We start from the raw sequence: 57,671 nt of genomic DNA on the forward strand, positions 1-57,671 counted from the left end.
CAGACGTATCAGACGTATCAGACGTATCAGACGTATCAGACGTATCAGACGTATCAGACGTATCAGACGTATCAGACGTATCAGACACTGTACATTCAATCGTCGCCTGACGTGTTGTCAATTTTGTAACAGATACATCGTCGAAAATGGAGCCATCTGCCCTACCTATATCTATAGTTGGCGTTTTAACAGTAGACTTAAGGTCATTGTCATTCTTATTTTCTTTACTTATCGTTTTTGTTTTGGGACCCGACAAATCTTCCGAATAAAGATGATTTAGAATAGTTTTTTCAAAGCTGACTTCTGAGTATTTTCTAACAAAATACTTCTTTGAATCCTCTCCTAGATTATTATACTCATCAGTATAGAATTTTTCTATTATCGAAGAATCATTACTATTATCTTCGGTATGGCATATCACTACACTGGACGTCCAATGGATTGCAAAATCACCTTCGCTTAATCGTTCAAGGGCAATATTCAGTTGTTGAGCCTCTGCCTGATTAATATGTGAGCGTATTACTAAAGCCCTATGCAGCTGTCCCCACCAATATCTTCTATTATAGCCATTATTACTTTTTTTACTGTCTCTTGGCGCAAACAGTTTACTTAGATAATGTATGCTGGCCTCAATTTGATCTTCAGCTTTTTTTACCAAATTTGGCGAGCCAACTTTAGCTTCGACAATATGAGCATTTAATATCGGCTTATTATTTTGGTCTAATTTCAGTGATAACTGCAATAAATCTGCTCTATTATAGCTATCTTGTAATTTAAACCAGTGTTGGCATGAATCTAGAGGTATCCACTGGCTAAGTAAACAATCCTTTGGTTTAGAAATTGCTTTGATAGATAATGCATAGCCATACAAATTTCTTACAGCTTCATTATTACCTAAAACTGCTTTAATGTTAGCAACACCTGATAAAGACTCATTCAGACGTAATACTTCATCAACTAACTGTAATAGTGTTTCTTTATGAAGATAATGCATGATACCGGAAATATGATTATATATGCTTTCCTTAAGCTTCTGTTGGGCGTCGTGTGCAGTTGATAAAGTAACATTTAGCTCACCATAATGACCATGACCAGAACTAAAACTGATAACTTTATGGTTTTCATTATTACCTTTCTGCAGTAGATTATAATCAAAGTATTCATCAATATTGACTACCCACTGCGATATCTGATGTAGCGTTTCAATAAACTCAATATCAGCTTGCTCATATTCCATTTTAGATACTACAAAATACTGCTCATTTTCACTTCGATTGGATACTTCGAGGTTAGCAGTCAAGTTTGCGTGTTCAGATTGGATGGCAATCTGTCGCTGACTAAGGCGTAGTTCGCGTAGGTTATCTTGTTGTTGAATAATAGGTTTTGGATAGTAAATAATTGGAAAGATTAAGCCACGATCCTCATTTGATTGTAAGGATATAATAGGTGCTGGATCAGTCTTACCATAAGTTCTATTTTGTAAAAAGCTAAAATTGAACACCATATCAAAGCAACCAAGACCGGTTGCATCTTGTATTTCAAGTATTGACTCTAAACTTCTTTTAATATGACCTACTTCAGAATTAAAATGGCTAATTTTTAATTCTATAACCTTGTCCTTTTTAGCAAACTTGTCGACTAAATCTTCTTGCCAGTTTTTTAATGTATTCACTGCAGTTAATTTGGATAAGCCAATGGTATAGACTGAAATATGTAATGAATAATGAATACGATTTGGGTCTTTGATTAGAGAATCTTGGCAATACTTCGTTACTCCAGCTAGTAGCGAGGGTAGATTCGTTACATTTGTTGCTAATATACGTAGTCCATCTTTTGCATGAAAGTAGACCTTTTGGTAATCATTGAGTGTGTTATAAACAATACTTTCTTCAGGAGTAATAGCTTGCACATCCTGAGTGTCTTCATCATCATCACTTTCTTTCAGCAAAGCCTGTACAGATAAGTCGATATTATCATCAAGTGGCTTACCAATATAATGCAGCCAACCAAAAGACTTCGCATGAGTACTAATACCCTGTTTTTGGTTTAGGGCAAGGATTGGTGTTTCAATCTCAGACTGAACAAAAACATCATCAATACCATTTTTGTTAAATATATAGTTTGAACCACTATAGACATCAGAAACAGCAAAAGTAATAAAATCTATCTGAGCAGAGACTAATTCAAATACTGCCGGATGATAAGCATTAATTAATACTCCTTCTATTGCATTAAAGCCACTATGGCCTAAACCCTCGGTCATAAAGAAACCATAATAAAATCTTTCTTTAATGTCTTGTGCGATATAAGCTTCAGATGTCATTATCTTTTTTAATACGGAGCTATATGCCTCTAAAAGTATTTGAGCTTGACTTCTGGCAACATATAATCCTTCATCGATAACACATTCTAACAAACGTATATAGGTGTTGCTTAAATTCTGAAGTGATAACTGAATATCTTCTGCTTGTGAAAAATCATAATCTTTGAAAATATCGATGACTTTCATATCACTCAAGCCTAAACTTGTTAAGCGACAAGCCTCTTCTTGATTTGAAGCATGATAAATTGCTTGATAGATTTGTTTGTTCATTACTAATATAGGTAAAAGACAGCCTTTATTAGTCTCTATTTTTTGTAGTATTGTTTTTGCGAGTTGAACATGTAACCGCTCGATCTGAAACTCTGATAGCTTCCATTTAAACAAATATACTTCAGTACTTTCTCCAACTATCTCTGTCTCAAAAACTACATGTGGATTGGAAGTAGACGAACGATAAGTGGTATCTTCATTAAGTGGTAAAAAATCCACGACACAATTTTCGATCGCTAAATCTAAATTCCCGATATAACCCTCTATACCACCCAACACTCCTTTCAATACAGACCTAGCCAGCTCATCTTTATTTATATTATTATTTTGAGCATCTTTACTATTGAAATCGTGCTGAAAATGCTTGATTCTAATAGTAACTAGCGAAATACTACGAGATTGATGCTCATTACTAAATCTCTCTAAGGAAAAATTTAAACCTTTACATACAGCTTCAAAGCTATGGCAATTGAAAGAAGGTATGCTTATATTAGAAGAAGTCTCCTCCTTTTCTTCTTTTATATTTAAAGCTTTTAATACAGGCAATAAGTCTGTTTCGATGAGCTTTGACTTACAATCGTTATCTGCATTAAGGATAAAACTTTCTATGTAAGAACAATAGAGGTTAACATCTATTTTATTACCTGATATATTAGATACTTCAACTTCAGAATTTTCCAGTAAGTATTTTCTAATTTTATCAAGATCTTTTATTTTTCTACTACCTTGATTATATAGGCGATGAGAAATAAATTGATGAGCAGCTTTTAAATATTGATGGCCTTTTTTACTCTTAAACAACTTTATATCATCCTCAACATGTAGATAAGGAAGACCTAAGTTAATTAAGCTTGAGAATAAACTACATAACAAACTATCATAGTCTTCACTATACTTGTCATTTGAAGAGTACTTCGCTAACCATTCTTCAAGTAAGTCTGCTTTTTGGCTCAATGTTAGAGGTACTAGACTGTTTATTAACATTAAATAATCGTTTAGCTGATTATAATGTTGCTCTCCAAGCGTTAGACCTTCGTTTTCAGCTATTTCTTTTAACCATTTATTATAATTACCTCCTAATGAGTCCCAAACTTTGTTACTTGTACAAACAAAGAAATCCGCGAGTCCACCTTTATCAGTTGTATGATCAATACCTACTAGTAGAACAAATAGTCTTTCAACGCCCTCATCAACAGTGGTTCTATTACGATACCAAGTTAACTTATCTTCTTCATCTAACCATGAATTAAGTCTTAGTCTAGTGAAAGCTTCAGTATCATTACTACTTAGCTTTAAAGTCTCCCAATGCTTAACCAAACCATGAGCCACCTTTAAATATGATGCACAAACACTTGCAGGATATAATACTGTCATTTTTTTAAAAATTGACAGTACTTGATTAGGCATTAAGCTTTGAGTGATAATTCTAGTTTCACCAGCATGAGTTAATGAATTATCAATGGTATTTTGTAAATAGTCAGTATAAGCAGATAAAAACAACTCACTTGAAAGGTTCATAATTATTTCTTCTTTAATCATTTATTTTTTTATCTAATAGCTGAAGCTAATTAATCATTATCTAGATAAATTTTAAGGGTTATTAACTATTGAAATAGCATCTGATAGCTCGATTAATAGTCCAGATTGCTTCAGACCTTCTTCTATCCAGCTGACATCTATATTAAGTACTGAGTCATCATTACGCTCTAATTGCCATGCAATAGCTTCTTGAATCTGTTGACCTTCTATAGCAATACCAAAATGAGTATAAATTCTACTCAAAAAATCATTAAGTTTAATACGTGTCCCGCTTTCAATTAAAGAATATACAAACAGTCTTATTAAGCTAGGCGTTAGTATAAAACGTTGTCCTGAACCTTTGTGTGGAATTACTAACCCTATATTTTTTGACATTCTTCTAAATACGTCTGAGCTATGTTTATCAACTTGCGTATAATCGTTTGGTTTTAGATTTTTCTCTTTTCCAACTGAGCGCATCACTCTATAAATAATTTCTTCAGACTTACTAAAAGAAGATTCGGCCAGTTTTCTTACATTGTCTTTAGTAGTCGCGCTAGGATTACATACAATCCATGCATAGTTTCCGTGATAGTTGTCAGTTGTTTGGCTATTCTGATCAATTTGGGTAGAGCGAGCCATGATAGAGCGTAAGACTTGGAGTACACAAAGCTGCTGCAACAGCTCGATTTTTTCAAGCTTACTTATTTTAGAGCTTAGTAAATTGAGCATTTCATTAGCAAATAAGAATCCTTCAATAATGTAACTCTTAGGAATAGTTGCGAGAGTAGCTGAACGATTATCGTTATCTTCAATATCATATTCACTTAATGTACTTTCTACAAAGTTGCAGATTTCCTCTAATTGATGAGTTTCGTCTTTTAATAGTTTTACTAATGCATTCTCGAGCTTCTGCTTTAAATTTGGTAAGTTAAATTCCAAATGTTGATAAGCAGTATTTTCTTCAATTTTCTGTAATGTTAGTTTAATATCAATATCATTAGTAAATAAGAATGCTATCTGCAAAAACAATGCTTCTCCACCTCGAGCCATAAAATTATGACGATCTAATTGGAAGCGTTCAGCGCTATCTGACCAACTTCCATATTCTTCAGAAGAATGTGGCCAGGTTACCTCTCTTCCAAGAAAACTAGGAGTGATTGGCATAAAGCTATAAGTAGACCATGTTCGATTATTAGCAATACCAACAAAGCCATATAGCAGATTTTGTAGTGTATTTACCAAGTTATTTTTTTCTGCATCAGATAGACCTCGCTGAGTTTTAGCTCCTAACTCATCTAAAGCGTCTAAAAAAGATTGTTGATGAACAGGGTGACGCGTATCTAGCTTTGATTGACTAAAAAAACTAAAAAGTTTAAGTGGAAGTCTAGACTTTGGGAAATAATATCTACTATCTTCACTAACATTAAATGAGTTTTCACTTTGGTTCATTTTAAGTTCATCGGTAGTAATCTTTTTTTCACTCTTTTTAGAGTGAAAAACCAAGAGAAATTCTGATAAATACTCTATAGGAGTTTGGTCAGCTAAGAATCTTCTACCATATACTTGAATAGCAATATTGGTTTTACTATCAGCTCTAAAGCTAGCACTAGGGAATTGAATTGCATTAATATCAGTCATTACTACCCTTCCATTCTAATAATCTTGTGATCGCCCGATTGTTCAAAATATATTTCTAATTTATTAACACTCTCATCAGATTTCATTCTAACCAGAGTAATTGCATCATCATCAACATCTTGAGCATAATCGATAAGACTTAATTTAAAACGTTCTAACTGAGTCTTATAGATAGGATTTAATGATTCGGTAACATCTCCAATCACAATATTTTCAATGTAATCTAATAGTGGCAAGCTTAAATCTAAGCGAACATTTTCTGAATTTTTTGGTTTCTTTAAGTGTATAAAAGGCAGCTGTTTTTGATTATCATAATCAATACGAAAGGAATTTTTAGCAATACTACAAACCATTAATTGAGCGATCTGAAATACTGAAGAATCTGAACGCTTTAGCGTGATATTGATATTATCCTTATCATCTGAACCCGAATAAAATAAATTCAAGGCTTTCTCACATAGTCTCTTAACTCTTCGGGATTCATCGTTAAAACTATCAGGGTGTATTTGCCAGTTATTGAATTTGTATATGCTAGTGGAACCCAAAAATAGAGACTTAGTGTTTTTATTCTCATTAATACCATACATAAATAGAATTCTACGTAACGCGGCTTTTTCGTGATGGGACTCACTTTTCTTGTCGTTGTTGATATATTCTATAATAATAGACTTTAAAGGCTCATTAACTAACTCAAACTTGCTCTCATCTGTAATAAAGTTCTCAATTTCTATGCCTGTATATTTGCCAGCATGAATTCGAGAAACTAGATCTATGGCCTTCAAGTCTTTTGCTTTATGCCAAATCCTATTACCAATGTAGCCGAAAAAAGTATCGCTAAATAATAGAGTTTCAGCACTATTCTCAAATGGCATATCATCATTTGATAGGCTCATACCAGCAGTCAAAGAAACGCTTAGATGCGCTAACATCTGCCGCAAAGTCATACGCTTTTCATAATTCAGTAGATATAAATATGTTAAGCGAATACTTTCTTCGACATCTTGATAGTGATTTTTGATGGTGCAATAGTTAATACTAATAGGATGAGTGGGATGTTCTTGTATGATTTGCTGCCACTCTGGATGGTTAATAATATTTTTGAAGATATTCAAGGCTACTTCTATATTATTTAACTTAGCAATATTTACAATATAAAATGCTTTTGAGTTGACGTCATCTAATCTCAAGTTACTTATATCTTCAATAGCAATATCTTTATCAAGAAATTCTAATATTTTAGATTCTATTTGGTGAGCTTTAAAATTGGAAGTCCAATTAGTCTTCTCCAAGGAGTTAGCTATTGAAGTTAACAAAGGGCCTGTATTACTTACAATCAACCAATTTCCTGATGAGTTAAATGCTTTTCTTAACCAACTTCTTCTATCTTCTAAACTTAGTTCACTCATATCCTTGAGTACGTTTAATTCATTTTTTTCGAGATATTCGTGCTCTTTGAATTGATATCCTTGTGGATACTCTTCTTTACCTAACTCTCTCAGCAACTCGAATGCTATTGTAGATTTCCCATCCCCTGCATGGCCGGTCAGAATGATGATAGCATCCTGATCTTTAGAAATAATTGATTTCAAAGACTCAACAATGGGAAAAGGATGATATATGTCTTTAAAATAAGATGAGTTGACTTGAGATTCTGCAAGGCTGTTCGTACCTGAAGCATTAAGATTATGAAGCGAATTAATATAATTTATGAGTTCCATGGTGACTACTTAATATATGGTTTTAGAGTTAGTTGTTATTGATGTCAAATTCATATTTATTTATGTGCAACTACTATTATTTTTAAGCAGCCATCATAAATATCAAACAGTTGTTATGTTATCATTAAAGTTAACATTATCCTTCCAAAAACGCCTTTTTTCTATAAAAAAACCTTCATTATTCTGTTTAGCTGATGTCCCCTACCGTCAAATCCATATGTATAAAATTGAGAGCTATCAATCAGTCAAACCATCTACGATGAGCAAAAAATGCAAAACATAACTCATCAAAGCAGAAGATAATTTTGCCTTGCCCTTTTTCTGTAGCGGACTAATAAGTGTTAATGAATAGCCGTTGTAAGTATCTAAATGAATTAGGTCACCTTCGAATTCAAGCATGTCCTTTTCAAACTCTTCTATTTTTTTTAGCTTAGCTGATTTATCAACAACAGAGCGATATACATTTTTATTCTTCTCATTGAGGTAAGGCTCTGACTTAAGGCAGCTAATATTAACTCGCCAATGCTTGCTTGGTAGTATCTGACACATAGTACTTAAGTACTTATAAAAATTCTTTTTCTGCTTAAAGGTAAAACGAATCTCACTTTTAGAGCTATTAACCTTTTCATTAAAGACTTGAAGCATCTCTTTCACCTTATGCCGACCCTCCTTAGCATCATATAACTTTTCAAGATTATCAAAGCATAAGTTCACTAAGGCTTGCTCTTCATGGTAATGCAGCGGTGTTGGCGCTAGTAAAATATGGTCAGAGCGTTGTTTACGTTTTTTAGAGATCAGTTTATGCTTTAGATTGCCCTCAGTATCTTTAACTAGGCTCAATGCTCGCTCATAAATCATCAACGCATCATCGTACCTAAAGTTTAAACTACTGGCCTCACCTAGCGTTTGACCATCCTCAATGTCCCATAAAAGCTTTTCTATCATTTCACGGCTATATCTACCAAACACTGCTGAATACTGCTTTTTATCAGTATCAATAGAACTATTACTTAATAGTGGTATCTTCACCTTATTAGCAAGCACTAACTTTTCACAATCAACCTTACGATTCACGTATTGTCTGATTCGATTGAGATCAACAGCGTTGTCCCTGCTCTCCAAAGCATTTTTGTTATGCTGCTTTAAGTCCATACGACTGGTGCCAATAAACTTATTAACAACGTCCAAAGGCAGGGACAATTTAGCCTGCTGCAATTGATGACTTGCGATGATATCAGCGGTATGAATATATGAGCTAAAAGTCGTGATGAGATCGGCATGACCGGCAAACTCCATTAGTGCATCCCAGTAATTTGTTGAGACGCTGCGTACCCTACCTAAAAAATGAGTTTTAATATCATAGATTTTTACTTCATCATAATCTGTGAACTGCATGACTAGCATTGGGCTACATCTGAGTATAAGCGCCATACTTGATATCGCATTATGACGAAAGCTGTGCGGAGTAATGTCGTGATAAGCAGTATTTTCTAGTATGCGTTTTAGTGGCTGCTCAATACTATAACGAGACATAACAGAGGACTGATACGCTAAAGTAAATAAGTAACGAGAAGACTGTCGCTTTTTTAGGTGAAAGAACCTTTTAAAACCTTCTAGCTCTTCTGACAAAAGTAATACTGATAAATATATTCGCCGTGTGCCGTCATCTGATTTCAAGTCTCTATGCGCGTTAGGGCGAACAATAATGTTATATTCAGTAAAGCTTTGATTGTCATATTCGATATCTGTAACTTGTAGTCCCAAAATTTCACTGATACGCATGCCGGTACGGTATAACAGTATTGTCACAATACTAAGCGCTTGTTTATAGTACTCACTCAGCACTTGTTGCTCAGCGATACAATCAAGAATAGTATGATAAACTTTCTGAGGAACTAGGTAGCTCGACACTATTTGCGCATCACCGCCTCCTATGATGTCAATTTCAGGCGCTTGAGTATGCTTCTTTAAAGAACCATGCAGTGAGCAAATAACTGTTTTTGTATATCCTAATTTATTTGGGTTCTTTTCTGCAATAATTTCGTTATATATATAGTGATAGTCATGTTTTGACCATTGCAAAAAGTCAGCAGTACGTGTACCCGCAATAAATCCATTCCCGATCTCGGACAAATACCGCTTTAAAGTATTAATTTTCCTTCCATTAATACACAGATCCAACATCCATCTAACCAATCGTTGTTGATTGGGATATAGGTTTTGGGTTAGTAGACTTACTAGCTGTGATTGAACCTGTTTTTTATCGTTATTAAGTATCGTGCGTATCTCTTTAACTGCATCAGACCTAAACCGTTCGACTTTGACAGCATCAAGTGCGTTATCACCATTGTTACTAGTACTAGGCCCGATCATTAATTTACTAACATGCTCATCAGACAGAACCACCTTGGGTGTTTTAATGCTCTGAAAATACCTAAGTAGTTGCGATGTTGATATTGATGTTTGCTTTTGCTGACCTGTTAGCACTTGAACCAGTTGAATGTCTAAATACACGTCTGGCAGAGTTTGCCAGTAGATTGCAATGTGCTGCAAATAGTTAGATTTATGGATTGATTCAATCGTTAAGTTTTCTCCAATAAACTCACCTAGCCTTTGAATAATTTGACGGTATTTAGGAAATTCGCTTTGCGCTTGACGCTGGTGGCGTTGTAGCTTGAGCAGCCATAAACGGCTAATATCATCTATAATTATCAGGCGCGTTTGATACACCTCATCTAAATCCCCCTCTATAGGAGTAACCTCGTTGCCATAGTCAGGTGATAATAGCCTGAGTGGCATGATAAGCATGTCGTCAAATAACTGATATATCGGTTTACTATCTTTGAGATACTCATATATTACCTTGAGTATCTTTTCATCGTTATAACCTGCAAAACTAATTAGTGAAAATAAAAACCAACTTACACAATCAAGTACGCTAAAGGTATTTTTTTTCTGCCATGTATTAAACGCTTGTGTGACAATATTTTGGGCTTTAGACAAGTATAAAAACTCATCAAAATTATTTATGTTTTTAGGGCGCTGTGGACGTACAGCTATGATTGGCTTTGGCAATAACGGCAGATATCTTTTTTGACGTACTTCATTAACTTTATCAAAAAAGCGCATACGTTCGAACAATGCAAATGGTAGTAGATGTGCTGACAAATTTTTCTCAATCTCTTTGTAGATTGATTCGTATAAATCGTAAATTTGCTCATCCGTTATCGCCTCTGAGTACTGGTTTTCTTCAACAAAAGCATCCCACGCGTTTTGACACAGCTCTTTAGTATACTGTAATGCCTGCTTGCGCTGATCTTGCGATTTTGCTGACCGTCTTAGATGACCGTATAGAATATCTTGCTGTGTCTTTGTCATAAAATAACCTGCTGTAGCTTGAGTTTTACTGCCAGCTGATGATAAGTATTTTTAGCAGCTAATATGTGCCCTATAGACAATGCTGAGTTTCTTCTCCACGCTTCTTGCCCTATCATTTCATGACCAAAGATCGCTAAGATGACTGCTTCATCTAACCCATATTCATGTAAAAATCTTTGCCCAACGTGTCGTGTCCAGTCTATTTTAAAGCGAAATTTCTCACCCAATTCTTGACTAACAATAGCTGGCCGCAAGGGATGAAAGCTCCCTTTTTTATCTATAAAATTTAATAGTGGGCGCTCAGACGCCAGAATTTTATTAACTTCAATACTGAAGTTAGGATCTAAGCGTCCATAACGCTTAGCAAAGCTTCCCAGGTAACGTAAGAAGTTTTGAATGCCTTCTGTTAAAAATGAGCAAATAGGTACCCTTCGCTGACTATTACCCGTTACCCTTTCCTCTTTATCAGAAATCCAAGCGATACCTGTTTGCAGGTTTATTTGGTTTAAATAACCCGGTGCGCCTTCTACGGCTCTAATAGACGTTAGTAAAAGGGACACATGCCAAAGCCATAAATTATAAAAATTGAATTTTTCTCTATAATTTGTGGTGGTTACTACCTTTTGATACAGATAATTAATGAATAGACTTACTATCGGATAGTCAGGGCTGTTTTGACTGCCAATAGCATCATCACTGAGTGCTACCTTGGATAAATATTCAACGACGCTGGATTTTTCTTTGTGACAGCGGTCTGTAAGAATTTTAATCGCATTGTGATAGACCTCTTTCACCTTCTTAATATTGTGCGAGCTATACCAAGTATCAGCTCTTTTTCTACTGTTACGTGAGGTAATGATAGTGGCTAGTTGAGTACTACCAACTTCATAAATAATAATGGTGTACAACGACTTTTCAACTCTACCCAAACTAATAACTGGCAGCTGTAAAGTTGCTCGTAGATCAGCAATGACCTCGTTAATCAATACTGAATCCGGATAACCTTTATAGGTTAAAAAGACGCCCAATGCCTCAGGTATTGGTAGTTTGAACTGCGTCAACCGGTTAGCAATAACTGACCCTATTCCTGTAGTTCTAATGCGTAGCGGCGTGATATCTAGATTAATGATAAATTCGTACTTTGCTTTACGAGCACTAATATCAATGATTTCTTTATGATTATTATTAATATCATTAGCCAATCTAGCGACTGAATGACCCGTGTATAAAGAAAGCAGTAAATAAGCTATAGCTCGTTTTTTGTCCCTATCAGCTTCACTGTCATTGTAGTCATCAAACCACTGCCACAATTTAAATGCTATATTTTGAACAGCCGTTAATGGTAACTGACGGATATTGCTACTCACAAACCTCTCATTTTTATTTGCATGCACAAATTTCGACCGTGTTCTTCGATAAATCTGATTTGTTGAGAATTTCTCGGTCTCTTTTAGAGTTTTTTGCTCGATATAATTGAAATCAGGAATTGGGTCATCTAATCGCTCACGATTAATATCATTACCATTCTTTGTTTTCTCAAAACTTGTAACTGATACCAGCTCATCTGTATCATCATCCACATCCATTTGCGTCACATACTCAGTTTTTGGCTCATCAATTTTGCTCTGTTTAGTCTGTTTCCTGCCTAAGGAAGTGCGCGTTATGCTATCCCTGTTGTTGAATGCGAAATCGATGGTTCTATAAATTTTGATAAATAATGTGAGATTAGAGTCATTTTTATCTTCTAGTTTGACTCGATAACTTTCAAAATTATTATAGGTAGTCTGTAAACTATCTGCTTGTAGCGTCGAGTAACAGTGCCGCCAAATGCTGTGATTGCCACTATCTGGATCTATCCATTTCCTTGCTTCAGTGGTAGTCTCGCTAATACGTCTAGGTAGATCGTTTTGAGCAAAATAGATAAGCAGATGGCATAATTTTGCGACCCACAGCCATTCTTTACTTGGATTACTGGTATCAAGGTTTGGTAGATGAAAGGTACTGGCGACAAATGATCGAGTTAGATTCTCAGGCTTAGTTAATTTGCCTTTATAGGAATCGTATATTTGTTTTATACGAACTGAAGTCAAAGCTTCTGACTGTTTAGACTCAGCTGTAATGTCCATAAAATCATCTGACACTAGACTAGCCACCGTTATAAAGAAGCTCCTAATATCAGCGGTATAGATGTCGTCAGTATCTGGTATCAGTGTCTGCACGTTAGTTATTATTGTCATAGCGAACCTCACCAATTAGTTCAGAAAAAGATGGTATCTTAGTGGGCTGCTGATTGCGGTATAGACTTGTCTGGTAGTCGTAGTGATGACGTCTGAGGCCTTTAATATTTAAAATGTGCTGTATGGTCAGAGGTTTATTAAATAGCGCTTGTTGCACCTGAGCAGGCATACTACTTTTTATAACCTCAAAAAATTTTGGGTTAATAGGATCTAAATTAGTAAACTCATTCATAAGGCAAGACCAAGCGCGTTGCTCAATTTCTGCTTTAGAAAGATCTACCCTTCTAATAGAGATTTCAGTGCGATCCCTCAGCAAACACACTTCTCTAAAACCCTCAAAAAAACAATACTGCTCATCGATTTCGACGACTTCAAATAATAGTGTTCTATCTGAAGCGAACTCATTAACTTCAGCATCAATCCATTCGCAAAATATCTGATACGGTTTTATAGCACATTCATGCACTATCAAATTATCCTTTACGTTAATACTTTTGACATTTTTTCTTATTGCCTTCTTAGTGCGCTTCGCCATAATCAACGACCTATATGTCAGAGGCATATGCCACAAAAACCAATCACTTTCGATGGGGTAGACATGCTAAAATATATTTTGGTTGGTATCATATTACCACAATATAGTAGTGTCCATAAATATATCTATATTATTATTATACCTGTTATTTATAAATATTCTTATACATAAAAAAACCTGAAGCCCTTTAAAATAATGGGTTTCAGGTTTATAGAAATCAACGTTAATTTGGTCGGCGTCCTTGCCAAGGTTGGGGTTTCTACGTTTGAGCTGTGTTAGTTTAGGGGATAGTTACACTTTCACTCCAGCTAAATATAACCAGCCCTCAGCAGTCCAGATATAGGTAATGTCGCTGACCCATGCTTCGTTAGGACACTTAGCGTCAAACCTCTGATCTAAAACATTGTCATAGACCAGCTTGTTGTGGTTTGAGTCAGTAGTGACTTTAAAGCGCTTATGACGACGGCATTTGATGCCGTGTTCCTCTTTGATGCTTCTTACCATATACAGGCTAATGTTGTGGCCTTGTTTGCTTAGATGAGCATGCAATCGATCTACGCCATAACGTTCTTTCATTTCACTGTGAGCGGCTTTAACTAGTAGCTCGCACTGATTGCGGTGTACCTGCTGTTCGCTGATGTCACGACTTAGCCAATCGTAGTAGCTTGAGGGCTTAACGCTTAATACACGGCACATAGTAGTGGTGCTAAATATCTGACGATTGTCTTTGATAAAAGCGTACTTTACGGGCTGTTTTTCGCGAAGTACGCGGTCGCCTTTTTTAGAATCTCGCGCTCCTCTTCAGCCACTTTGAGCTGACGCTTGAGCTGCTTTATTTCTTGAAGAGCACTCATAAGGTCAGGATCATATTGCTCTGTGCCAACAAGCTTGCCTTGATTGGCTTTGTTATGCCAGTTTGATAGCGTTTGCATAGCAATACCTAACTGCTTTGCAGTAGCTGAGATATTGCCATTATTATCTGCTATCTTCTTGACAGCTTCAGCTTTAAATTCGTTACTGTAGGTTCTTAATTTCTTGGTCATGGTAAACTCCTATAATTGTGCTTAGTTTACCAAGTTTAGTTGTACGGTTTCTTCAGCATAGCTCACTGATAACTATATTACTATCCTCAAAAGTATTTTTAATATAACACTTGGGTATACCTATACTAATCTCACTAACCTCATATTTACTTCCAAGAGACTCCATATCTACTCGTATCTTTGAGCATAGTGCGAGGCATGGCGAACGTTATCTTTTTTGTGTGAGAACTTAAAGATTAACCGTTCACTATTTTTTTTGCCATCAATTTAGTACCAATTTCCAACACGCCCTGGTTGTATTAATTTTATAAAGATTTAATTATACCTTTTAAATACTTTAGTAAGTTAGGAATATCATTAAATATTAAACCGTTAGTTTCGTTATTTATTCCCATTAAAATTGGAGTGAATCCAAAATTTTTTGCTCCGTTATAATCTTTTTCTAAAGAATCTCCAATAAAATATACTGCTTTATAATTATTGATTTTTAATCTTTCTGCCACATAGATAAAAATTTCTTCTGAAGGCTTTCGAATACCGATATCGGAACTCGAAAATACCTGCTCTATGTAATTCCCGATACCTAGATGATCCAAATATATTTTCAAATTGGTTCCAGAAAAAATACTATTACTTAATATAAAAATTCTATAGTTATTTTCACTTAGGTACTTTAAAAGCTCAGGTACGCCGTTAATTATTTTTTCATTACGAAAAATATGAATAAAATTCAATTCAATTGAACTGAAATCATCATGGATTTTTATACCTAATTTACTCTCAAAAAAAGTTAGCTGATTAAAAAATGAGGCTTCCCTACTAGAATTTTTTCTATCTTCAAGATATTTAACCTTAAATAATTCAGAATTTTCTTTTAATTCTATAAATCTATTCTCAAAATATGTATTTGCCAACCATTTTAAAGCCTCATCATACTCATTTTTATTATTATCATTATTATCATTATTATCATTATTATCATTATTATCAATCAATGTGCCAAATAAATCGAATATTATGAATTTCATTTCATAGCCTTAAAATATATCCGTCAAGATAGTTGACCCATTCGTCATTAACATTACTGTAATCAGTCAAATTTAATGAGAATCCCGTACACGCAACAGTACCTGACTGGCTGATATAGAGAGTTATTCCTTTTGTAAGTGCAGTCTTTTCAAAAAAAGCAACTATTTTCTTTCTTATACTTTCTGGTCTGTGTATAGCTTCATAATAGTATCCCTTTTTCCATTCACTGAAAATATCTCTACATCTCATAGTGTCCGTAAGCTTTGCATATTCAGCTTCATTCTTTATTTGTATTCCGGGTTTCCCAAGAGCATTTGATATGGAAATATCGCTACCCTCTCCATTTATTCTATTATTGATAATAGTTGCAGTTTCTATGCATCGTTGTTCTGGGCTTGATAATATATTAACTTGTTTACCTAACAAATATAATGTTTCAGCGAACTCTAAACATTTATTTTTCCCCACAATTGACAAATCATAGCTATCGATATTTTTCTCGCCATGTCTTATGAAAATGCATATATTATCGCTATCCTGTAAATTACTTAAACTAATCATATTATATATTTCTATATTCTCTAATTAACGTTGAAAGAAGATGGCAACAAAGTAAATGTAAATCTTCAGAGATCTGCATATTATCAACGGGAACATGTAAATAATAATCAGAAAGTTCTTTTAGCTCCCCTCCATCAAAGCCAACCATGGATACTACAATATTTCCTTTATTTTTTGCATATTCAGCAGCTTTTATAACATTAGTTGAATTTCCGCTACCAGAAATTGTTATCAAAATATCTTTTTTATTCAGAATATATTTTAATTGATGTAAAAACACATCGTCATAAGAATAATCGTTAGAAATAGCCGTTATTGTTGATATATTATCAGCTAAACAAGTAGCCGGCATTAATTTTAAAGCTATTGAAAAAGCATCATTCAAATCCGTTTGAAAATGAGAAGCTGTAGATGCAGATCCACCATTTCCGCAAATATAAATTCTTCCTCCTACACAAGCAGCCTCAATTAAAATATCATAAATATTTGCAATCTCGTTGTGATTTATTATTTTGCAAGTTTGGATTACATTTTCTATGTAGTTACTGATAATCTCTTTTTTCATATAATGAAACCTAATTTAAAAAACACATTATGTCATGAAATAACTCTTTATAGTACGCACTTTGATAATGAGATGGAGAAGCGCCACCAAGTATTGGACTAAAAACATCACTTTTCCAGCTAGTGTTTCTCTTATCTATATAAACAGAATGTGGTATTTCTTCTAAAAAGACTTTATCGACTTCATCCCAATTCTTATTTGCATTTAAAATCCATTCCATCTTATCGCTCCATATATCTATTTGATTGGATTTCTCATTGATTTTGTATTTACTCTGCCTACCTCCAATCAAAATAACACTTTCTATGTCATATTTAATTAATAAATCATTAAAGTGTATTATACTTTTGCGATATAGCTCTAAATGCTGTTTCGTCCCTGGATATATGATTTCACAAGAGGAAAGTAGGCGTTTAAAAATTGACTCCGCTAGATACCTGTTATAAGTTAAAAACGAATTACTTCCATATTTTATGATTGGGCTAGTTGCATCTATATAGTTATCTACAACAACTAATTTAAAATTATTATCCTTGAATTGTTTATCAATATTTTTTTCAAATTCTATTGCAGTATATAAACCTGCATCTCCAGTTATTAAATCCTCGATCATAGAGAAATTATAATCGATAGCATCAGAAAAAATAGATATAAAGGAGTTATGAAATAAAGCTTTCTTTAAGTTAAAATATTTTTTATATGTCGGATTAAAATATTCGTCTGATTTAAATATATTTCTACTGAAGCATGAACCAATAGATAGAACATCTATTGGTAGTTTATTAATACTCTCAAGCTTTTTTTTATTTTTATACTGGATATTAACTTGATTATGCGTAAGCATTTTATCTTTTGGAGTATTAATAAAGAATAAAAAATCTTTTGTTGCAAGAATAGAAGTATTACCTGTATTTATTTCTTCGAATTCAGTTGAAAATTCATAGCTAATTCTTTTGGTTAGAGTAGCTAATGAAAGTTTAAAAGCTTCCATCGGAAAATTCTTAATAAATGAGTATAGTTCTTGAGTATCAATTATGATTCTTTCTTTTTCATTATCAGTATCTATACAAAGAACCTTGGGATTGTATTTATTCTTACTTTCTAGCCATGAATCTATTTCAATTTTTTCTGAATTATCAACTTTAAAAGAGATAATAACTGAATGTTTATCTATATAAATATCATTGATTAAAACCTTATTATCACTTTTCACTAATAACTCTCCAGCCATGTGAAACCACAGTGTTCAAATCGTTAATTGAGTATAAAGCTTTATCCACCAAACTCTCTTCACTATATTTTTCATATAACATATCATTCAATTTTTTCTTAGAAAAAACTTGATGGCACCTAGTACTTAAGCGAATTTCGTGTTTTTTAAGTAGTAACTCTATTCTATCCCAGTAGAAAATCATTTTTACAAATGAGTTTTTAAGATTTTTAATATATTCTTCTCCAAAAAGGAGTATGAGTTCATTACTATTAAAGACATCATCCATAGTCATCGAATATTGATCTAACCAGTTTACTTTTTTTCTTAAAAAAGAAATCATAATGTACATTGAAACTATTGTTTCTTTAAAAGCCTTTTTAAGTTCTGATATTTCAACTTCATTTCCAAATAAATACTTTTTAAAATCAAATTTATAGTTTAAAAAAATATTATGCTTATTTTCTAACTCTGCTAAATCATCAATAAAATTGTATCTTGTGGAATTCTCTATTATAAGAATAGAATACAAGCAATCAATGTTACACTCCAGTGTATATTTTTCTTTATAGCCATCGATTAGTGATTTGTAATCTCTTACATTTTTGATGCCCATTATATTTTCAATTAAAGCTTCAGGTCCACATCTGTATTCAATATATGCATGGCTAAATTTTAAAATATATAAATTATCTTCTTCAGTCAAATCATCATAGTCATGTATCATAGGGTAATGCTGAAATTTTCCATGAATATTATCTATTGAGTGTTCAAATACATAACAAATAGAATAGTTAATTAATACTTCTGCGCATTCAAAAGTATAAGTTTTATTTTCATCGTAGCAGAAAGTTAGGTCAACGTCACTTTCAATTCTATCAGTAAATTTAGTCAAACTACCGAATTCATAAATTATACAATTCTCTGGTAAAAAATTACGAAATTTTTTTATAATCTCCCTGATTACATCTTGCCTAAGTATCCGATATTTATCTCTAAACTCGATGTACTTATTTGAATCGTTATTCCAAGATGCAGAGTTAGTAATATTATAAATATCAAAGAGTATTTTTCTTTCTATATCAAAACTACTTTTTACAGAAGTAATAAAACCCATGTATTCTTTATAATTAATAATATTGGTGACATCAAAGACAAACATTAACTACGCCTTTTCAATAATAAAATTTTCAATTATCAATAAATCTATTTCACTTTCTAAAAAGCATTCTATTGCATCTTCTGGTGTATTAACTAAAGGCATACCACGACTATTAAATGAAGTATTGCACAATACTGGAACATCAGTTAATTCAAAAAAAGCACTAATTAGTCTATGATATTTTTGGTGCTCTTTACTGACTACTTGAGGTCGAGCAGTATTATCTACGTGGACTACTGCAGGAATATCTTTGCGTTTATCTTCTTTAACAATAGCAGCAACATTCATAAAGTATTTTGAATCTGCATTCCCTTCAAAAAAATTAGAATACTGTTCATGTAAAACACTTGGGGCTATTGGTCTCCACATCTCTCTCTCTTTAATTAAGTTTAATTTTATCAAACTACGTCTAGTTCTTGGATCTGCAAGTATACTGCGATATCCTAATGCTCTAGGCCCTGCCTCAAATCCATCTTGTATCCAACCAACAACTTTTCCTTCTGATATTTCTTTGGCAACAAAGTTGTATATTTCATTTTCATTCATCATAGAGCATTTAATTCTTTCTTTATACTTCTCTGCTGTCACTAAAATATCATTCTGTGAGTACGACATGCCCAATCCAGCCATTCTCAATGTATTCTTGACTCCTGATTTACCATATAACTGATGATAGACTTCTAACGCAGAACCAATTGCAGTTCCAGCATCTGACGGAAAAGGAGGGACGAATATATTTTCAAAAATACCAGATTTCTCAATTTTCCCATTTGCAGAACAATTAAGTGCAACGCCTCCAGCGAGAACTATATTATCCATATTTGTCACAGCTTTTAGCTCTCTTACAAAATCGATTAAGATATCCTCTAATGATTTTTGTGTAGATGCTGCAAAATTTGCATAACTCATTATCTCTTCAACATTTCCTGCTTCATATGGAAAACAATTTTCTTTGAAATATTCTTTAAACTGTTGTTTTCTCAATGAGAGAGAGTTGAAAATACTTTCATTCTCTATGTTTGGCAGAGTATCAAAGAGAAATCTCTTTCCAGATAATTTTAATGGCATCTTCATAGTAGGTTTACCATACGAAGCTAACCCCATAAACTTTCCTACTTCTCTATGTTTACCATATAATCCTGTGAATTCCGCTGCTCTATTGTAAAAAAAACCAAGTGAGTTTTGAATATTTATTTCTTCAAAAAAAGTAATTTCTCCATTTTTTGCAAACCCTAAAGAGGTTGAAGCATCTTCTCCACGATTGTCTACTACAAGAATAGCACATTCTGTAAAACCACTTACTCTATACGCACTAGAAGCATGTGCTAAATGATGTTTTATTATATGAATAGGGGGTAGGTTTTTTCCGAAAATTTCTGAAGGTAAAAACCAATCTATATTTTCAAAATCTTTATATTTATCTCGTTCCTCGTTAGACATTTCATAGATAGTATTTCTATACTTCCAATCCATTCCAACAGATATAGCGGAAATATCCTTGATAGAAATCCCCTCACTATTTAAACATGCTAAAGTAGCTTCGATGGGTGGTTCGCCAAGAGCCATTTTATTTCTACTTATTCTTTCTTGTTCAATATATTTTATTACTTCTCCGTTTTTAATAAGAGCAGCCGCAGAATCATGATTACCTATATTTAATCCTAGAATATATTTATTCATTTTTATTATTCCTACTTAACCTTCGATTAGTAAAAGTTAAACTCTAAATAGCTTAAAATATTATGAGTTGACCAATTAAAATACTTTTTAACATTTGCATTAGTAACATCTAGATCTAGCATGGCATATTCATCATCTAATTGTTCGGACATCTGATAAAAAACTAGCTCCCATATGCTTTTTTTTGACCAACGACTAAAATGTGTATGAACTACTCTGAATGCGCAAAAGCGTTTAGGTGGATCATGTCAAATATGGCTGTTTAGCGGTACAGGATAGCTTCTAAGAATAAGCGCTTGTCCTTTGCGGTAACACTAACATCACTACTTGGTTTACCTAGAAAAAAGTCTTTCATTTTTTCCCACTATTCATCACGTATAGGACATATCATTTGGCTATAATGTTTATCTTAGTTTTATTTATTAAACCCCACTCTCAACTTATTTTTCTAAGGTATTGGTTTACTTATTTTTTAATAATTTCAGTTAAAACAATTAGAATTTTAAATTCTATAAAAATCAAAAGCCTACGATAAGTTGAGATTGGCGTTTATTAAATTAAATTTTACAAAGGAAAACCACTAACTCTTAAACTATCAGGACTTACAGCTATTTCTATCGTGGGTGAATAACGAACATCTGTCTCAATCGTAGAGTCATATCTAGCACTTAGGTAATGAAATCTCTGATTAGTAGATCCACACCAATTACGAAGATTTTCTGGTAGATTTTTCATGTAAAGACCATCGACTAATACATCTGTATATTCTAGTAATTCTGTACTACCCTGAATTGGCTTTTTGCGTAGTAAGTCTAGCGTAAAACCTGTAAATATCATGACGCTTAGACCTATTTTTTGACATGCATGAGCTAATGCTGACAGCCCTTTAGCTTGTAGCATTGGTTCACCCCCTAATAAGGTAACACCTTCAATTTCGTAAGCTTTTACTGCTTTTTTAAGCATATCCATAATGTCATTAATGTTCACAATATTATTTTCTTGAAATGCTTGTAACTCTAGATTACAACATTCTGGACAATCAAAGTGGCAACCTTGAACCCATATAGCAGAGCGCTTACCTGGTCCTTCGTTTTCAGTACAATCTAAAAAATAAGCCATGTTAATTTTTGTCATGTATCCATCCTCTTTATATGTGACCCGACTATTTATTTGAGCATAAATTCAAAATGACAAAGATTACCGACTTGAATGACTTGAATCTCCCTATCTTGGAGACTTAAGCTATCTACACTGGACTCAACTAAAAATTCTGACAGAGGATTAATAAAGTATTCATCTATGGCATTGAGAATACCCCTACCTCCTTTACTACTGTCTGTTTGTCTACATAAAGCCGTTAACACCTTATCTTCATCAGTAAATTTTAATCCACTAATATTATACTTTTGTTTTAGTCTATCTATAATTGGCTCAAATTTTGCTCGAGCAATACTAATTTGAAAGTTGCTATCACTAATGAAATTAAAGGGTACGATATTGGATCCTATACGTCCTAGAAGCTCAGGTCTTTTTAACTCCTTATTGAAATGATTATTAACTGCGCTAATAAATGCTTTAGCCGATTCTTCTTCTGTTAAACCAGAGCCAATATCACTAGCCCCTATATTAGAAGTGAAAATAATGACAGACTCTGAAAACGATACCGTTTCTCCTTTACCATCAGTTAAACGACCATCTTCTAGTATTTGTAAAAACTTATCCAGTATCCTACCATGTGCTTTTTCAATCTCATCAAATAAGATAACTGAAAAAGGCTTGGCTTTGATTGCATTGGTAAGTTGTCCACCTTGTTCGTGACCGACGTAACCTGGAGGTGCTCCTACGAGTCTTTGATCAGAATGCTCATGATTAAATTCGGACATATCAAAGCGCAGACAAGCTGAGTCATCACCAAACATAAAGTGAGCTAATGCTTTTGCCAGTTCTGTTTTACCTACTCCTGTGGGACCGACAAAAAATAAAACACCTTTTGGTGTAGTCTGCTGGCTTGAGTGCTGTATACCAGATAAACCTGAATAAGCCTTAATAAGCATACTACGAACCTTCTGAATTGGAAGATTCTGTCCTTTTACGCGTTTGTTCAGCTCGTCAGCGCAGTGCAATAGTTTTTCTCTATCTAACTCTTCCCAAGGACTGATTTTCTCTCCATATTTATATAGATTGATTAGCTTATCAGCAGATAGCGGGTTATCTTGCGCTCTCGACAATGATGCCATCTGTAAACAATCGCGGTAAGTAAAATCGTCTTGTGAATCAACAAAATCAATAAACTTTCTATTTCCTAGAGAGAGGGCAGGTAATAAATCGTACATATCTAGACATCCTTCAAGAAACACCTGTCTCTCATTACGACTAGGACGCTGTAAATGAACCTGACCAAAAACAGGATTATCTACAGTTAGTTTTGTGGGCAGACTACCTGGATGTCGACATACAAAAACAATGATATTATTTTTTATCTTAAGCTCAACTGTATTTTGCGGAACAGGAGCATCTCGTAGTGCTTTCGCTAATAAAAGAAGTTGGGCTCGTTCGGCATCTGATAGATTACGATTATCACCAAAAATAAAGTGCGAATAATCTAAGACGAAGGCACAGGGCTTTTCTATCTTTTGCGGGGCTATCATATGATGATAAATCAAAGAAAGAAAATCTTCAGTATTAATTGCTTGAGGTATAGAGAAAGTTGGGCTGTCAACTGAATTCGTTTCCCCCATATCGTAAGCTTGGTAACCCGTCTCCTCAGCGCTGCTTTTAGACTCTGGACCTCCGATAGTCGAAGGTTGTACTAAATCTTGCAACTCTTTATCGTCTACATTGTGCACGCCACTGACTTGATCCCACTGTATAACACGATAGCCTTGACGAGCTAACTCTTTCGTTAAAATCTGCGGTACAGTCTGACACTTATCATAAACTGGATATACGTCATTGGTGTTACCTGCCAATATTACTGCCTTTCTTATAGCAACTTCTCGTCTAAACCCTTCTAACCAACTGGGTTGATTGATCTTCATTCTATACTTCCTGTTCATTATTATTAGGATTATCTATACTACGTGCGCTACGCAAATTTCGGTCAGGGTTTTCCCAAATCACCTTTTTATCTGATAACTCAATACCGTAAATATCCTGTAACTTTGGTAATATTTTTTCGATATCGTCCTTACAAGCCATTCCTTCATAGTTTTCAAACTTATAGCTAAAAGAACCATCTAAACTAACAGTGAACTTACTTTGACGCCCTGATATACGCTTTGCTTGTATCACCACCTCATCTCGTTGATTATCTTTAAATAGCTTTGGATTATCCACTTGAAAACCTTGTTGGCGTAGACTATCAATAATACCTTTAACCGTAATTTGACGACAACGCTCATCTGTAACTACTTCGTCAGCTTCAGAAACCTGAGCATTAATGCTACTTTGTAAGTCCTCGGTAGACAGCATTTCTCCTTTATCCAAAAAGTCACGGCTGTCCTGTAAGCTATTTAAAATAGTCTGTAATTTTTCAGGATTTTGATTAAGGTCTGTCTTTAGTTGTTCTTGATAGGCATTCAACACTTCTATTTGGGTGTCCTGTAAAGAAGTTTCTTGTTGTTTATTCTTCCATTCTTGTGCTAAAACATTAGCACGTTGCTTGATATCACTTATTCTTAAGTTAAGTTCATCTTCAGATAAATCTATATATTCAGACTCTAGTTTTATTAAATCATTAAAAGCAAAATCACGTTCAATGGGATCGTTGAAAGTAGTTTTTAGAGACCGCCATAATTTTTCACTTTGCTCATTTTTTTTCTGTAATCTCTCTTCTTCATGACGACGTTCTAACTCTAACTGTTTAGACAAGCGGGTCTTGGCTGTATTTGCTAACCGCCTGAGACCATACACTTCATTTCCAAGAGCAATACTCATTTCTCGAGCTTCTTCAGGATTATTACATATCAACAATTTAAGTTTATCTAATTCTTGAGTGAGCTGTGCGAACTCCGTTGGAATTACCTGGTCTATACCCTGAAAACACATGTCTGACATTACTTCCATATATCGCTGATAGAACTCGCGAGTTTTACTTTGCACACGGTTTAGGTACTCTTGACGTTGCTGACGCTGACGATATTTATAATTATGGATAGCGCTCATTATAAGGCTCCTTCTAGCACAGGCTTATATTATTAGATACTTTCAATAACTTGTGTTTTGGGTTCTAGATCGTTTTTAAATTCAAAAACTGTTAGTGTTGGTATGCCTAACCCTCTGGATTTATTTATCAAGGCTTTGTCCTGAGTAAGTAAAATAGGATTATAGTCTTCATAGTTTAGAGCCGAAGCTAGAATGAAATTGTCGGGTTTGTCTGATTCATAAGCTGAAGTTAGCTTACTTAAGTCAGCTTCAATGGTTAATATATTGTTTTTCTTATTCTCTGTTATGCAACTTATTGCTTTCCTTGCTTTTGTGGCTACCTTTTCATCATTCTTTGTCTTTAAATTATCAAGTTCTTCGTGCACTTTTTCAGGAATAAGTAGTACCTCTCCTTTTTTTAGCTTATTAGGTAAGTTAGGGAAATCTATTAAAAAACAGCTATCTGCGACAAAAACCTTAGATGCTGTATCAATTAGAAAGTCAGGTTTAAGTATTGCATCTAAATAACGCTTTGTAGAAGTATTTATACGAATAATAAGAGGTTGCTCTGTAGCGTTGTCATTCTCAGATAAAGGGTAAGTTGTAATTTGCTCAATCATTTTATTATAATGCCGCTGAAAATTTTTGAGTTTACTTTGATACTGATTACTCTCAGACGAGTTATAAAGCTTGCTAGTTAACGCACTAGTATCTTGCGTATTATCAATAAATTTAAGCCAATTATCTCCTAGAGCTTTTTCCAACTCTTTTACAGCCTCATCCAAGTTATTCAATGCCCTACCTATCGGTATATCGCTTAACACTCTAAAGTATTCATCTTGCCCACAACTATACTGCCAAGTGCTTATTAACTCTGCATGAAGCCAAACTGAGTTAGATTCAATATTACCGAATGGACTTATCAATTTTGTATAGTCGTTTAATTGTTTATAATTTTCAGGGAGTTGACTATTCGTTTGCAACCACTCTACAAATAGCTGTTTAATTTTTTTATCTTGTGGGTTAATCAATTTAGCTACTTCAACTGCTTCCTTTAGACCCTCAAACGATAAAGGCAGACTACCGCTAATACTTCGATAGAAATAGGCAAATAAGTCAGGTACAAGTTCAAGGTCTACCACATCTTTCTTATTATTTTTTGAAAGCCAAGTATAGCGTTGTTGTAATCGCTTAATATCTTCCTTAAGTGTCAACCCATAAGGCTGTGATAATAGCCATTCACGCCATAACTGTGTTGCTGGAACCCAAAATACTCGTAACCTTTGCCATGACTCTTTATCGGTAATATCTGTTTCTAAGCTATTTAGTTTTTCTATTAGGTCATCAAATAGAGTATCGCCGTTACTAAGACTGCGCTCCCCTATCATTTGCAAGGTATATACCTGCTTACTTTTATCTTGTAATTGCACATCGTTAACAGACAGTTGAGTCAATTCGTTATTCAATAGGTTTCCTTCCAACCATTGTATCCCTCGCGGTAACTTAAATTCAGGTAGGTTTAACTCAGCATGGCATTTATCCCAATTCAACTCTATAGATTCTTCCTGAGAGCATTTAATAGTTAAGCCAATAGAATCGTTCGGTAAGTTCAGCTTTAACTGCCTAATATCATTGTACAAAATCACCTGACTATCTTTACTCAATTTTTGACTCGAAGCAACAGCGTTGTATAAGGGGCTTATCTTCGTTTGTTTTGCAATAAAACTTAATGCATCCTTACCTTGTAGAGGCTGATAGTTATTTTCACTAATATCTACTAACTGATGAAGCTGATCGTAATCACCCGAAGTTATATTCAAAAATGCTTTTGGTTCTGCTTGTAGGCCTTGACCATTGCACTGGTTGATAACTTGCTTCATCAACTCCTGGTAATCCTCGACATCTAATTCATTAAGAAGATCATTCAAGCCTTTGTTTAAACTGGATAATGATAAATAGTCTTTATCAAATATCAAATCTACTGAAGTATCAGAATAAAGAATTTGGCGCGTGTCTTTGAGCTCACTACATTCAGTGATTTCACTCGTTTTATGTAGCCATGGATAATTTTTAGGAATCAGCCTATCCCTAATAAGGTTCTCAGGGAAAAAGTTACCGATTAACTTTTCAGAGAGAGTTGGTATAATATGGCTATCTCTTGCCTCCGCGGTTATATCAGGTGATAGCTTCTTCGTAACACTACAATATTTAAAATTAGCTATATTAGCTTTAGGCTCCGCAGGAAGCTCGTTGTTTTTAATAAAATAATGTGTGTTTGGATGGTCATTGAGTTTAATATCTCCAAGAGCCACTCTATTTAAGTCATCAAAACTGCCCTCTAGAATTTGTAAATTCGTGAGATTTTTTAACACAGATAACATGACTTCATTTGCATTAGGAATTTTAAAAATTTGAGTAAATATTGTTGCAACCGACATATCATTATATTGTTGGGGTAGATTCTCCTGCCCCAGCTTTAAGATTAACCGTTCTAAGACTGTTGGCTTCCGCGGAGTCGTATGAGATATCTTTGCACTGACTTGTAATACAGGTACAGCCAGCTTAAAAGTGTTTATTTTTTTCATTCGTAATTAAGCACTATTGAACGACCTAGTGCTTTATCTCCTATTATTAACTGTAAAACGCTTCTAAGAAGCAGTGCGGTTAGAATTTTCTTTCTGACTACTGTTTTTTACGTTTGAATGGTCGCTGAGACTTTTGTGCCTCATTATCTTTATTCAGCTTATTAATTGATTTTTCATCATGTTCCAGACTCAATAAAACATCACTTTCGAATATAGCATTATTACGTGATAACTGCGCGATGATGTCTTTATATATGTACCGTTTATTGTCACCGGGACGATCTAGGTTGGGCAACCTTACTTCATAATCCACAAACATATTTCGAGCGCCAAAAATCATTAATATCTCACGAGCGCGGGACAATGCAACATTAATTCTTTCAAACTGAGCAACGTAAGCGCTACTGCCACTGCGACCTGACGATGTGTTTCTTACCATGCTCACCATTATGATATCTTCTTCTTTACCTTGGAACTGATCGACTGTATTTATATCAATCTCAAGATATTGCAGTTGTTTGCGTAATGGTCGAATCGCATTTCGTAAATCTCTTACTTGACGGCCATAAAAAGATATAATTCCTACTCTCTTTTTTCGCTTAATTTCCTTCAACTTATTTCTTAGCGTCTGTAGGGTCTGTATGTGTTGCTCTACTTCAGAAGGAGCTGGATCTAATTTAGTTATTCTCTGTATTTCATTCTCAAAATAGAACTGTGTCTGTGGTTGCGCTTCATTGATTCTTATCAAAGCCTTTATTATTAATTCAACCTCTAAAGGATTAGTTTTGCTAGTTCCTGCCTGTTGTTCATAAAAAGGTTGACCACTTGGCAGGCTACTGCTGTCGATCCAGTATGCATGACAATTAGGTCGTACAAAATCAAGACTCTTATGAGTAGCTGAAGGAAAGTTCAACCCATGCGCGCGTTCATTGTTTGGGTCTGACAATCCACATTTTAGGCGATTTTCATAAAACACATTAATCAAATCCATGATTTGAGGATGCATTCGATATTGTGTGAAAAGCGAGCTTTTTATACTTTCATCTGCTTCCTCAAAGTGCTGTTTGAATAACGATGCTGTTACCATATTTTCATATTTCTTGAGATTCTCTTTATTTAAGAGAGACTCTTCTCCTTCTTCTTCTGCCTTAATCATTGCTTCTTCCCAACTGTCATCGTGGCGTTCTTGAAATACAGGGGGTAACTGACGATGGTCTCCTACTAATATAACCCTCCTAGCACGCATAATTGGAGATAGTAATTCAGGTGGGGTAGCTTTGCTTACCTCATCAATAATAACTGTATCAAAAGACTCTATACCGATATCGCTTAGCGTTCTGTCTCTTTCATTGCAGGTAATAGCTATGACATTACTTTGAGCGATAAAGTCGTCTAAATAGTACTCATTATCTGCATTTAAGTCCTCAGACAATAGATCATTGCGCCAGTCCTCTAATATTGGTTGCCATACCTGCCTAAAGTTATCGTTGTTAAGGCGGCTTTGACATTCAACCTCGAGTTGTTCTAGTTGAGCTATAGTTACTTCTATATTAGCAAGATTTATTGGCAGATTACTTTCTTTATTTCTAGCTTCACTGAAGATTTGGTTTAGCCTTGTTAGAGTAATATCTAGTCGCTCTTGCCATTGATTCATTTGATACGTTATTTGTTCTAATTCCACCTCAATTTTGGATAGACTATCCTCACTTGGTTTTATTGGTTTATTTTTAACTATAGTTGCTAATTCATCTTCAAGACTAGAAGCGATTAAAGGACGTTCTTTTTTTAATACATCTAAAGCCTTAATTAATAACACTAACTCTCGTTCAATGTCACTCCCATGACTGTTTGGCTGTAACAGAATAGACCCGTCAGTGACTAGCTTTTTATAAACTTTAGCATCTAGACCGCCTTTATCCTGTTCTAACTCTCTTATCTTTTTAGCTTTGGCACGCCACTCATCAAGAATACTTGTATGTCCGTCTTGTAATAGTGAAGTTAAATGCCTCTGTTCTTCTTTAAGCTGAGACAGTTCTAAAGCGGTCTTCGTATCTTGCAAGGAACCTGTCCTTCTTAGCTTATCTAGATCATCCATAATCTGTTTGTGATAGAGTAAAGCATCTGCACTATTTATTAACCACCGTTTATAATATTCCCTACGGACTTCTTGCGGATCACTTACTCTAAAGATAGGTAAGTTTAATACTAATCCCTGTTGTCTTAAATCATAAATTAAAGTGTCTATTTGATTTTGCCAAGCTTCAGAAATATTTTCTATAATTTTACACTTTATCCAATCCTCATTTTTTAATGATTCAAGAGTCTGCTTAGCTATTTCATATTGTGCTTGTAAGCTATGATAAAAATTTACATCATTCTCTAGCTTAGCTTTTAGCTTGTTGAATTGGTTTTTCTTAACTAATTGCTGACTTTTCAAACCCTCTATTTCGCTTTTATCTCTTAACACGTCGCTATGTAACCCAGACAACTTATCAATGTATAGGCGACTATCGCGCGCTCTGCTTTCTAACTTAGCCCAAATATCTAAACTATCATTGTGAACTTGCTCACTTATGCTATGATAAAAACGTTTAATAATTTCAGGCTTTGTAAACTCTTTTCCACCTACTGATATTTTGTTGTCTCTGCCTAGTCTTAGTGCTCTAACGTTTGGGTCTTTCGGTAAGCGCTCCAATGCGTTGTCCACAGCTAAATGCGCTTGAGACACTAACAGGACGCGTTCTCCTTTAAGTACTAATTGATATATGGCTTCAGCTATGACAGTCGTTTTACCTGTGCCAGGTGGTCCTTGCACCATACAGATATCTGGTGCTGATAACATTTTATTAACACAATCTGTTTGATGCTCATTTAAATTTTGATTTAATATATTTCTTTTATCAATAGTTCTAATTTCTTCAGGGATCCGTGCTTGTTTAATATCAAAGATAAAAGCCGATAACATTGGGTTGTAACCCGACTGCTTTTCTAGCTTATCAAGCGCTTGTGCATGACGATTGACTTGAGCCTTATCCCCTGCTGTTGAGACAGCAATAAAGCCCGCATTAAAAAATTTCTTATCTATCCACTCTATAGCCTCTTCTTGAGGAAGTTGTTGTTTATCTAAATACTCTTTGTCATCATCAGATAAATCAAAAGTAATCATCGAAAACTTAGGGTTCTTAAAACCTATTTTAGCGGATTGTTCAAAAAATGTAGTAGCTTCCTCTTTAGTAAGTAATTCAGCATCCTTTAGATCACCTAGACTTATATCATTAATCCATTTGCCTCTAGGTCTTTCAATAGGTGGGCTAAAATTCAATTCATTATCAGATACTTCAACAGGAAAACAGCTTAACTGTTTCTTTTTTAAACGATTGATAATAGTATCACCTTGTTCATGACAAACTATAAATTTGATTTGTTGTTCTTCGATATTCGGACGATAGTATAAATAACGAATACCAAGCTCTTGGTGCTTGATAACTTGTTTTTTAAAATTGATATAGCCACGCCATGATTCAAGTCTATCTTTAGTTTCTATAGAAATTTTTGGCAACGCTTGTAGCCAGCTTTTACTAATAACATTATTATTTTTTGCTTCCCAAGCAGGCTTATTTAACGCAAGCTCGCACTGAATTTCACGTTCAAATGGCAAAAGAGCTGTGTCACTAACTATTTTAACATCGCGTATGTTTAGATTAGGGTCGCTACTATGCCGCTCATTTACTTCGGCAATTAAAGCTATGGTTAAGCCAATAGGCATCTCTTGCTGTAAGCGGGGTCCAACAGGCAATCTAATCATCACGCGCCAATAATTAGGACTTAAGCTAAGATTAGATATATAAAAATTTAAAGGAAGCTTTTCTGAGAAGTAATTACGCATAACATAGTCTAGCAATTCCTCTGAAGAAGCTTGACTTGACCATTTTGTAAACAACGAACCGCTATGCTCACGTAATAGTTTTTTTAATAAAGTTTCTAGCCCATCTTTACGACGACCTTGTTTGTTCGTATAATCCTCTCGTGAACCTTCAAAATCAAGGTATAGGTTTTTTAATACTGGCTGGGCTATATCAGTCAATTGTGTTTCCTTATCATGAAGATGTAGAGAAGTTCTTAGAATTGATATTAAAAAAAGGGCTTTGATTATATCAAAAACTATGCTAATTAAAACTTGAACGACTCTATTGCTTGGTTGGTCACTGAAATGATTATATCAGTGTTCGTACAACTAAATATTTGAGTATCCTCTGACTCCATCTGTTCTCAAAATTTGCGATCCTTATAACGGTACTTGCTATCCGTCCATATATATTGTACTAGAAATTTATTTATTAGTTAGAGATAGAGCTCATCATAATTCAAACTAATAAAGTTCATAAGCTATTTTATAAAAAATAATATAAGTATTTGAATTAATTATTTATATACCTAAATTTAGGTATTCATAAGTTAAATAAAATTACACAGAAAAATTCTCTAAGCCCTTTACGGAATCCCAAAAAATAATGCTTTTCTTCTGTAAATTCTTTAAGATACATATGCTTTAATCCAAAAATATATTAAAGCACTTAATTACGGACAAAAATAGATAAATACTTTTGTCAATATCATCACTATTTTGGCTAACTTAAGTTTAAGGAATAAAATTATGACTACTCAGCAGTGTGATTGGTGTTCAGGTAAAGGCGAAGTAGAATGTGACTGCACAGGAGGTATGGGTAAGTCACAAGCAGATGATGGGTGCCCAATGTGCGGTGGTACAGCCCGAGCAAACTGTACGGAGTGTGAAGGGACTGGAAAGGTAGAAGATCTTGACTATTAGATAGCGAAAAGTAGAAACTATCTAACTTTAGAACCAATACAACACTTACTAAAAAGTTAACCCTCCGATATAGTCGCGGCGATTCAGACTCTTGAAACTAAGCTACTTGAGACATCTACATCGTAGAGCTCTTTAATGGTTTCGACAATCTCAGTCGTCGTTTGACCTTTGGCGTAAAAAAATATGATTTTATCATCAAGGCCAGTAATGCGAGTTTGATGTTTGCTGACGAGTACAAGCTTAAAGCTGCCACCGCGATATTCTACCTATAAGTAGTTAATAAAACCGAAAGCTCATTACATATACAGAATCTTTTAAACTTTTGATCTTATGCGAGTTTACATAATATTTTTAAATTTCCAAGCTGATTGGAGAGTCTAAACTTTTATCTACCATATGTTAAATTGACCCCTGCCGTCAATCTCGTAACCCTAAACTTGGGAGATTTTATTTATGCAGCTTAACAATAATAATCAAACCACACTTGTCTTGGCGATTTATAGGCTAATTCATTCTTCGATACGTCACAAAAGCTCTCTATGGGTGAGTTGTGGAAACAATTGTGAGCTATGCTGAAGAAACCGTAGAGATAAACTTAGGAGATATCAATCAGTCAAACTATCAACAATCAGCAAAAAGTGCAGAACATAACTCATTAAAGCCGAAGACAATTTTGATTTACCCTTCTGCTTAAGCGGACTAATAACCGTTAGTGCATATCCGTTGTATGTACCTAAACTAGTAACCTTACCTTCAAAACCAGGGGCTTTTTTCCCGAACTCTTCTATACGCCTAAGCTGAGCAGCTTTATTGACAACAGGGCGATACGTCTTTTTATTCTTCTCGTTGGTGTAGGACTCGGATTCAATACAGCTGATATTTACCCGCCAATGCTGGCTTGGTAGAATCTGGCACATGGTATCTAAGTATTTATAAAAATTCTTTTTTTGTTTAAAGGTAAAACGAATCTCACTTTTTGAGGTATTGGTTTTTTCGTAGAATAATTTAAGAATGTGTTTAATCTCATGCCTACTCGCTTTGGATTTATAAAGCGTCTCAAGATTGTCAAAACATTGATACACAAGCGCTTGCTCTTCATGATAATGCAGCGGTGTTGGTGCGATTAAAATATGATTGGAGCGTTGTTTACGTCTTTTAGATATGAGCTTATGATTAAGTGTTCCATCTTCATTTTTCACCAAGCTCAACGCGCGTTCATAAATCATCAACGCATCATCGTACATAAAGTTTAAACTACTGGCCGCACCTAGCATTTGGCCATCCTCAATGTCCCATAGAAGCTTTTCTATCATTTCACGGCTATATCTACCAAACATTGCTGAATACTGCTTTTTATCAATAACAATAGGACCACTACTTAACAGAGATGTCTTCACCTTATCAGCAAAAATTAACTTTTCACAATCAACCTTACGATTCACGTATTGCCTAATATTACTGAGATTGACAGCGTTATCTCTACTCTCTAAGGCATATTTATTGTGCTGCTTTAGGTCCATACGACTAGTACCAATCAACTTATTCACAACATCTAAAGGCAGGGTCAATTTAGCCTGCTGCAATTGATGACTTGCGATAATATCAGCGGTATGAATATATGAGCTAAAAGTCGTAATGAGGTTGGCATGACCTGCAAACTCCATTAGCGCATCCCAGTGATTTGTTGAAACGCTGCGCACTTTACCTAAAAAATGAGTTTTAATATCATGGATTTTTATCTCATCATAATCTGTGAATTGCATGACAAGCATTGGGTTACACCTGATTATAAGCGCCATATTCGATATCGCATTATGACGAAAGCTATGTAGGGTAAGATCGTGATAAGCCGTATTTTCTAATATGCGTTTTATTGGCTGCTCAATACTATAACGAGACAATGGAGTGGACTGATACGCTAAAGTAAATAAATAGCGAGAAGACTGACCCTCTTTTAGATGAAAGAACCTTTTAAAATCTTCTAGCTCTTCTGGCAAAAGCAATACTGATAAATAAATTCGCCGCGTACCATCATCTGATTTCAAATCACGATGAGCGTTAGAGCGAACAATGAGGTTGTACTCCATAAAACCTTGATTGTCATATTCGATATCTTTAACCTGCAACCCTAATATTTCACTGATACGCATGCCGGTACGGTATAACAGTATTATCACGATGCTAAGCGCTTGTTTATAGTATTCACTCAGCGTCTCTTGCTCAGCGATACAACTAAGAATAGCGTGATAAACCTGATTAGGTATGAGATAACTAGACACTATTTGCGGATCGCCGCCGCCTCTGATGTCGATATCAGGCGCTTGGTAATGCTTCTTTAAAGAATGATGCAGTGAGCAAATAACCGTCTTGGTAAACCCTAGTTTATTTGGATTCTTCTCGGCAATAATTTCGTTGTATATATAGTGATAGTCATGTTTTGAGGAGTGTGAAAAATCAGCTGTACGAGTCCCTGCGATAAAGCCATTACCGATCTCAGACAAATATCGCTTCAAGGTATTGATTTTATTACCACTGGTGAGCAGATCAAGCATCCATCTCACCAGTCGTTCTTGGTTGGGATATAGATTTTGAGTCAATAAGTTTATTAGCTGTGGTTGCGCCTGCTTTTTATCGCCATTGAGTATGGTTCGTATTTCTTTAACTGCATCAGACCTAAAGCGTGCGACTTTGATAGTATCAAGTGAGTCCTCAGTGCTATTGCTAGATTCAATCACTAATTTACTGACGTGTTCATCTGATAGAACCGCACTGGGTGTTTTAATACCCTGAAAATATCTAAGCCATTGCGATGTTGATATTGAGGTTTGTTTTTGCTGACCTGTTAGCACCTGGACCAATTGAACGTCTAAATATACTTCTGGTAGCGTTTGCCAATAGATTGCAATATGTCGTAAGTAGCTAGGGCGTGTCATCAATTAGCACAGTTATTTTAGAATAAGCTATAGTAACTCTATATTTAGCAATCTGAGTAAAACCCTCATGACAAGACGCCATGCCCTACGAGATGACCAATGGGCGAGAATTAAAGACATTCTGCCAGGTCAACCAAATGACGTTGGTGTTACTGCAAAGGATAACCGATTATTTGTAGAAGCCGTCTTGTACCGCTATAAAACAGGCATACCTTGGCGTGACCTACCTGAGCGTTTTGGCGACTTTAGAGTGATTCATACTCGTTTTAGCCGTTGGTCACAAAAAGGCGTATGGGAACAGGTTTTTAATCAGTTGTCTGAGCAATCCGATGATGAATATGCCATGCTAGATGCCACTATTGTTAAAGCCCATCAGCATAGTGCTGGAAAAAAAGGGATCAAGCCATCGGTCGCAGTAAAGGTGGACTGACGACCAAAATACATACTCGTACAGATGCGCTAGGCAATCCTACAGGCTTTTATTTGACGGGTGGCGGCGCTCATGACTTGCAGGGGTCAGACGTGTTATTAGATGTCAGTATTAGCCAAACCTGGCTTGCCGATAGAGCTTATGATGCTGATGCCCGTGTCATTGAACCGATTAAAGCCGTACAAGGCAACGCAGTTATACCGTCTAAGTGTCATCGGTTGCAGCCAAGAGACTTTGACAAAGAGCTCTATGAAGCACGGCATTTAATTGAGAACTTCTTTGCCAAGATTAAGCAGTATCGTGCGATTGCTACTCGCTATGATAAGTTAGCCCGTCATTTCTTGAGTGCTATTTATCTGGTTTCTTGTGTCATTTGGCTTAATTGATGACACGCCCTAGATCTATTGATGGACTTAACCGTGAATTTCTCTCCAATAAACTCCCCTAGCCTTTTTATCACTTGATGGTATTTAGGAAATTCGTTTTGTGCTTGATGCTGGCGTTGTAGTTTGAGCAGCCATAAGCGACTGATATCATCTATGATGATCAGGCGTGTGTGATACACTTCATCTAAATCGTTTTCTATAGTAACAAGCTCATTGCCATAGTCGGATGATAGTAGCCTGATCGGCATGACCATCATGTCATCAGACATCTGATAAATAGGCTTTTTTTGTTCTAGATAGTTATAAATCTCTTTAAGCATCTTCTCATCGTTATATCCTGCAAAACTAATGAGCGAGAATAAAAACCAGCTGACGCTCTCAAGTAATGAAAAGGTATTCTTTTGCTGCCATCTATCAAACGCTTGTGCGACAATACTCTGAGCTTTTGATAAATATAAAAACGTATCAAAATCATTGATATTTTTTGGACGCTGTGGACGTACAGCAATGATGGGCTTTGGTAATAACGGCAGGTGTCTTTTTTTACGCGCTTCATTAATGTTATCGAAAAAACGCTTGCGCTCGAATAGTGCAAACGGGATAAGATGCGCTGAAACGCTCTTTTCGATGTCATCATAAAGTGCTTCATATAAACCGTTTATCTGCTCGTCTGTGATTAACTCTGGCGACTGATGCTCTTTAATAAAAGCATTCCAAGCGCGTTGGCACATCTCTTTTGTATGCTGTAATGCCTGCTTACGCTTATCCTGCGCTTTTGCTGAGCGCCTCAAATGACCATGTAAAGTCTCTAACTGTGTCATAAAGTCACCTGCTGTAATTCAAGTTCTTCTGCCAGCTGCTGATAAGATTTTTTAGCGGCTACTATATGACCTATAGACAGTGCTGAACTTTTTCTCCACGCCTCTTGCCCCATCATTTCATGACCAAAAATAGCCAAAATGACTGCTTCAGCTACTCCCTGCTCATGTAAAAACTTTTGTCCCACATGGCGTGTCCAATCTGGCTTAAAGCGAAAATGACTATCTAATTCTTTGATAATAATAGCCGGCCTGAGCGCATGAAACTCGCCTTTTTTATCTATAAAATTTAGTAGCGGTCGCTGGTAATCAAAGATTTTATTCACTTCAGCGCTGATGTTACGATCTAAGCGTCCATAGCGCTTATCAAAGCTTTTTAGATATCGTAAGAAATTTTGCATGGCGTCATGCAAAAATGAACAAATAGGCACTAAGCGCTGACTGTTAGCGGTCGTCCGCTCCTCCTTATCAGAAATCCAAATAATGCCTGCCTCAAGGTTGATCTGGTTGAGATAACCTGGTGCGCCTTCTACCGCTCTTATTGAAGTTAGTAAAAGAGAGATATGCCATAACCATAAATTATAAAAATTGAATTTCTCTCTATAGTCATGAGCAGTTACTACTTTTTGCTGTAAGTGGCTCATGAATAGACTTACTATCGGATAGTCAGGGCTGTTTTGGCTACCTATAGCGTCATCACTGAGCACTACCTTGGACAAATAATCGACAATGCTGGATTTGTTTTTATGACAGCGAGCGGTGAGGATCTTAATCGCATCGTGGTAGACTTCTTTTATCACCTTAATCTCATGAGAGCTATACCAAGTATCTGCTCTCTTTCTACTATTGCGTGAGGTGATGATAGTGGCCAACTGCGTGCTGCTGACTTCATAGATAAGGATGGTGTATAGTGACTTTTCAATCCTGCCCAAGCTAATTAACGGTAGCTGTAGCGTTGCTCGTAGATCAGCAATGACTTCATTGATCAATACTGAATCTGGGTATCCTTTATAGGTTAAAAATACTCCCAATGGCTCAGGTAATGGGAGTTTGAACTGCGTCAATCGGTTAGCAATAACTGACTCTACCCCTTCTGTTCTAATACGTAGCGGTGTAATATCTAAGTTAATAATAAACTCATACTTTGCTTTACGAACACCAATATCAGTGATTTTTTTATGAGTATTATTGATATCTTCAGCTAATCTTGCAACTGAATGACCGGTGTATAAAGAAAGCAATAAATAGACGATCGCTCGTTTCTTGTCCCTATCGCCTTCACCGTCACTATAATCATCAAACCATTGCCACAGCTTAGAGGCTATGTTTTGAATAGCAATGAGCGATAACTGACGAATATTGTTGCTTACAAACCGCTCATTTTTATTAGCATGAGAATATTTTGCCTGTGTTCTTCGATAAATCTGAGCGTATGAGAACTTTTCAGTATCTTTTAACTTTGTTTGCTCGAGATGAAAGAAATCTGGTACGGGATTATCTAACCGCTCACGATAAATATCGTTATCATTTTTTGCTTGCTCAAAACTTGTGACTGATATCAACTCATCAGTATCATCATCCACGTCTGTGTGCCTGACATATTGAATACTTGGCTCATCAATTTTGCCCTTTTTGGTGTGTTTTCTACTGGAAGAAGTGCGCGTTATGCTATCTCTATCATTAAACGCAAAATCAATAGTTCGATACATCTTGATAAATGATCTGAGATTAGGATCATTCTTACTTTCAAGTTCTACTCGATAACGTTCAAACCTCTCATAGGTAGTCTGTAAGCTACCAGCTTGTAGCGTCGAGTAACAGTACCGCCAAATACTGTGATTATTACTTACCGGATTCATCCATTTTCTAGCTTCAGCAGTAGTCTCACTAATGCGGTTAGGTAATTCATTTTGAGAAAAATAGATAAGTAGATGACATAATTTTGCAACCCACAGCCATTCCTTACTTGGAATATTGATATCAAGATTTGGTAGATGATAGGTACTGGCGATAAATGCTCGAGTTAGATTTTCGGGCTTAGTCAACTTACCTCTATAAGAGTCGTATATTTCTTTGAGATATGTTGGAGTCAAAGGTTTTGACTGTTCCACCACTATGTTGATGTCCATAAATTCTCTTGGCACTAAACTGGCTACAGTTATGAGAAAGTTACGAATATCGGCGGTATAGATGTCCTCAGTATCTGGTATCAGCATCTCTACGTTAGTTATTATTGTCATAGCGAACCTCAGCAATTAGCTCAGAGAAAGTTGGTATCTTAGTGTGCTGCTGATTGCGATATAGACCTATCTGGTAATCGTAGTGATGACGCTTGAGGTCTTTAATATCTAAAATTTGCTGTATGCTCAGAGGTTTATTAAATAGTTCTTGTTGCACCCGAGCAGGCATACTATTTTTTATAGCCGCAAAAAATTTTGGGTTAATAGTGAGCTATGCTGAAGAAACCGTACAAGTAAACTTGGTAAACTAACGACTCAACGAGGAGTTCACCATGACCAAGAAAGTTAGAACTTACAGCACAGAATTTAAAGCAGAAGCTGTCAAGAAGATAGCGGATAATAATGGCAATATTTCAGCGACTGCAAAGCAGCTCGGGATCGCCATGCAAACCTTATCAAACTGGCAGAATAAAGCCAATCAGGGCAAGCTTGTGGGCACTGAACAATACGACCCTGATCTTATGAGCGCCCTTGAAGAAGTAAAACGGCTAAAGCGGCAGCTTAAAGTTGCTGAGGAGGAGCGCGAGATATTAAAAAAGGCGACGGCGTACTTCGCCAAGCACAGCTATTAAAGTACGCTTTTATCAAAGACAATCAGCAGATATTTAGCATCACAACTATGTGCCGTGTATTAAAGGTTAAATCATCAAGTTACTATGACTGGTCAAGTCGTGACATTAGTGATCAGCAGATACATCGTAATCACTGCGAGCTACTAGTCAAAGCCGCTCATACTGAAACATATGAGCGTTATGGCGTAGATCGTCTACATGCGCATCTAAGTGATCAAGGCCATGACATCAGTCCCTACATGGTTAGAAGTATTAAAGAGGAACACGGCATCAAGTGCCGTCGTCATAAGCGCTTTAAAGTCACTACTGATTCCAATCACAATAAACTGGTCTATGACAACGTGCTGAATCAGCAGTTTGACGCCAAGCGTCCAAATGAGTCTTGGGTCAGCGATATTACTTATATCTGGACAAACGAAGGTTGGCTGTACTTAGCTGGAGTCAAAGATTTATACACTAAAGAGCTTGTCGGCTACGCTATTAACAAGCGCATGACCGCAGATTTAGTATGTCGTGCGCTTAACATGGCAATTAAGAATAAACGCCCAAGCAAGGGAATAATTGTGCATTCTGATAGAGGCAGCCAGTATTGCAGTCACGCCTACCACAAGACCATTAAGCAGCATCAATTTATAGGCTCAATGAGCGGCAAAGGCAACTGTTTCGATAACGCTCCCATAGAAAACTTCTGGGGCGTATTAAAGAATGAGCTGGTATATCATCAAGACTATAAAACAAGGTTCACAGCCATCAATGATATTATCAGTTATATCGAGCTGTACTACAATCAGACGAGGATTCAAAAGGGTTTGGGCTATCAATCGCCAAGACAGGTGTGGTTTGATTATTATCGTCAAGCTGCGTAACTAAAATCTCCCAAGTTTAAGTCTACGGGATTGACGGCAGGGGTCAATAGGATCTAATTTTGTAAACTCATTTATAAGGCAAGACCAAGCGCGCCTCTCAATCTCAGATTTAGAAAGATCGATTCTTCTAATAGCGATTTCAGCACCGTCCCTCAGTAATCCCACTTCTTTAAAACCCTCAAAAAAACAATATTGATCATCTATTTCAATAACTTCAAATAATAGTGCTGTACCCGAAGAGAGCTCATTAACCTCATCATCGATCCATTCGCAAAATATCTGATACGGTTTAATAGCGCATTCATGCACTATTAAATCTCCATTTGCGGTAAGAGTTTTAACGCTTCTTCTTATTGCCTTCTTAGTGCGCTTCGCCATAATCAATAACCTATATGTCAGAGGCATATACCAAAAAATCAATTAACTTCGATAGGGCAGGCATGCTAAAATATATTTTGGTTGGTATCATATTACCATAATATACTGGTGTCCATAAATATATCTAATCCATTATAATACCTGTTATTCATAAATATTTATATACATAAAAAAACCTGAAACCCTTTAAAGTAATAGGTTTCAGGTTTATGAACATCAATGTTACTTTGGTCGGCGTCCTTGCCAAGGTTGGGGTTTCTAGCATCACTGATGGTATGACCATAAGAGAAGCTGCGCTATTTTATGGACTTAGCACCAGTACCATTCACAGCTGGCAGAAGAATTTAGCTCCTAAAACAACCAGAAATAAAGCACCGACTAAAATACCTGATGACGCATTAATTGAAGACGTAAAAAGATACCCAGATGATTATAACTATGAAAGAGCCCGCCGCTTGAACTGTAGTCAAACGGGCATCTTTAATGCTTTAAAGCGTCTTGGTATCAGTCAAAAAAAAGACCTTGGAACATCCAAAAGCGTGTCCGATAAAAAGAGCGATATTCCAGAGTAGGCTTGATCGCTTTACGCAGCAAGGCTATCCCATTGTCTATATGGATGAAAGCGGCTTTGAGGCTGAAACCATTCGTTCTCACGGCTATGCACCGATTGGTAAACCCTGTATCGATAGCTACAACTGGCAAGCTTCGAGACGTACTAATGTCATCGGAGCTCTCTATGAAAAAATGCTATTTGCGCTTGATTACTTTGAACACAATATTAACAGCAGCATATTCTACCACTGGTGCAAATACACGCTAATCCCAAGTCTTAAAACTAAATGCGTGATTGTCATGGATAATGCTCGATTTCATAAGAGTAAGCGTATTCAAAAGCTACTTAATAGAAATGGTCATCGTATTTTATGGCTGCCGCCGTACAGCCCTGATCTAAATCCTGAGCGAGGATAAAGCAAAGCACTGCTTTGCCCAAGCGCAAGACGAGAACTGTGCTCGAGTGGGAGAAAAAATGGGCACAGGCTAAGTTTCTACGCCAAGGGTGGATGGAGAATAATCTACCTAAACTGTTTCATGATATGGGCTGTATCGATTTTATAAAGACTTAACTATATCATAAAATAATTTAGACAAATAATTTTGTATCCAGCCTTGGCATAGAAATTTCACCTGTGCCCATTCCTTTTCAATAGGATTTAGATAAGGGCTGTAGGGGGCAACCAAAGAATACGATGGCCATGCATATTTAATGAGCCACTGTTTGATTTTGTGTATGTATTCATCCTAAATGATAGTTATAAAAAACCTAGGGTACCCCGATGATTACAACTACAAGCCCTTCAAACGTTTTGATAGTTATTTCCAAAATTTTAAAACTGACCGTCAAAGTGAGGAGCAAAGGGAATATCATCATCTACTGGTCCAGGTGGAAGCCCATGATTAACATTTTTTTTAATATTGGGTGCTTCCTGGTCGTTCTGAGGCTCTTGACGGTCCGGATGACTGATTTGTTTTTTGTTATCATCATTACTATCTAGCATCTGCATCTGGTCAGCGCGAATTTCAGTAGCATAGCGGTCGCTACCGTCAGTGGCTTGGTACTTGCGAGTGCGTAAGCTACCCTCAATATAGACTTTACTCCCTTTACGCAGATACTGAGCGGCGATTTCACCCAAACGATTGAATAGTGAAACACGATGCCATTCGGTAGCTTCTCTTTTTTCGCCACTTTGTTTATCAGTCCATTGCTCAGAGGTCGCTACTGATATATTGGTAACACTACCCCCGTTATTAAATTGACGTGCCTCGGGATCTGCACTGAGGTTTCCGATGATGATGACTTTATTAACTCCCCGCATGATATCTCTCTTAGTTTAATAATTATTTAAATAATACATTTTAGTAGTTGCGAGATATCTCCACACGCTTCTTTGCTTGTTCTATCAAGGACTCATCAGGTTCAATCTTTACTAACCTAATGCGTTTGTGATTTCAAAGTTGAAGAGTTCTTTACTAGACCTCTTGCAAAAGTATCCGTTCATTGACTTTCACTGACAGATTTAAGAGGGATAGCAATTACTTATGCGAGAGATTTATTGAATAAAAAATGAATTCAAACTATATTCTCTAAGAAATACTTATTAAGATATTCAGTGCCTTACCATGCCACTTTCATCTAAAATATTGAGGTTTTTCAAATATCCTTGCAGCATACTCAAGGAAGCCTTGCTTCTATTATCTTCTAATAGATCGCTTCCTAGAGCTGCTACATAAAGTTTCAGACAGTTTTTCGAAGGTATTTTTGGTAAGTAACGCTCAAAAGCTAAAATATTATTCTCAGAGAGAACCAATCTTAGCGTTCTAAGGACAGGTGTAAAGTCAGGATGTGATAAAAACCTGATCACCTCATCATCTAAAATCTCCTTTACTAAACTCATATTCAACTTTTCTTCAGCTGACGCATCCCTAATAGCTTTAATAGGATCTATAGCTATTGGATAAATTTGACCCCTGCCGTCAAATCCGTACAACTAAACTTGGGAGATTTTAATTACGCAGCCTGACGATAATAGTCAAACCACACCTGTCTTGGCGTTTTATAGCCCAAGCCCTTTTGAATTCTAGTTTGGTTGTACTCAAGCTCAATATATTTAGTAATATCGTTGATGGCTTCGAATCTTGTTTTATAGTCTTGGTGATACACCAGCTCATTCTTTAATATGCCCCAGAAGCTCTCTATGGGCGCGTTATCAAAGCAGTTGCCTTTACCACTCATCGAGCCTGTAAATTGGTGGCACTTAATGATCTTATGATACTCATTGCTACAATACTGACTGCCTTTGTCAGAATGTAAAATCAACCCTTGGCTAGGTCGCTTGTTTTTGATTGCCATATTAAGTGCACGGCATACCAAATCAGCGGTCATGCGCTTATTGATGACATAGCCGACGAGCTCTTTAGCATATAGGTCTTTAACACCTGCTAAGTATAGCCAACCTTCATTTGTCCAAATATAAGTGATGTCACTGACCCAAGCCTAATTAGGACGATTGGCATTAAATTTCTGTTCTAGACGGTTTGGATAGACCAGCTTGTTGTGATTAGAGTTGGTGGTGACTTTAAAGCGCTTGTGACGACGGCATTTAATGCCGCATTCTTCCTTTATACGTCTAACCATATATTTACTTATGGCATATCCTTGCCCTGTAAGGTAAGCATACAGTCGCTCATAGCCATAGCGCTGCTTAGTCTCATCATGAGCCACTCTGACTAGCAACTCACACTGATTGCGATGGATCTGCTGATTACTGATGCCACGATTTATCCAGTTGTAATAGCTTGATGGCTTAATATCTAATACGTGACACATGCAGGTGATGCTAAATATTTTCTGGTTATCCTTGATAAAGACGTACTTCATCAACTGTGCTTCGCGAAGTACGCCGTCGCCTTTTTTAGAATGTCTCGCTCCTCCTGAGCAACCTTGAGATCACGTTTAAGACGTTTATTCTCTTCTATAATGGCCATGAGTTCAGGATCATATTGCTTAGTGCCGACAAGCTTGCCTTCATTCGCTTTATTCTGCCAGTTAGATAAGGTCTGCATGGCTATACCTAGCTGCTTTGCAGTCGCTGAAACATTGCCATTATTATCTGCTATCTTTTTGACGGCTTCAGCTTTAAAAGCTGCACTGTAGGTTCTGACTTTCTTAGTCATGATAAACTCCTGTGAATACACTTAGTTTACCAAGTTTGGTTCTATAGTTTTTTCAGCATAGCTCACTCGCTATACGGTAGAAAACATCACTTCCCTATTCTCATTATTGAGAAATGACTTGGGTATCACCACTCTACCAAAACTTGCCTTCCCTGCTAATGAGCCGGAGCTGGTTTGGTTAAACTTGCTTGACCCTGCTTTAAACAGACAAATCGGTATATTTAAACTGGCGAATAAATCAATCTCGCCGCCCGCCCAAGCTTTTTATGAGCTGTGCATCGATTATGTGCAACACCATTACTTACTGTAATTCATGGAATAATATTCTGTAATTTTCGAATTTGTAGTTGGTCAGTAGTCTTCAAAATATAAACCATCGAATAAACTGCAAAGTAAAAAACGCTCTACCTCTCTATCTACATGACTTTAAAAGTCTCCTATATTTTTACTCAGATGAGATGGCTAATATAGGAGTTTGATAAGTTAAAGAGCCATCAAAAGATAGACAATCATAAAGTGAATAATTCAGCCACCGTAAGAAATATTTTTATTGAGGTAAGGCCGCGTCTCTAACATCACTTACTGTAAAAAATAACCATCTATTGGCACTATCTCAGATGGAATATCTGTTTCTTCTAACGCTTCTAGTAGATTAATTTCGATAATTCGTGATATAGCAGTAAGTGGTAAATTATTAGGAGCTATGCCAAAAGGGTCTGTTATCTCTTCACTCAAAGCATCAAGACCAAAAAATGTATAGGCAATGACACCACACACTAGAGGAGTCGCCCAACCTAAAGAATTTGCCAAGCCAAAAGGCAACAGGAAACAAAATAGATAAGTAGTTCGATGCACCAATAAAGTATAAGCGAAAGGCAACGGCGTCGTATAAATACGTTCACAAGCTGCTAAAACAACTGTCAACGAAGATAAGGTATTGTCCATGTTCTGTATCATAAGATCTGATGACAAATTTTGACGTCGACTATAGCCCAACTTTTTACCCATCAGTCGTAGCAGATACTCAGGTAGGTTTCGCGCTTGGTGTATATCGTTATGATGATCAGGCTCAACAAAACTCTCAACATCTTCCCATGGTGACGTGCTACGCAGTCTATGTCGTAGCGCGTGAACAAAAGCAATATTAAGGCGGATAATAGATCGCTGTGTATGACGCCCAACTTCCGTCTCATCATCGATAAATGAAATTATTTGACGTGTTAAACTGCGAGAGTCAAAAACCAACTGTCCCCATAATCCTCGAGCTTCCCACCATCGCTGATAAGTCGCATTATTGCGAAAGCCTAAAAATAGAGATAAAGCGATGCCAAGCACAGTAAAAGGCACAGCACCATAAGTAGAAAAAGAGCTTGGAATCGAGTGTTGAACCGCTGATATGATTGCACTGAGTAAGGTAATAAATAAAACTTGAGGATAAATTTGTGGGATCACAGAGCCACGTAAGGTAAAAAGTATCTTGAATGCATTTGGTTTTTGTCGAACGATCATAACAGTTTTTTACCGATAAATTTTAGACAGTGGCTAGCAAATGTGCCATATGCTTGGCAATTGAATGATTTCAATGACTTAAACACCCTTTAGATAAGTGTCTTTTATAGAGAGAATAATGGTTGATAATTTTAGCACTAAAATCAATATTTTTATAATCCCGAGTATATTAGTCGGACGAAATAGCAATAAAATAAGCACCGACGAAATTTTACTTAAAACAAGGTAGATACTTAGGGCATGTCCTCATTTCAAAAATGAGATAAATTGCCGTCAAACAAGGAAAATAGCGCAAATAACATCAAAATATTAATCGGTTATTTGACACGGTTTGACAAAACTTAGCCAATTTCAGTCCATTTAGTCGAGCATCAATTGAATTGAGAACATGACTTAGTTATATTTAAAATTAAGCAACTGAACGATTGAATGTAATTAAACTTACCTATAATAGTCATCATATTACCGGTGATCGCATCATATACTCTGCTAAAATTTTTATCAGAAAAATAAAAAAACTATTGGGTTAAGGTATATCACCACTATAAGTGTCTGATGACATACCTTAAATATATCGCTAAAAATTAGGCTATTTGCAAACTCATTTTAGGGCCAAAGGGTTCGTAGTGGACGCTGTCAGAGCTATGCTCAAGCGCTATTAAGCCACTAATCATACTTTCCATAAATGGCATAGAGCCGCACACATAGATATCAGCAGGTTTAGGTAAATTAGCCAGTAAGTTATTGTCTAATAGCTGTCCACTATCAAAATAAAAAATATTTTTTTCTACCGTTGTCGCTGCTTCTAACAGTTGATTCACTCGACCCTCAAAAGCATGATGATCTTTATTCTGACAAGCGTAGGCCCAAATGATAGGACGCTGCGGGTTTGCCATTACTTGTGTCTCTAACATCGCTAAAATAGGTGTAATCCCAACGCCTGCGCTGATAAGTACTAATGGAATATCGTTCTGGTGAATTAGCGCTTTATTAAGTGCGAAATCGCCCGCTGGTGCTGATAGTAATAGCGTCTCGCCAACTTGTAACTCGTCGTGTAGATAGTTGGAGACTAAGCCATAATGACCATCACGATTGTCTCTTTTGACGGCGAACTGAATGCCATTGTCAGTAGTAGTGGCATTCAAAGAATAATGACGCAGTGCTAGATGATTGCTATCTTGGGGATCAGTTTTTACCGTAATATATTGACCAGCCGTTAAAGTAAGCTTGCTTAAATCAATATCCTGCCCATCGTTTCGGCTATCTTTCGTTGGTACAACAGTAAACGCAACAATATCAGCGGCAACAGCTACCTTTTCAACCACTTCAAAGCTTGCAAAGCCTTTCCACATCTCCTCTTCATATAAGCCTTTTTCAAGTTGAATAAAGACGTCAGCGATTTCATCATAAGCTTCTGTCCAAGCCGCTATGATGTCATCATTTGCTGCTTCTCCTAATACTTGTTTGATAGCGCCTATTAGATGTTGACCTACAATGGGATAATGCTCTGGTAGGATTTGCAAAGCACGATGCTTATGACTTATTTCGGTAACTTGTGGTAATAACACTTCTAAATGCTCAAGATGTTTCGCAGCTGCCAGAACCGTCATTGCCAATGCTGTTTGTTGACGACCTAGCTTTTGATTGGTTTCATTAAAAATATCTAATAACTCTGGATGCTCATTAAACATATTTTGATAAAAAGCCGTGGTAATCTTTGTACCATACTCCTCCAATACAGGAACAGTTGCTTTAACAATTTTTAGCGTTTGTGCAGTAGCCATAATATTTCTCTCTTTTAGGGTCTGAGAAGTTAATTGATACCTGTATTCAATCTATTTAATGACGGTTTATAGGCCAGCTACATAACCATCTTTAAACATTCATTTAAAATACATCTTATAATAGCATTTTTAACTTCCCTTTTACTAGGCTATTCTTTCATTCCAAAAATAGTGATAAACATGAGACAAGTTGCCATTAAACAAGGGAATTAGCTCAAATAATATTGATATATCAACCAGCTATTTGACACGGTTTGGCAAAATCTAGCCATTTTTAGCGCATTTAAAAGATAATTAATTGAATTGATGACACGTCCTATTATTGAGACTTTTTAGAGTAATCTCTAATGCCATAGCAAGTGTTGTAACGCAGAATGAGATAATCAAACACGTCTTAGTTATATAAATTCAATTTTCGAGAATGTTAAGAGGAGCATTGCTTATACCGCAGGCTCGCTCGCTAAGTAGTTATTGTTTGACAATAATCCAATGTTACGTCGAGGCTTGTCTGATTTGCTAAGTCTTGAGAACAGTGTGGAAGCGGTTGGCGAAGCGAACGATGAATGGCAATGCTTAGGCTTTTTGGCAGCCAATCAGGTTGATTTGGTTGTTCTTGACAACAAGAGAGTGGGAAGTCATTCAAATGATCGCCGAAGATTTGAGTAGTAAGATGATTGCTAATAAGTTGGACATTGCAGAATCAATGGTGAAAGTACATGTGAAGCATAGACTTAATAAGACATGCTTAAGCACTCAAATTGGCGCTGCCGTATGGATGGTGAGTAAGTTGGTTAAATAGGCTACCCATCATAATGCGTTATAGCCAGCTCCAAACCCTATTTAAAATAGCAGTTTCTGAAGCTCTTTATTATTTAAAGTAATATCAGCTAGGGTATAATTATCCATCACTTCAATAAAAGCTTGTGTGGCTTCATAAAGCACGCCTTTTAGCTGGCATGAGGGACTGATGGTACACATCGTTTTGGGCGAACTATCAATCAGATCAACCCTTATTTTCTCAGTTAGTAGCTTTTGATTATCATTACTGTCCACACTACTATTTTCATTTTTACCTACAACATCACTGCTATTGCCTTCTAGAAACTTGCTCTCAAAGCAAGGAACAATGGCAAAGTCAGGCTCAGTATGACGTAAAACTTGGCCCAGATTAATGTCTTTGGCAGCCACAGCCAGTCGAATGCCACCGCTTTTACCGCGTACACTATCTATATAGCCAAGCTGCGCGAGTTGATGCACGATTTTAGTCAAATGACTCTTAGATATCTGATAGCTATCAGCAATGTCAGATATCGTTGCCAAAGCTTCCGAGGTTGGCATCACCGTTAAATATATTAATGTTCGTAGCGCATAATCACTATAATTAGTAAGACGCATAGTATCAGCCCATTTCTAGAGTTTATCTAAAGCATAGTCAATGCAAAATTAAATTGGTACACCAATCGACCAATATAAATCTTTCTCTCTGGCTGTTCGCAAGCGTGGTAGAGGTATTGAAAAATTCGTCCCAGCAATAAGGTAGCATTTTATTGTTTCTTAACTATACCTATTATAGCTCTAAACCTATTATATTCTTAAAACGTATACAATGATTTATGGATTTAACCCCTATGATAATTCCCCCAATAAATAAGAACACGTAGAAATAGAGATTAACTACTATGAGCTATGCTGAAGAAACCGTACAACTAAAATTGGTAAATTAAGCCCATTAATAAGTGACCCCTACTGTCAATCGCGTAGAACCAAACTTGGGAGATTTTAATTATGTAGCCTGACAACAAAAACTATTCTACATCAGCCTCACTTCTCACTATCTTGTTCAAGCATTATCACTAACATCTCTCCCAAAAACTTCAAGACGCCGGAGGACTCATACGTAGTTTTTTTCTCAGATTTGGCGTTCATTTTTCTCACAACTCTAACTTCAAATTCTGCACCATTTTGGTTAGCCTCAACTCTAATGGCGCTATCTAGTTTATACTTTTTCTTGAACTCCCTAACTTCTTTCACGCTATTAGAAGTCATTTGCCAATGCTGAGGGGCAATAATTTCACAGCCTATCTTCAAAAATTCAGCTAATAGCTTATGTTGAGACTGTTTAATACCAAACTTTAAGTAAGATCTAGAAGTAATGTGCTTTTTTTGATAGGTTCTGACAAACTGGCGTAATTTATCAGGGTTATGTACTGACATATGATACGCTTTATCCAATGCTGTTGTAATAATCGCTTGAGCAGTTTGACCTTTAACTTGAGTGATGAGCTTGTCATTATTATTTAAGTCATTTGCATTTTGATAAAGCTTTTTCGCTTTGTGAAGATGAATACCGTGTTCTGTCGCTTTATTTTCCAATTCTCTATCACGCAGCTCAGGTTTAAGGTTATCTAGCTTTCTTATAAAGCTTATAACAGCGTCATATCTAGCATCAATAAAGATAGAACGAGATATCCCCTCACCTTCAGTATTCTGTTGGATAAGTTGAGCGCTCACATCGGGCGCTGTAAACAAAGGAGCATGATGCGCCTTTAGTTTTTTGGCAAAATAAAATCTTAGCTCTTTTAGTGCTACCATCTTAGAAGCTTTATCATAAGCGGTTTTACTATGATAATTTACCTTTTGATAATCTATACCTGTTATATTCTGAAAAACAGTGAAAGGTATTTCGATTTTAGCGTGGCTTAGCTGCCACCCTGCTAATAAATGTGCGGTATGGATATAATGCTCAAAGGTAGTGTCACAAGTTAGATGACCTACAAAGCTCGCTAACCCAAACCAAGCACCTTGATTTTGATGGTAACCAGCAAGACTGTCAGCAATATTTTGGCAGTCCTCGACAGTATAGTCAGTCATTACCTGTGCTAATACCGACTGATTAATGACTAATGCCAGCTGACTGATTGCCGTATGCCTGAAGCTGTGAAAAGTATAATTGTGATTATCTTGCCCAAGCACTACATCCCATAGTATTCTCATTAAGTTGCTAAAAAAGTACGTTGGTAGTGGTTGCCTACTAGTCCCTTGTGAAAATAAATAGGACGCCCCCATTCTTTCTTGCTGAGCAATAAACGACGTAACTATTGTTATCTCATCTTTCTTTAAAAGCGCCGCTAATAACACTCTTCTTTTAGCACTACTACTTTTAAGACGTAGATAAGGGTTTGGCGTCAGTAAAACGCTAATATCCGAGATACCTTTTACATTCTTAAGTTTTATACCTGCAATCTCATTAATGCGCATGCCAGTACGATACGCTAGAATCAGTATTGTCTGGCATAAAAGCTTTTGACTATGGTCCAATTCAGATAATAGTAGCCTCTCATGCATAGCTTTATACACCCGAGGAGATATCATGCTTGCTTTGACGACCTGTTTATTTTCTCCCCATGCAAAAATCACGTCAGGAGCATCGAAATACTGCATCTGATATCGATGAAAAGCGCGTAGCCGTCCGTAAGTATAAGATTGGGTGTTTTTGAGCTCATCTAAACTGATGGATTGTTGACCCTCATTTTTTGCGTCGTTACTTTCGTCTAGCGCCTGTACTACATTAGATTTTGGATCATCTAAATCATTACCTCCACTATTCTTGATATCATCATTATCAAGCTCAATATCGTCTCGATCATCAATCGGGTCTTTCTGTAAAACATCATTTTTGCGCGCATCTTTGACTTTACTTAAGATGACTTGCTCATATATGTCTTCATAATCATTGCTACCCCATTCCTCTAAATCTTCATCAATCGTCAGCATAAGCCACTCACGTCCAATACAACCAACGTATTTACTGACTGAGTTTAAATTGGTTTGGTTACTTTCTAGTAAAGACAGCACCCAACCGAGCAGACGTATAGCATTAGGCTGAGGAAAATCGTGTTTTAGGTGACTTATTTTTTCTTTGGCAGATGATCGAGCTCCTTTCAAGCTCTCTTGGATTAGCTGAATGATATTTTTGCTAAAAGCAGGATAGCCTTCACTCCTTCCAAGATTTTCACTTCTTGAGATATTTTGAACAAATAGCTGTTGCCAAGTAATGGCAGATTGGGTATTTTGAATGTCTTCTCGGTTATAAGTGAGTAACTGGTCTGTAGGCAATGACGTGCTTTTAAGCTGTCCTTGCATAACCAAACTACCAGCTCCATCAATAGCGCTATCAGGCCATTGGCGCCAGTGAAAATTAGCGTATCTAATAAGATGCGATAAATGAATTTTTTGCGGATCGCGGCAAGTGAGCCCAAACTTATTGTTTAGCTCTTTAACGATTGTCTCGAACTGGCTTATTTTACGCTTGTTTATATCAGTATCGCCTAAAGCATGTAAAAATATGAGACTGAGATCGTCAGGAACATAAGTGATATAACGAATTAATGCATCATTATCAGTATCCCCTCTACATCCATATTTATCATCACTGATCTCCAAAGGAATCACGAGTAAGATATTATCAGCATCTAGCTTCTTATGATGTACAGTCTGTTTTTCCATATTAATAAGATACAATTTTCGATCGCTAAATAGCCATTGATACAATGCTCTCAATGCCTCAATATCATTTAGACCACCAAACATGATACTGCTATACAAGAAATAAGAAACATAATCGTTGGCACTAAACTTAAGCTTACGTTGCCAAAACAGCTGCATAGCTTGCCATGTTTTTGAGACCTTTGAGCCTTCAACGAACCAGTCATAGCTTATAGTGAGTTTGTCCCGTTCGGCTACAATAGGAACAACAGGTTCATCTAGCGCGCAATTGTTATCTTTATTATAATTTCTGACAGCTTTTAAGAACCCTACTCTTGCACAGCGGTATTGATTGAATGTTTTGAAAATGTTCGATAACTCATTATCAATAGCACAATAATGCTCTTCCATATCGGATTCATCAAAGGGTTGATGTTCATATAAATACTCAGTGACCATCTCTCTAGCTTTGTTAATGAGCGCTAGCTTCTGCCGCTGTAAGTTGGCCGCTCTTTTCTCATGCGATGATAACTCTGACGATTTAGACATGGGGCTTGATCTCCACCTGTTTAAGATCAAGCTTTTTTGCCACACGATCTAACTGCGGCAATAGCTCTCTTCTATATTGATTGACTGATAATGAGGACATAGGATGAAATATCTCTTGATCAGCATGTTCATGACCAAATAAAGCACAGATGTATAACTCTTTGACTTCATTGGTCAGCATGGAGCGTAATTGATGCCGCAGCCAATTGTCTTGATGAGGAAGAGCCTTGCCTACTATACTTCTAATACGTCTTGGTGTGATAGGCATAAACTTTTTTGGATTTAAGCTAAATATCTGTAAAAAAGGCACTTTTGAATGCAAAATTTGGTCGATTTCAAGTTTATGTTCCGGATACAAAGGATTATGCACACTAGCAAAGTGTTCTATATAACTAATGTAGTTTTTTATCGCCGTTTTCAGAAAAGTGCTGATAGGAATAAGGCGACCATAGTCTTTGCCTTGTCGTATGGATTTATCAGACACCCAATAGATATCATGATTAAAATTAAATTGATTTAAAAATCCAGGTGCTTCATTTACAGGTCTTATGCCTGTTTGAATCTGAATAATGTGCCAGAGCCATAAACTATAAGCATTGAACTGTTTAATATATTCATCTTCACGATCGTTTACGCCATGATTTAATTGTTGTTTATCGCCATGCACTTGTTCTGCAAGCATGGCAAAAAACTGACCACAGACCTTATCAGTCAGTGCCATCTCACTACCAATGTAGATTTTATTAATGTTACTAGCGACAATTGGCATATCCACCAAATAAGGGTATCTGTGAGCTTGCCATAATTTATGGTTTTTTGGGTTTAGTAGATGCGAAATTTTTTTAGATTTATTGGGTCTATAGAAGTCGATAGTCTTCAAGCTTTTAAAACATCGATTACTCAGTATTTTAATTGCCGCTTGATAGGTACTGATTAAATACGATGTTTTTATACTAGTATAGTATAGCGGTGCTGAGTGCTCCACCTCTACACCAGTGATGATATCTGATTGTAATGATTCGCCGATGTGGTGAGTAATAATAGATGCTAGCGCTGATTCTATATGCTGGCTTGATAATAAACCTAACGACAAACTCTCTTTAAGCGTTTTTAGAAGTTGATTGACATCATTAGGTTCTACTTCAAACTTATATTGTAATAAAGCTTGTAAAGTTACTGGTAATGGTAAACTAAAATGATTGCTATTGCTTTTAACGACGGACTTTATTACATCGCGCCTATTAACAGTGACATTAATACTATTTTGAATCACTGCCACACCGCTCTCTTCTTCCACCAAAAACTGTCTTTGGCTTTTGTTACTCGACACCTCACTGATCACGTTTTTGATCGATCTACCGGTTATCATCGATAACAATAATATACAAGCAGTACGCTTATTATGTTGTTCTTCGTTAGAAACCATATCCCAAAGTTTTACAAAAACTGACTGATAATTAGATAATGTTAATATTCTGGTACTACTAGGGAACATAAATCGATTACGTTTACTATGCAGATAGCTGGTTTTAACTTGGTACTGTTGTAGTTGCGATGATTTAGCTGTTTTCCTAGTAGGTTTATATTTATTGTCTAAAAGCGTTGGTGGGTCATCGTCAGCTAAGTTTTCTGATTTAACAACATTGTTGCCTGAGTATTCCTCAGGGAAACGCATTCGTCGAGTTTCTTCATCCGTAAGAAGTACATCTTGGTCTTCTCTTACTTTCTTTATGATTACAGACTGTCCACTTCCCCTACGTTGCCTTTCGATATAGCTCTTATCTTTAATAATAACTTCATAGGCAAGTCTTATCTCACCTATCTTCTTAGCTAGATTGTGAGTTTTAACTAAACCTATCTCCTCCCTATGCCGCATATCTTGTTCATATAATTCAATATCAACGAAGTTTTGAAAGACATTGGCAGATGAATCATGTATGTCTATCAATTCATCAATAATTGCCGTTTGAGATGAGTTCTTTTTTAACGACATTCTTATGCGAACGCCAAGCTTGTTAACTTTATTAAAATGCTTATCCTGACGCTTTACTATGAGTAATATAAGTTGCAAATACTTGCTCATAAAAAGCCAAGATTTGTCAGTGAACGGTTTTTGCCTATAGTAAGCAGTAAATGTGGCTAACATATAAGAAACGGACCAAACATCAGTATTTTTATGAGAATTTACTGCTTCTATAATAGTATTGCATTCGTCGCACGTTAGCTCCGTCAAACTCAAACCGTTACTCTGATCACTAATTGTCATCAAGTAGTTTGGAGACAGAATTATCAGCCCAAAAATAACTCTCTGCACTTGAGCTGACAATGGTGAATCATGTGGCACAATCTGTCTGATCAAAGCATGAGCCTCTTCGGCCTCCATAGTGCTAACAGGCCACCTCTTTACTTCATCCATTGGTCCAGTCCATGTTTTGTGGTAAATCAAACGCTTGTTTCTCTTTCTTCAAAGACCTTTGTGCGTATAAATACTGGTCGATGTTGATGCCGGCGAAGTTACAGTAATCTTCATTAAATAAGCTATCACACCCCATTAGCTCTTTCAGCGTTGTTTGAGCACAATGCTTCTGAAGATGCTGCCATAAAGAGACATGGTCGACATCGCGATGGAAGCATAATCTCAATACGTCTGCCCAGGCCATTTTAGTAATTTGTTCATCATTACCTGCAATAATTATAAATGGCTGGCTTACATTAGCCTCGTGATGAAGAATATTCGCCATGCGCTCAAAATTATCAAAATACAGATAACTTTTCTTATCGCAAAAAATAATTCTTGTCGGAGGCTTATGGTACTTATTGATACTAACAAGATGAATAGGTGAGGTTTTAGGACGATATTTCAGCCAAGTTTTATAGGCTAGTGACGCTTTAGGGTGGACGGTCAAGGTAATATAATTAGGAGTAAAAAAATTATTACGAGCTAAGAGTATTTCTGTCATTGAACACCTCTCCTCTCTAGAAAAATTAACCGTCCTAGAAATAATATTGATAGGGTAGGAGTAGTTCTAGACTAGCTTAAGAATAGTTAAGTGTCAATATACGTATTTTCACGGTGACTAAAATATGAATAACTTGTTACTTAATGCACTAACATGCTAAAATATAACTATAGCTCATATAAACTAAATCATTTAATATCATATACTTATAATTAAAACCTAGTTGTGTAAAATAGTTCTGCGTCCTTGCCAAGGTTGGGGTTTCCCGCTCCAAATACTTAAAAAGCCTCACTTAACAGTGAGGCTTTTTTTTGTCCAATTTTCAGGGCTTGTAAAGAAATTCTCGTAATATCTTTTTGAATATAGTTAAGCTTAACTATTCAAACAAAAAGCCCGTTTTCATGCCGGTACCCATGTGGTGCCCAAACTGTGCCCTGCCCTAAAACCTCACATACATAACTGACCACAACCTAGCTATTTTTAGAGCAGATAGAAATGAAGCGTGGTTTAATATTATGATTAAAAGGTTTTAAATTAGCGAACCTCTACTATAATAAGTTTAGTTGTTAGTATTAACTAAGTTTTAGATGGCTCAATGACAATTAGGAAAAATATTATGGCAAAATTAGAATCAAACATCGAATTAGAAGCCGCGGCATTTCGGCGCTTACTGGCTCATTTAGACGAGCGTAAAGATGTACAGAATATTGAGCTGATGAACCTTGCTGACTTTTGTCGTAACTGTTTGTCTAAATGGTACAAAGCTGCTGGTGAAGAGCGGGGTATTGAAATCGACTACGAAGATGCGCGCGAGCTTGTTTATGGTATGCCTTATGCTGAGTGGAAAGAAAAGTATCAGCAAAAAGCAACACCAGAACAGTTAGCACGTTTTAACGAAATTGAAGCTGCCAAGAACAAAACGGATTAAAACCGACTAGTAGTGGCTCAAATAAAAGAGCCACCATTATATAATTATATCGAAGAAGACAATATTGCCGCTAGATTAGCGGCTTTCTATAGATTTGAGTATACTACTAAATCCTATGGTTCCTTGTTTCTGCATTTGACGATCAAATAGGCGACCGATTAATGGTAATGGTACCATCAATCGACCCTCGGATATCCAGGTCACATGTGTGGTGCCATCGCCCAAGTCTTTTAAATCAATGACGCCTTTATCATGTCGCATTTTGACAGGTTTAGCTTTTTCGATTTGGTATTGCATATGAGTAGGACGCTCAAACGCTGTAATCCGCTCCCAAAACTTAACAGGTCCCGCTTGAATGCTACGTAAAGCACCAACACCATTGCGCTCCTCATTACCTTCAGCGACTAACTTAGCAACTCCCACCGCTTTAAATGAGCCATAACTGGCATGGTCACTTAGCGCTTCAAATACCTCATCAATCGGTTTTTTGACAATGCGTTCTACTTTTATTTTGAACATAATATGATCTCGTTAGGATTAAAGTTATTTCGCTTAGTGCCATTTTAGAAACAAATAAAGCCGTCACACTTCAAAAACTTATGATCGTGAAGAACTTCGTCCTTTTGAAAGACGCTTACCATTGATATATACATTCTTTTCAAATCTGTGATTTTA

36 protein-coding genes and 6 pseudogenes are annotated in these 57,671 nt (G+C 36.1%); 9 read left to right on the forward strand and 33 right to left on the reverse strand.

Features of this window, described 5'->3' with window-relative positions:
- From ACHUET_RS03010 to ACHUET_RS03095, 18 genes and pseudogenes are all read right to left on the reverse strand, one after another.
- Window positions 1-4,132, reverse strand: a 4,132-nt coding sequence (locus ACHUET_RS03010) for an ATP-binding protein (protein WP_394210552.1), incomplete at its 3' end; no start/stop codon positions are given.
- A gap of 51 nt (window positions 4,133-4,183) precedes the next feature.
- Window positions 4,184-5,752 (reverse strand): hypothetical protein, encoded by a 1,569-nt coding sequence (locus ACHUET_RS03015; RefSeq protein WP_394210554.1) that lies wholly within the window; start codon window positions 5,750-5,752, stop codon window positions 4,184-4,186.
- A 2-nt stretch (window positions 5,753-5,754) separates the two neighbouring features.
- Window positions 5,755-7,470 (reverse strand): hypothetical protein, encoded by a 1,716-nt coding sequence (locus tag ACHUET_RS03020; protein ID WP_394210555.1) that lies wholly within the window; start codon window positions 7,468-7,470, stop codon window positions 5,755-5,757.
- Between the two features lie 237 nt (window positions 7,471-7,707).
- A complete protein-coding gene (locus ACHUET_RS03025; protein WP_394210557.1) occupies window positions 7,708-10,848 on the reverse strand; it encodes a site-specific integrase in 3,141 nt (1,046 codons plus the stop codon).
- Window positions 10,845-12,989 (reverse strand): hypothetical protein, encoded by a 2,145-nt coding sequence (locus tag ACHUET_RS03030; RefSeq protein WP_394210559.1) that lies wholly within the window; start codon window positions 12,987-12,989, stop codon window positions 10,845-10,847. The genes ACHUET_RS03025 and ACHUET_RS03030 overlap by 4 nt, the downstream gene beginning before the upstream one ends.
- A gap of 79 nt (window positions 12,990-13,068) precedes the next feature.
- A complete protein-coding gene (locus ACHUET_RS03035) occupies window positions 13,069-13,620 on the reverse strand; it encodes a hypothetical protein (protein WP_394210561.1) in 552 nt (183 codons plus the stop codon).
- Between the two features lie 297 nt (window positions 13,621-13,917).
- Window positions 13,918-14,663: pseudogene (locus ACHUET_RS03040) on the reverse strand (IS3 family transposase); the annotation flags it as partial.
- Between the two features lie 305 nt (window positions 14,664-14,968).
- The gene (locus ACHUET_RS03045) at window positions 14,969-15,691 is read right to left on the reverse strand and encodes an HAD family hydrolase (RefSeq protein ID WP_394210563.1); all 723 of its coding nucleotides are present in this window, start codon (window positions 15,689-15,691) and stop codon (window positions 14,969-14,971) included.
- 1 nt (window position 15,692) lies between these two features.
- Window positions 15,693-16,253, reverse strand: coding sequence for a histidine phosphatase family protein (locus ACHUET_RS03050; RefSeq protein ID WP_394210565.1), 561 nt, complete (start codon window positions 16,251-16,253; stop codon window positions 15,693-15,695).
- 1 nt (window position 16,254) lies between these two features.
- Window positions 16,255-16,818 carry a D-sedoheptulose-7-phosphate isomerase gene (locus ACHUET_RS03055; RefSeq protein ID WP_394210567.1) on the reverse strand — a complete coding sequence of 188 codons (564 nt, stop codon included), beginning with the start codon at window positions 16,816-16,818 and terminating at the stop codon, window positions 16,255-16,257.
- Between the two features lie 10 nt (window positions 16,819-16,828).
- Entirely contained in the window at window positions 16,829-18,049 is a 1,221-nt protein-coding gene (locus ACHUET_RS03060; protein WP_394210569.1) for a DUF6270 domain-containing protein, read from the reverse strand.
- Window positions 18,021-19,190 (reverse strand): hypothetical protein, encoded by a 1,170-nt coding sequence (locus tag ACHUET_RS03065; protein WP_394210570.1) that lies wholly within the window; start codon window positions 19,188-19,190, stop codon window positions 18,021-18,023. The genes ACHUET_RS03060 and ACHUET_RS03065 overlap by 29 nt, the downstream gene beginning before the upstream one ends.
- Before the next feature lie 3 nt (window positions 19,191-19,193).
- A complete protein-coding gene (locus ACHUET_RS03070) occupies window positions 19,194-20,870 on the reverse strand; it encodes a carbamoyltransferase family protein (RefSeq protein ID WP_394210572.1) in 1,677 nt (558 codons plus the stop codon).
- A 564-nt stretch (window positions 20,871-21,434) separates the two neighbouring features.
- Window positions 21,435-22,004, reverse strand: a complete 570-nt coding sequence (locus ACHUET_RS03075; RefSeq protein ID WP_394210574.1) for a 4Fe-4S single cluster domain-containing protein — start codon at window positions 22,002-22,004, stop codon at window positions 21,435-21,437.
- Between the two features lie 32 nt (window positions 22,005-22,036).
- Window positions 22,037-23,908, reverse strand: a complete 1,872-nt coding sequence (locus ACHUET_RS03080; protein WP_394210576.1) for an AAA family ATPase — start codon at window positions 23,906-23,908, stop codon at window positions 22,037-22,039.
- 1 nt (window position 23,909) lies between these two features.
- Window positions 23,910-25,034 carry a hypothetical protein gene (locus ACHUET_RS03085; RefSeq protein WP_394210578.1) on the reverse strand — a complete coding sequence of 375 codons (1,125 nt, stop codon included), beginning with the start codon at window positions 25,032-25,034 and terminating at the stop codon, window positions 23,910-23,912.
- A gap of 32 nt (window positions 25,035-25,066) precedes the next feature.
- Entirely contained in the window at window positions 25,067-27,598 is a 2,532-nt protein-coding gene (locus ACHUET_RS03090; protein WP_394210580.1) for a PIN domain-containing protein, read from the reverse strand.
- 97 nt (window positions 27,599-27,695) lie between these two features.
- Complete coding sequence (locus ACHUET_RS03095; protein WP_394210582.1) at window positions 27,696-31,682, reverse strand: DEAD/DEAH box helicase; 3,987 nt, start codon at window positions 31,680-31,682, stop codon at window positions 27,696-27,698.
- Window positions 31,683-32,252: 570 nt separating this feature from the next.
- On the opposite strand from ACHUET_RS03095, the gene ACHUET_RS03100 reads away from it, so the two are divergent.
- Window positions 32,253-32,426: a hypothetical protein gene (locus ACHUET_RS03100; protein ID WP_394210583.1), complete on the forward strand. Its 174-nt coding sequence runs from the start codon at window positions 32,253-32,255 to the stop codon at window positions 32,424-32,426.
- Window positions 32,427-32,512: 86 nt separating this feature from the next.
- Here ACHUET_RS03100 and ACHUET_RS03105 read toward each other — a convergent pair.
- Both ACHUET_RS03105 and ACHUET_RS03110 read right to left on the reverse strand, forming a co-directional pair.
- Window positions 32,513-32,683 (reverse strand): annotated as a pseudogene (locus tag ACHUET_RS03105) (transposase); the annotation flags it as partial.
- Between the two features lie 348 nt (window positions 32,684-33,031).
- Window positions 33,032-35,359 carry a site-specific integrase gene (locus ACHUET_RS03110; RefSeq protein WP_394210585.1) on the reverse strand — a complete coding sequence of 776 codons (2,328 nt, stop codon included), beginning with the start codon at window positions 35,357-35,359 and terminating at the stop codon, window positions 33,032-33,034.
- Between the two features lie 67 nt (window positions 35,360-35,426).
- On the opposite strand from ACHUET_RS03110, the pseudogene ACHUET_RS03115 reads away from it, so the two are divergent.
- Window positions 35,427-36,175 (forward strand): annotated as a pseudogene (locus ACHUET_RS03115) (IS5 family transposase).
- On the opposite strand, the gene ACHUET_RS03120 reads toward ACHUET_RS03115, so the two are convergent.
- Window positions 36,142-36,996, reverse strand: a complete 855-nt coding sequence (locus tag ACHUET_RS03120) for a hypothetical protein (RefSeq protein ID WP_394210587.1) — start codon at window positions 36,994-36,996, stop codon at window positions 36,142-36,144. The pseudogene ACHUET_RS03115 and the gene ACHUET_RS03120 overlap by 34 nt on opposite strands.
- The gene (locus ACHUET_RS03125) at window positions 36,993-39,233 is read right to left on the reverse strand and encodes a site-specific integrase (protein ID WP_394210589.1); all 2,241 of its coding nucleotides are present in this window, start codon (window positions 39,231-39,233) and stop codon (window positions 36,993-36,995) included. Before ACHUET_RS03125 ends, ACHUET_RS03120 begins: the two co-directional genes overlap by 4 nt.
- A gap of 272 nt (window positions 39,234-39,505) precedes the next feature.
- Between ACHUET_RS03125 and ACHUET_RS03130 the strand changes: the two genes are divergently transcribed.
- A protein-coding gene (locus ACHUET_RS03130) for an IS3 family transposase (protein WP_394210590.1) occupies window positions 39,506-40,671 on the forward strand; the annotation gives its coding sequence in 2 pieces (ribosomal slippage) (window positions 39,506-39,764 and window positions 39,764-40,671; 1,167 coding nt in all).
- On the opposite strand, the gene ACHUET_RS03135 is transcribed toward ACHUET_RS03130, so the two are convergent.
- Window positions 40,672-41,049, reverse strand: coding sequence for a hypothetical protein (locus ACHUET_RS03135; RefSeq protein WP_394210591.1), 378 nt, complete (start codon window positions 41,047-41,049; stop codon window positions 40,672-40,674).
- Window positions 41,050-41,258: 209 nt separating this feature from the next.
- On the opposite strand from ACHUET_RS03135, the gene ACHUET_RS03140 reads away from it, so the two are divergent.
- Window positions 41,259-41,621 (forward strand): IS630 transposase-related protein, encoded by a 363-nt coding sequence (locus ACHUET_RS03140; protein ID WP_394210593.1) that lies wholly within the window; start codon window positions 41,259-41,261, stop codon window positions 41,619-41,621.
- On the forward strand, window positions 41,572-42,018 hold the full coding sequence (locus ACHUET_RS03145) for a transposase (protein WP_394210595.1): 447 nt from the start codon (window positions 41,572-41,574) through the stop codon (window positions 42,016-42,018). The genes ACHUET_RS03140 and ACHUET_RS03145 overlap by 50 nt, the downstream gene beginning before the upstream one ends.
- Before the next feature lie 479 nt (window positions 42,019-42,497).
- Here the strand turns inward: ACHUET_RS03145 and ssb are convergent.
- From ssb to ACHUET_RS03160, 3 genes and pseudogenes are all read right to left on the reverse strand, one after another.
- Window positions 42,498-42,923 (reverse strand): annotated as a pseudogene (gene ssb, locus ACHUET_RS03150) (single-stranded DNA-binding protein); the annotation flags it as partial.
- A gap of 291 nt (window positions 42,924-43,214) precedes the next feature.
- Window positions 43,215-43,502, reverse strand: a complete 288-nt coding sequence (locus ACHUET_RS03155) for a hypothetical protein (protein WP_394210597.1) — start codon at window positions 43,500-43,502, stop codon at window positions 43,215-43,217.
- 113 nt (window positions 43,503-43,615) lie between these two features.
- Window positions 43,616-44,781, reverse strand: a pseudogene (locus tag ACHUET_RS03160) (IS3 family transposase).
- Window positions 44,782-44,860: 79 nt separating this feature from the next.
- On the opposite strand from ACHUET_RS03160, the pseudogene ACHUET_RS03165 reads away from it, so the two are divergent.
- Window positions 44,861-45,091: pseudogene (locus ACHUET_RS03165) on the forward strand (LysR substrate-binding domain-containing protein); the annotation flags it as partial.
- Window positions 45,092-45,360: 269 nt separating this feature from the next.
- Here the strand turns inward: ACHUET_RS03165 and ACHUET_RS03170 are convergent.
- Both ACHUET_RS03170 and ACHUET_RS03175 read right to left on the reverse strand, forming a co-directional pair.
- A complete protein-coding gene (locus ACHUET_RS03170) occupies window positions 45,361-46,290 on the reverse strand; it encodes a bestrophin family protein (protein WP_062844850.1) in 930 nt (309 codons plus the stop codon).
- 584 nt (window positions 46,291-46,874) lie between these two features.
- Entirely contained in the window at window positions 46,875-48,074 is a 1,200-nt protein-coding gene (locus ACHUET_RS03175; RefSeq protein ID WP_131401495.1) for a globin domain-containing protein, read from the reverse strand.
- A 489-nt stretch (window positions 48,075-48,563) separates the two neighbouring features.
- Here ACHUET_RS03175 and ACHUET_RS03180 point away from each other — a divergent pair, with 489 nt between their 5' ends.
- Entirely contained in the window at window positions 48,564-48,740 is a 177-nt protein-coding gene (locus tag ACHUET_RS03180) for a helix-turn-helix domain-containing protein (protein WP_343828427.1), read from the forward strand.
- A 4-nt stretch (window positions 48,741-48,744) separates the two neighbouring features.
- Window positions 48,745-48,873, forward strand: a complete 129-nt coding sequence (locus ACHUET_RS03185) for a hypothetical protein (protein WP_320157668.1) — start codon at window positions 48,745-48,747, stop codon at window positions 48,871-48,873.
- Between the two features lie 41 nt (window positions 48,874-48,914).
- Here ACHUET_RS03185 and ACHUET_RS03190 read toward each other — a convergent pair whose 3' ends face one another.
- The 4 genes from ACHUET_RS03190 to ACHUET_RS03205 form a co-directional block, all read right to left on the reverse strand.
- Complete coding sequence (locus tag ACHUET_RS03190) at window positions 48,915-49,469, reverse strand: Rrf2 family transcriptional regulator (protein ID WP_394210600.1); 555 nt, start codon at window positions 49,467-49,469, stop codon at window positions 48,915-48,917.
- A gap of 426 nt (window positions 49,470-49,895) precedes the next feature.
- The gene (locus ACHUET_RS03195) at window positions 49,896-53,108 is read right to left on the reverse strand and encodes a tyrosine-type recombinase/integrase (protein WP_394210602.1); all 3,213 of its coding nucleotides are present in this window, start codon (window positions 53,106-53,108) and stop codon (window positions 49,896-49,898) included.
- Window positions 53,101-55,524, reverse strand: coding sequence for a hypothetical protein (locus tag ACHUET_RS03200; RefSeq protein WP_394210604.1), 2,424 nt, complete (start codon window positions 55,522-55,524; stop codon window positions 53,101-53,103). The genes ACHUET_RS03195 and ACHUET_RS03200 overlap by 8 nt, the downstream gene beginning before the upstream one ends.
- Entirely contained in the window at window positions 55,517-56,068 is a 552-nt protein-coding gene (locus ACHUET_RS03205) for a hypothetical protein (protein ID WP_201603109.1), read from the reverse strand. Before ACHUET_RS03205 ends, ACHUET_RS03200 begins: the two co-directional genes overlap by 8 nt.
- 616 nt (window positions 56,069-56,684) lie before the next feature.
- Here ACHUET_RS03205 and ACHUET_RS03210 point away from each other — a divergent pair.
- On the forward strand, window positions 56,685-56,996 hold the full coding sequence (locus ACHUET_RS03210) for a DUF1244 domain-containing protein (protein WP_201602008.1): 312 nt from the start codon (window positions 56,685-56,687) through the stop codon (window positions 56,994-56,996).
- 75 nt (window positions 56,997-57,071) lie between these two features.
- Here the strand turns inward: ACHUET_RS03210 and ACHUET_RS03215 are convergent, their stop codons facing one another.
- A complete protein-coding gene (locus ACHUET_RS03215) occupies window positions 57,072-57,515 on the reverse strand; it encodes an SRPBCC family protein (RefSeq protein WP_394210607.1) in 444 nt (147 codons plus the stop codon).
- Window positions 57,516-57,671: the final 156 nt, after the last annotated feature.

This window comes from Psychrobacter piscatorii (genome assembly GCF_043641605.1).
GTDB lineage: Bacteria > Pseudomonadota > Gammaproteobacteria > Pseudomonadales > Moraxellaceae > Psychrobacter > Psychrobacter piscatorii_C.

What these genes read in the sequence shown, in the direction of transcription:
- ACHUET_RS03125 (WP_394210589.1), bottom strand. Translation starts at nt 39,233, where the DNA reads ATGACAATAATAACTAACGTAGAGATGCTGATACCAGATACTGAGGAC.
- ACHUET_RS03210 (WP_201602008.1), top strand. Translation starts at nt 56,685, where the DNA reads ATGGCAAAATTAGAATCAAACATCGAATTAGAAGCCGCGGCATTTCGG.
- ACHUET_RS03215 (WP_394210607.1), bottom strand. Translation starts at nt 57,515, where the DNA reads ATGTTCAAAATAAAAGTAGAACGCATTGTCAAAAAACCGATTGATGAG.
- ACHUET_RS03065 (WP_394210570.1), bottom strand. Translation starts at nt 19,190, where the DNA reads ATGTTTGTCTTTGATGTCACCAATATTATTAATTATAAAGAATACATG.
- ACHUET_RS03175 (WP_131401495.1), bottom strand. Translation starts at nt 48,074, where the DNA reads ATGGCTACTGCACAAACGCTAAAAATTGTTAAAGCAACTGTTCCTGTA.
- ACHUET_RS03195 (WP_394210602.1), bottom strand. Translation starts at nt 53,108, where the DNA reads ATGTCTAAATCGTCAGAGTTATCATCGCATGAGAAAAGAGCGGCCAAC.
- ACHUET_RS03120 (WP_394210587.1), bottom strand. Translation starts at nt 36,996, where the DNA reads ATGACACAGTTAGAGACTTTACATGGTCATTTGAGGCGCTCAGCAAAA.
- ACHUET_RS03190 (WP_394210600.1), bottom strand. Translation starts at nt 49,469, where the DNA reads ATGCGTCTTACTAATTATAGTGATTATGCGCTACGAACATTAATATAT.
- ACHUET_RS03035 (WP_394210561.1), bottom strand. Translation starts at nt 13,620, where the DNA reads ATGGCGAAGCGCACTAAGAAGGCAATAAGAAAAAATGTCAAAAGTATT.
- ACHUET_RS03045 (WP_394210563.1), bottom strand. Translation starts at nt 15,691, where the DNA reads ATGAAATTCATAATATTCGATTTATTTGGCACATTGATTGATAATAAT.
- ACHUET_RS03110 (WP_394210585.1), bottom strand. Translation starts at nt 35,359, where the DNA reads ATGACACGCCCTAGCTACTTACGACATATTGCAATCTATTGGCAAACG.
- ACHUET_RS03170 (WP_062844850.1), bottom strand. Translation starts at nt 46,290, where the DNA reads ATGATCGTTCGACAAAAACCAAATGCATTCAAGATACTTTTTACCTTA.
- ACHUET_RS03085 (WP_394210578.1), bottom strand. Translation starts at nt 25,034, where the DNA reads ATGAGCGCTATCCATAATTATAAATATCGTCAGCGTCAGCAACGTCAA.
- ACHUET_RS03025 (WP_394210557.1), bottom strand. Translation starts at nt 10,848, where the DNA reads ATGACAAAGACACAGCAAGATATTCTATACGGTCATCTAAGACGGTCA.
- ACHUET_RS03075 (WP_394210574.1), bottom strand. Translation starts at nt 22,004, where the DNA reads ATGACAAAAATTAACATGGCTTATTTTTTAGATTGTACTGAAAACGAA.
- ACHUET_RS03020 (WP_394210555.1), bottom strand. Translation starts at nt 7,470, where the DNA reads ATGGAACTCATAAATTATATTAATTCGCTTCATAATCTTAATGCTTCA.
- ACHUET_RS03140 (WP_394210593.1), top strand. Translation starts at nt 41,259, where the DNA reads ATGAACATCAATGTTACTTTGGTCGGCGTCCTTGCCAAGGTTGGGGTT.
- ACHUET_RS03180 (WP_343828427.1), top strand. Translation starts at nt 48,564, where the DNA reads ATGTTACGTCGAGGCTTGTCTGATTTGCTAAGTCTTGAGAACAGTGTG.
- ACHUET_RS03205 (WP_201603109.1), bottom strand. Translation starts at nt 56,068, where the DNA reads ATGACAGAAATACTCTTAGCTCGTAATAATTTTTTTACTCCTAATTAT.
- ACHUET_RS03060 (WP_394210569.1), bottom strand. Translation starts at nt 18,049, where the DNA reads ATGGCTGGAGAGTTATTAGTGAAAAGTGATAATAAGGTTTTAATCAAT.
- ACHUET_RS03200 (WP_394210604.1), bottom strand. Translation starts at nt 55,524, where the DNA reads ATGGATGAAGTAAAGAGGTGGCCTGTTAGCACTATGGAGGCCGAAGAG.
- ACHUET_RS03155 (WP_394210597.1), bottom strand. Translation starts at nt 43,502, where the DNA reads ATGAGTTTAGTAAAGGAGATTTTAGATGATGAGGTGATCAGGTTTTTA.
- ACHUET_RS03185 (WP_320157668.1), top strand. Translation starts at nt 48,745, where the DNA reads ATGATTGCTAATAAGTTGGACATTGCAGAATCAATGGTGAAAGTACAT.
- ACHUET_RS03050 (WP_394210565.1), bottom strand. Translation starts at nt 16,253, where the DNA reads ATGATTAGTTTAAGTAATTTACAGGATAGCGATAATATATGCATTTTC.
- ACHUET_RS03080 (WP_394210576.1), bottom strand. Translation starts at nt 23,908, where the DNA reads ATGAAGATCAATCAACCCAGTTGGTTAGAAGGGTTTAGACGAGAAGTT.
- ACHUET_RS03135 (WP_394210591.1), bottom strand. Translation starts at nt 41,049, where the DNA reads ATGGCGAAGCGCACTAAGAAGGCAATAAGAAGAAGCGTTAAAACTCTT.
- ACHUET_RS03100 (WP_394210583.1), top strand. Translation starts at nt 32,253, where the DNA reads ATGACTACTCAGCAGTGTGATTGGTGTTCAGGTAAAGGCGAAGTAGAA.
- ACHUET_RS03015 (WP_394210554.1), bottom strand. Translation starts at nt 5,752, where the DNA reads ATGACTGATATTAATGCAATTCAATTCCCTAGTGCTAGCTTTAGAGCT.
- ACHUET_RS03070 (WP_394210572.1), bottom strand. Translation starts at nt 20,870, where the DNA reads ATGAATAAATATATTCTAGGATTAAATATAGGTAATCATGATTCTGCG.
- ACHUET_RS03090 (WP_394210580.1), bottom strand. Translation starts at nt 27,598, where the DNA reads ATGAAAAAAATAAACACTTTTAAGCTGGCTGTACCTGTATTACAAGTC.
- ACHUET_RS03055 (WP_394210567.1), bottom strand. Translation starts at nt 16,818, where the DNA reads ATGAAAAAAGAGATTATCAGTAACTACATAGAAAATGTAATCCAAACT.